42 protein-coding genes (2 of these 42 running past the window's edge) are annotated in these 57,671 nt (G+C 59.4%); 19 read left to right on the plus strand and 23 right to left on the minus strand.

Going from position 1 to position 57,671, the window contains the following annotated elements; translation table 11 throughout:
- Positions 1–2,170: the 3' portion of a fimbria/pilus outer membrane usher protein gene (locus HU759_RS14480; RefSeq protein ID WP_186616959.1), read on the plus strand. 437 nt of this gene lie to the left of the window's left edge; 2,170 of the gene's 2,607 nt are visible here — the last part of the coding sequence; its start codon lies beyond the left edge, outside the window; its stop codon occupies positions 2,168–2,170.
- Positions 2,170–3,255 carry a fimbrial protein gene (locus HU759_RS14485; protein ID WP_017135505.1) on the plus strand — a complete coding sequence of 362 codons (1,086 nt, stop codon included), beginning with the start codon at positions 2,170–2,172 and terminating at the stop codon, positions 3,253–3,255. Before HU759_RS14480 ends, HU759_RS14485 begins: the two co-directional genes overlap by 1 nt.
- Here HU759_RS14485 and HU759_RS14490 read toward each other — a convergent pair.
- Positions 3,246–4,145 (minus strand): LysR substrate-binding domain-containing protein, encoded by a 900-nt coding sequence (locus HU759_RS14490; RefSeq protein WP_017135506.1) that lies wholly within the window; start codon positions 4,143–4,145, stop codon positions 3,246–3,248. The genes HU759_RS14485 and HU759_RS14490 overlap by 10 nt on opposite strands.
- Before the next feature lie 77 nt (positions 4,146–4,222).
- On the opposite strand from HU759_RS14490, the gene HU759_RS14495 reads away from it, so the two are divergent.
- Both HU759_RS14495 and hppD read left to right on the plus strand, forming a co-directional pair.
- Positions 4,223–5,146 carry an EamA family transporter gene (locus HU759_RS14495; protein ID WP_099549859.1) on the plus strand — a complete coding sequence of 308 codons (924 nt, stop codon included), beginning with the start codon at positions 4,223–4,225 and terminating at the stop codon, positions 5,144–5,146.
- Positions 5,147–5,391: 245 nt separating this feature from the next.
- On the plus strand, positions 5,392–6,468 hold the full coding sequence (gene hppD, locus HU759_RS14500; RefSeq protein ID WP_017135508.1) for a 4-hydroxyphenylpyruvate dioxygenase: 1,077 nt from the start codon (positions 5,392–5,394) through the stop codon (positions 6,466–6,468).
- A gap of 56 nt (positions 6,469–6,524) precedes the next feature.
- Here hppD and rarD read toward each other — a convergent pair whose 3' ends face one another.
- Positions 6,525–7,406 carry an EamA family transporter RarD gene (gene rarD / locus HU759_RS14505; RefSeq protein WP_017135509.1) on the minus strand — a complete coding sequence of 294 codons (882 nt, stop codon included), beginning with the start codon at positions 7,404–7,406 and terminating at the stop codon, positions 6,525–6,527.
- A 340-nt stretch (positions 7,407–7,746) separates the two neighbouring features.
- Between rarD and HU759_RS14510 the strand changes: the two genes are divergently transcribed.
- Entirely contained in the window at positions 7,747–8,991 is a 1,245-nt protein-coding gene (locus tag HU759_RS14510; RefSeq protein ID WP_169985909.1) for a hypothetical protein, read from the plus strand.
- Between the two features lie 50 nt (positions 8,992–9,041).
- On the opposite strand, the gene HU759_RS14515 is transcribed toward HU759_RS14510, so the two are convergent.
- Both HU759_RS14515 and HU759_RS14520 read right to left on the minus strand, forming a co-directional pair.
- Positions 9,042–10,049: an aldo/keto reductase gene (locus HU759_RS14515; RefSeq protein ID WP_186616957.1), complete on the minus strand. Its 1,008-nt coding sequence runs from the start codon at positions 10,047–10,049 to the stop codon at positions 9,042–9,044.
- Between the two features lie 81 nt (positions 10,050–10,130).
- Positions 10,131–11,033 carry a LysR family transcriptional regulator gene (locus HU759_RS14520; protein WP_138451283.1) on the minus strand — a complete coding sequence of 301 codons (903 nt, stop codon included), beginning with the start codon at positions 11,031–11,033 and terminating at the stop codon, positions 10,131–10,133.
- A 102-nt stretch (positions 11,034–11,135) separates the two neighbouring features.
- Here HU759_RS14520 and HU759_RS14525 point away from each other — a divergent pair, with 102 nt between their 5' ends.
- Positions 11,136–11,840, plus strand: a complete 705-nt coding sequence (locus tag HU759_RS14525) for an SDR family oxidoreductase (RefSeq protein WP_170038339.1) — start codon at positions 11,136–11,138, stop codon at positions 11,838–11,840.
- Between the two features lie 94 nt (positions 11,841–11,934).
- On the opposite strand, the gene HU759_RS14530 is transcribed toward HU759_RS14525, so the two are convergent.
- Positions 11,935–13,401 (minus strand): HAMP domain-containing sensor histidine kinase, encoded by a 1,467-nt coding sequence (locus HU759_RS14530; protein WP_186616954.1) that lies wholly within the window; start codon positions 13,399–13,401, stop codon positions 11,935–11,937.
- Positions 13,398–14,108, minus strand: a complete 711-nt coding sequence (locus HU759_RS14535) for a response regulator transcription factor (RefSeq protein ID WP_017135515.1) — start codon at positions 14,106–14,108, stop codon at positions 13,398–13,400. The genes HU759_RS14530 and HU759_RS14535 overlap by 4 nt, the downstream gene beginning before the upstream one ends.
- A gap of 289 nt (positions 14,109–14,397) precedes the next feature.
- Here HU759_RS14535 and msrB point away from each other — a divergent pair, with 289 nt between their 5' ends.
- The 3 genes from msrB to msrA all read left to right on the plus strand — a co-directional run bounded on the left by msrB (position 14,398) and on the right by msrA (position 17,541).
- Positions 14,398–14,898 (plus strand): peptide-methionine (R)-S-oxide reductase MsrB, encoded by a 501-nt coding sequence (gene msrB / locus HU759_RS14540; RefSeq protein ID WP_186616952.1) that lies wholly within the window; start codon positions 14,398–14,400, stop codon positions 14,896–14,898.
- A gap of 38 nt (positions 14,899–14,936) precedes the next feature.
- Entirely contained in the window at positions 14,937–16,697 is a 1,761-nt protein-coding gene (locus HU759_RS14545; protein WP_186616950.1) for a cytochrome c biogenesis protein DipZ, read from the plus strand.
- Between the two features lie 148 nt (positions 16,698–16,845).
- Positions 16,846–17,541, plus strand: a complete 696-nt coding sequence (gene msrA, locus HU759_RS14550) for a peptide-methionine (S)-S-oxide reductase MsrA (protein ID WP_170038333.1) — start codon at positions 16,846–16,848, stop codon at positions 17,539–17,541.
- Between the two features lie 122 nt (positions 17,542–17,663).
- On the opposite strand, the gene HU759_RS14555 is transcribed toward msrA, so the two are convergent.
- The 3 genes from HU759_RS14555 to HU759_RS14565 form a co-directional block, all read right to left on the minus strand.
- Positions 17,664–18,092: a nuclear transport factor 2 family protein gene (locus HU759_RS14555; RefSeq protein ID WP_017135518.1), complete on the minus strand. Its 429-nt coding sequence runs from the start codon at positions 18,090–18,092 to the stop codon at positions 17,664–17,666.
- A 108-nt stretch (positions 18,093–18,200) separates the two neighbouring features.
- Positions 18,201–19,151 (minus strand): alpha-E domain-containing protein, encoded by a 951-nt coding sequence (locus tag HU759_RS14560; protein ID WP_017135519.1) that lies wholly within the window; start codon positions 19,149–19,151, stop codon positions 18,201–18,203.
- 2 nt (positions 19,152–19,153) lie between these two features.
- Positions 19,154–20,563: a circularly permuted type 2 ATP-grasp protein gene (locus tag HU759_RS14565; RefSeq protein ID WP_017135520.1), complete on the minus strand. Its 1,410-nt coding sequence runs from the start codon at positions 20,561–20,563 to the stop codon at positions 19,154–19,156.
- 446 nt (positions 20,564–21,009) lie between these two features.
- Here HU759_RS14565 and HU759_RS14570 point away from each other — a divergent pair, with 446 nt between their 5' ends.
- The 3 genes from HU759_RS14570 (at position 21,010) to HU759_RS14580 (ending at position 21,992) form a co-directional block, all read left to right on the plus strand.
- Positions 21,010–21,555: a hypothetical protein gene (locus HU759_RS14570; protein WP_026013566.1), complete on the plus strand. Its 546-nt coding sequence runs from the start codon at positions 21,010–21,012 to the stop codon at positions 21,553–21,555.
- A gap of 72 nt (positions 21,556–21,627) precedes the next feature.
- Positions 21,628–21,840, plus strand: a complete 213-nt coding sequence (locus HU759_RS14575; protein WP_170038331.1) for a hypothetical protein — start codon at positions 21,628–21,630, stop codon at positions 21,838–21,840.
- A gap of 11 nt (positions 21,841–21,851) precedes the next feature.
- Positions 21,852–21,992: a hypothetical protein gene (locus HU759_RS14580; protein WP_017135523.1), complete on the plus strand. Its 141-nt coding sequence runs from the start codon at positions 21,852–21,854 to the stop codon at positions 21,990–21,992.
- A 105-nt stretch (positions 21,993–22,097) separates the two neighbouring features.
- Here HU759_RS14580 and HU759_RS14585 read toward each other — a convergent pair whose 3' ends face one another.
- Complete coding sequence (locus tag HU759_RS14585; protein ID WP_225933052.1) at positions 22,098–27,011, minus strand: glycosyltransferase; 4,914 nt, start codon at positions 27,009–27,011, stop codon at positions 22,098–22,100.
- Positions 27,012–27,170: 159 nt separating this feature from the next.
- Complete coding sequence (locus HU759_RS14590; protein ID WP_017135525.1) at positions 27,171–28,097, minus strand: LysR family transcriptional regulator; 927 nt, start codon at positions 28,095–28,097, stop codon at positions 27,171–27,173.
- A gap of 112 nt (positions 28,098–28,209) precedes the next feature.
- Here HU759_RS14590 and HU759_RS14595 point away from each other — a divergent pair, with 112 nt between their 5' ends.
- A complete protein-coding gene (locus HU759_RS14595) occupies positions 28,210–29,193 on the plus strand; it encodes an aldo/keto reductase (RefSeq protein WP_099549847.1) in 984 nt (327 codons plus the stop codon).
- Between the two features lie 176 nt (positions 29,194–29,369).
- Here the strand turns inward: HU759_RS14595 and ligD are convergent, their stop codons facing one another.
- Together ligD and HU759_RS14605 are read right to left on the minus strand one after the other, a co-directional pair.
- A complete protein-coding gene (gene ligD / locus HU759_RS14600) occupies positions 29,370–31,850 on the minus strand; it encodes a DNA ligase D (RefSeq protein WP_186616947.1) in 2,481 nt (826 codons plus the stop codon).
- A 24-nt stretch (positions 31,851–31,874) separates the two neighbouring features.
- Positions 31,875–32,729, minus strand: a complete 855-nt coding sequence (locus HU759_RS14605; RefSeq protein WP_170038325.1) for a Ku protein — start codon at positions 32,727–32,729, stop codon at positions 31,875–31,877.
- 184 nt (positions 32,730–32,913) lie between these two features.
- Between HU759_RS14605 and HU759_RS14610 the strand changes: the two genes are divergently transcribed.
- Together HU759_RS14610 and HU759_RS14615 are read left to right on the plus strand one after the other, a co-directional pair.
- The gene (locus HU759_RS14610) at positions 32,914–33,231 is read left to right on the plus strand and encodes a hypothetical protein (RefSeq protein ID WP_099549844.1); all 318 of its coding nucleotides are present in this window, start codon (positions 32,914–32,916) and stop codon (positions 33,229–33,231) included.
- Between the two features lie 12 nt (positions 33,232–33,243).
- Positions 33,244–34,398 (plus strand): PQQ-dependent sugar dehydrogenase, encoded by a 1,155-nt coding sequence (locus HU759_RS14615; protein WP_170038323.1) that lies wholly within the window; start codon positions 33,244–33,246, stop codon positions 34,396–34,398.
- 219 nt (positions 34,399–34,617) lie between these two features.
- Here the strand turns inward: HU759_RS14615 and HU759_RS14620 are convergent, their stop codons facing one another.
- Positions 34,618–35,097, minus strand: a complete 480-nt coding sequence (locus HU759_RS14620) for a nuclear transport factor 2 family protein (RefSeq protein WP_017135531.1) — start codon at positions 35,095–35,097, stop codon at positions 34,618–34,620.
- Positions 35,098–35,151: 54 nt separating this feature from the next.
- The gene (locus HU759_RS14625) at positions 35,152–35,715 is read right to left on the minus strand and encodes a TetR/AcrR family transcriptional regulator (RefSeq protein WP_099549841.1); all 564 of its coding nucleotides are present in this window, start codon (positions 35,713–35,715) and stop codon (positions 35,152–35,154) included.
- A gap of 125 nt (positions 35,716–35,840) precedes the next feature.
- On the opposite strand from HU759_RS14625, the gene pssA reads away from it, so the two are divergent.
- Together pssA and HU759_RS14635 are read left to right on the plus strand one after the other, a co-directional pair.
- A complete protein-coding gene (gene pssA / locus HU759_RS14630; protein ID WP_017135533.1) occupies positions 35,841–37,184 on the plus strand; it encodes a CDP-diacylglycerol--serine O-phosphatidyltransferase in 1,344 nt (447 codons plus the stop codon).
- A 363-nt stretch (positions 37,185–37,547) separates the two neighbouring features.
- Entirely contained in the window at positions 37,548–41,405 is a 3,858-nt protein-coding gene (locus HU759_RS14635; protein WP_170038321.1) for a hypothetical protein, read from the plus strand.
- Between the two features lie 58 nt (positions 41,406–41,463).
- Here HU759_RS14635 and efeO (HU759_RS14640) read toward each other — a convergent pair whose 3' ends face one another.
- Genes efeO (HU759_RS14640) through efeU form a run of 4 tightly spaced genes read right to left on the minus strand, consistent with a single transcriptional unit; the run spans position 41,464 to position 45,685 of the window.
- Positions 41,464–42,282: an iron uptake system protein EfeO gene (gene efeO, locus HU759_RS14640; protein ID WP_017135535.1), complete on the minus strand. Its 819-nt coding sequence runs from the start codon at positions 42,280–42,282 to the stop codon at positions 41,464–41,466.
- 25 nt (positions 42,283–42,307) lie between these two features.
- Complete coding sequence (efeB, locus tag HU759_RS14645) at positions 42,308–43,612, minus strand: iron uptake transporter deferrochelatase/peroxidase subunit (RefSeq protein ID WP_170038319.1); 1,305 nt, start codon at positions 43,610–43,612, stop codon at positions 42,308–42,310.
- A 14-nt stretch (positions 43,613–43,626) separates the two neighbouring features.
- On the minus strand, positions 43,627–44,829 hold the full coding sequence (gene efeO / locus HU759_RS14650; protein ID WP_186616945.1) for an iron uptake system protein EfeO: 1,203 nt from the start codon (positions 44,827–44,829) through the stop codon (positions 43,627–43,629).
- A 10-nt stretch (positions 44,830–44,839) separates the two neighbouring features.
- Complete coding sequence (gene efeU / locus HU759_RS14655; RefSeq protein WP_099549836.1) at positions 44,840–45,685, minus strand: iron uptake transporter permease EfeU; 846 nt, start codon at positions 45,683–45,685, stop codon at positions 44,840–44,842.
- A 167-nt stretch (positions 45,686–45,852) separates the two neighbouring features.
- Here efeU and HU759_RS14660 point away from each other — a divergent pair, with 167 nt between their 5' ends.
- Both HU759_RS14660 and HU759_RS14665 read left to right on the plus strand, forming a co-directional pair.
- Entirely contained in the window at positions 45,853–46,872 is a 1,020-nt protein-coding gene (locus HU759_RS14660) for an AraC family transcriptional regulator (RefSeq protein ID WP_017135539.1), read from the plus strand.
- 131 nt (positions 46,873–47,003) lie between these two features.
- Positions 47,004–50,429 carry a hypothetical protein gene (locus HU759_RS14665; RefSeq protein WP_186616943.1) on the plus strand — a complete coding sequence of 1,142 codons (3,426 nt, stop codon included), beginning with the start codon at positions 47,004–47,006 and terminating at the stop codon, positions 50,427–50,429.
- A gap of 216 nt (positions 50,430–50,645) precedes the next feature.
- Here the strand turns inward: HU759_RS14665 and HU759_RS14670 are convergent, their stop codons facing one another.
- The 4 genes from HU759_RS14670 to HU759_RS14685 form a co-directional block, all read right to left on the minus strand.
- Positions 50,646–52,061: a TolC family protein gene (locus HU759_RS14670; protein WP_099549834.1), complete on the minus strand. Its 1,416-nt coding sequence runs from the start codon at positions 52,059–52,061 to the stop codon at positions 50,646–50,648.
- Complete coding sequence (locus tag HU759_RS14675) at positions 52,058–55,237, minus strand: efflux RND transporter permease subunit (RefSeq protein WP_017135542.1); 3,180 nt, start codon at positions 55,235–55,237, stop codon at positions 52,058–52,060. The genes HU759_RS14670 and HU759_RS14675 overlap by 4 nt, the downstream gene beginning before the upstream one ends.
- Positions 55,238–55,252: 15 nt before the next feature.
- Entirely contained in the window at positions 55,253–56,494 is a 1,242-nt protein-coding gene (mexE, locus tag HU759_RS14680; protein ID WP_176992254.1) for a multidrug efflux RND transporter periplasmic adaptor subunit MexE, read from the minus strand.
- 253 nt (positions 56,495–56,747) lie between these two features.
- Positions 56,748–57,671, minus strand: partial view of an MFS transporter gene (locus HU759_RS14685; RefSeq protein ID WP_186616942.1) — the 3' portion only. The gene runs 282 nt beyond the window's last position; only the last 924 of its 1,206 coding nucleotides appear in the window; its start codon lies beyond the right edge, outside the window — the gene reads right to left on this strand; the stop codon is at positions 56,748–56,750.

Genomic DNA, 57,671 nt, shown 5'->3' on the forward strand with positions numbered 1-57,671 from the left:
CCTGGATGTCAGCATCCCGCAGGTCTACATCAATGGCTCCGCACGCGACTACATTGACCCCGCCCAATGGGACGCGGGCGTTGATGCCGCACTGCTCAATTACACCTACAGCGCCGCTGTGGTGACATCAGGTGCGGGTGAAGACCGCAGTTATCTTGGCCTCGACGGCGGGGTCAACCTGGGTGACTGGCGGTTGCGCCACCAGGGCGGGCAAGCCTGGGCTTCGCGAAGCAGCCACTTGCCTTATCAAGCCACGGCCACCTACTTGCAACGCGCCGTTTCAGCCTGGCAGTCGCAACTGACCGTAGGTGACAGTTTCAGCAGCGGTCAGATCCTTGATGGCGTGCGCGTGCGTGGCGTTACGCTGGCCACGGATAACCGTATGCTTGCGCCGTCGCAACAAGGCTATGCGCCTCAGGTGCGCGGCGTTGCCGACAGCAATGCCACGGTGACGGTGCGCCAGAACGGCTACACCCTTTACGAAACCACTGTGGTGCCTGGGCCTTTTGTGATCGATGATCTCTACCCCACGGGATACGGAGGCGACCTCGACGTCAGTGTCACCGAGGTAGACGGGCGACGCAGCACCTTTGTCGTGCCTTATTCGGTGGCCCCGCAACTGTTGCGTTACCGCGCCACACACTACAGCGCAACGGTGGGCCGGGTGCAGCAGCATGGTGTGAGTGATGCCAACGCTTCAGTGTTTCAAGGCACGCTGCAACATGGGCTAGTCGATAACCTCACCGTTTATGGCGGCGCCACGCTTTCCCAGGGCTATAGCCAAGGCAAGGCGGGCCTGGCGATGAGTACGCCTGTTGGTGCATTCGCCTTGGACACTACCCACTCGCGCACACAGGTGCAGGGGCAAGCCCTGGCCCACGGACAAAGCCTTGGCCTGGCCTACAACAAGAATGTGCCGTTTTCGGGAACGCATTTTGCACTCGGCGCCTATCGCTTCTCGACCGATGGCTACCTGAACCTGCCGGACGCATTGAATGTGCGCGACCTGGGCCGTCATGGTGGGAATCTGGACAGCTATGCCCGGCAAAAGAGCCGCCTGGACCTGACGATCAGCCAGCAGCTGGGGGAGGGCACCCTGAGTTTGTATGGCAGCTCCACTGACTACTGGGCCGGGCAGCAAGGGCGCCAGACGTCGTTCACCGCCAGTTATGGGGCCAGTTGGAAGTCGCTGAGTTGGAACCTCTCGGCGCAGCGTTCGAGAGTCAGCGAGCTGTATCGGGCGAGCGACCGCGAACGCGGTGAGGATATTTTCTTCGGCCGCTCGACGCGAACCGAACGCGTTGAGAATCACTGGGTGCTGAGCCTCTCCATGCCATTGGGCGAGGGCACGCGCGCACCGACCCTGAGCAGTTCACTGTCGCGGGATGCAGGTGAGTCGCGCGGCAGTCAGCAACAAGTCGGCATCAATGGTTTGTTGGGGGATACGGCGCACACCCATTACGGGTTGGTCGGCAGTCGCGGCACCGGCGATCACGGCGGCTCAAGCTTCAACGCTTACGCGGGCTATCGCAGTAACGCAGCCAACCTGCGCGGCGGTTATGGCCAGCGCCAGGGCAATGCGCAAGTGTCCATGAGCGTCGACGGCGGCCTGATCGCCCACAGCGGTGGCGTCACCCTGGCGCAAAACCTCGGTGAAGCTTCGGCGCTGGTGTATGCGCCGGATGCCCAGGGAGCGCAGCTCGGCGGTTCCGGGGTGCGTATCGACAAGCAGGGTTATGGGGTCATGCCTTCTTTGCGGGCGTACCAGCCCAACGCCGTGGACATCGACCCGCAAGGCATGCCCATGGACGTGGAATTAAAGGAGTCGAACCGTTCCGTGGTACCGACCCTGGGCGCAATATCGCTGGTCAAATTCGAGACCGTCAGCGGCCGGGCGGTAGTGATCAAAGCCACCCACCCGAACGGCAGACCCCTGCCGTTCGCAGCCCAGGTATTTGACGAGCAGGGCAACGAAGTCGGGGTGGTTGGCCAGGCGGGCAAGGCTTTTGTACGCGGGGTTGCCGACCACGGCAGGCTGACCGTGCAGTGGGCTGAGGCGGCGGGCGAGCGGTGTTTCATTCGTTACCATCTACCTGCCCGTGAACCCGGTCGCCGCCAGGAAAATACAGATCAATTGGTCAGCCAGTGTCGCTATGAGGAGAACACCTGATGAGTCACACGATGAACGGTGCTCAACGCTTCACGATCAGGTTTTCCGGCGTCGTCGCACTGCTGAGCGGCTGGGCTTTCGCAATGCCTGCCCAAGCGCACTTTGGTAATGCTGGCGATTGTTCGCCCCAGGCAAACCTGAATGTCTCGATTGCGCCTATCACCTTGCAGGGCCACGTACAGATCGGGCAGGCCCTGGGCGCGGCAAACGGCTACGACTTCGATAGTGGCAATGGCTATGTAATGCGCTGTCAATACAAGGATTGGCCTATCGAACAACCCGTGACAGCGAACATAAGCATAGTCAATTCGCCGGCTACGGGGATCACGTTCAGTGCGTCCGGCCTCTCGATGCCGGTCTACGCCACCAACCTGCCCGGAGTGGGATTCGCGGTGATGGCCAGGGACCCCGGCCAGCCTTTTCACCCACTCCATCACGGCACCACGGCGTTATTAACCGTCAAACACAACAGGCCCAATGGGTGGGGGCTCCAGGGGCGGATCTACCTGGTGGCCACCGGTCCTGTCTCGGCCGGCACGATCACTGCGCGAACGTTTGCCAACTACACGCTGACCAATGTCACGACCTCAGGCCCGGGCTACGCTTCGGTAAGCCTGAGCAACGCGGTCATAGCGCCGCCGCTGCGGCCTACCTGCCATGTCTCGACACCCTCGGTTGTCATGCCGATGGGGCCTGTGGCCAGCCGTGATTTCAGGGGTGTAGGCAGCTACGCTGCAAGCGTGAGCCATAACATCAGGCTGGACTGTGCCGGGGGAACCGGTGGCAGCCTGGATATCTGGGTCACGGTGACCGACCAGACTAACCCCGCAAATCGCGGCAATCAGTTGTCGCTGACGCGTACTTCGACAGCCAAGGGTGTGGCAATACAGCTGTTGAGTGGCCCCTCAGTGCTCAACTATGGCGCCGACTCTTCGGCCGTCGACAACCTGAACCAATGGCGGGTGACAAGCACGAGCAACGGCACCATCACGATCCCCTTGACCGCTCGTTATGTGCAAACCGAAAAAATGATCCGACCCGGTACGGCCAACGGGTTGGCTTCGTTCACCATGAGTTATCGGTGAGTGCCGGTGTGTTGCAGCCCTTGCGCGAGTGTGAGGAACGCAAGGGCAGCAGGTGAGGCCTGGCGCCGGTCCAACACCGCCAGGCCGATCCGGCGCGGCACCGGCGGTGATAATGGCCGTGCCACATAACGACTGTCGACACGTTCGGGCAACGATGCCTGCGCCACGATGCTCAACCCGTCGCCACGGCTGACGGCTTCCAGCGTACTGAGCAATTGGGCACAGCGATACCGCACGTTGGGCCGCAAACGCGCGTCGCTGAACAAGCGCATCACCAGCTCTGATGAGCCGGCTTCGGTGAGAATGAACGGATCGTCACACAGAGCTTGCAAAGGTACTGATGTGCTGGCAACCAGCGCATGGGTGGCCGGCAACAACACGACAAGCTGATCCTCGAACAACGCCACGGTGTCGAAACGCTCACTGTCTGTTGGCGTGTCGGCGAGCACCACAAAACCCACGTCGACACGCCGCTCGTCCAGCCACTGGATGACTTGCCGGTCTGGCCCCTCGTCCACATGCACTTCAATGCCCGGGTAGGCCTGCCGAAAATGGCTGAGGATTGTCGGCAACAAGCGCACCGACGCAGTGGGGCCGAAGGAGCCGATGCGCAAGGTGCCGCGCTTCATGCCACGGGCGTCGGCGGCTTCCTGCTGTAACGTCGCGGCCAGGCCGAGCATGGCACGGGCGCGCCCGAGCAATTGCGCGCCGATATCGCTCAGCTCCACCAACGTCTGGTGGCGCCGAAACAATTCCACGCCCAGCTCCTGCTCCAAGGCCTTGACCGCATGGGACACCGCCGACTGGCTGATACCCAGGCGGTGCGCCGCACTGGTGAAACCTTGCAGCTCGGCCACCAGTGAAAAAATTTCCAGTTGGGTCAAGGTCATGAGTAAAGGCTCATTTTACGATTACTGAACATTAGTCGAAGAATATGCCAACCCTGCCACCTGTCGAGCAACTGCTAATGCATCATTCATCTGATCGCCTCACCTACCTGAAGCTCGCCGCTGTGACCATGATCTGGGGTGGCACCTTTGTCGCCGGGCGCTACCTGGCCCATCAAGTAGACCCGCTGCTGGCCGCCAGCCTGCGGTTTATCCTGGCCAGCCTGGCGCTGCTGCTGTTTATGCTGTGTGCACGCATCCCGCTGGCGCGGCCACGTCCCCGGCAACTGCTACGTCTGGCAGTGCTGGGTTTTTTCGGGATCTTTTTCTACAACCTGTGTTTTTTCTACGGCCTGCAGTACATCAATGCCTCGCGCGCTTCATTGATCGTGGCGTTGAATCCGGCCGTGATCGGCCTGGCTTCCTGGTGGTTGTTCAAAGAGCGCCTCGGCGCTGCCAAGGTGCTGGGCATGGCGTTGTGCCTGGCTGGCGCTGCGGCGGTGATCGTCAGTCGTAACCCGCAACTGCTGCAAGGTGCATCGAGTACCTGGCAGGGCGACGTGCTGGTGTTTGGCTGTGTGCTGGGGTGGGGGATTTACTCGTTGTTTTCCCGCGCGTTGAATCAAAGCCTGGGGCCATTGCAAACCGTCACGTGGTCAGTATTGCTCGGCACCCTGATGCTGACACTGGCCACCGCGCTCACCGGACGCTTCACCGTACAAGGGGTCGTCAGCCTGCACTGGTCGCAGGTTGTGAGCCTGTTGTATTTGGGTGTGCTCGGCTCCGCGCTGGCGTACATCGGCTATTACGATGGCATCCGGCGTATCGGCGCGACCCGCGCGGGCGTGTTCATCGCGCTTAACCCGCTGACGGCGGTGATCTGCGGCGCGCTGCTGCTCGGCGAACAACTGACGTTACCCATGGCGCTGGGTGGCGCGGTGATCCTGTTGGGCATCTATCTGTGCAACAAACCCCTTGCGCAGCCCAGGGCAATAGGGATTTGATGAGAGTGCGGACAAATACTGTTACGCTGTGTAGAATCGATTTACGCATACAAGAATATGGACTTGCGCTCACGCAAGCCTCGGCCGTCAGAGACTGATGTAATCATGAAGCTACTCGGCTCCCCCCTGATCTTTGGTGACTTCCTCGCCCGCAGCGTGCGGGGCCTCTCGTGCGCGCCACCCTGCAACCTCATCCTTGCCTGTAATTGACTGCTTGCTACTTACAAGAATGATGAGGTGCCGAAATGGCCGACCAATACGAAAACCCGATGGGCCTGATGGGCTTTGAATTTATTGAATTCGCATCGCCGACTCCAGGCACCCTGGAGCCGATCTTCGAGATCATGGGCTTCACCAAAGTCGCGACCCACCGCTCCAAGAATGTGCACCTGTATCGCCAGGGCGAGATCAATCTGATCCTCAACAACCAGCCCGACAGCCTGGCGTCGTACTTTGCCGCCGAACACGGCCCGTCGGTGTGTGGCATGGCGTTCCGCGTCAAAGACTCGCAGCAAGCCTACAACCGCGCGCTGGAACTGGGCGCCCAGCCGATTCATATCGAAACCGGCCCGATGGAACTCAACCTGCCAGCCATTAAAGGCATTGGCGGTGCGCCGCTGTACCTGATCGACCGTTTCGGTGAAGGCAGCTCGATTTATGACATCGACTTCGTGTACCTCGAAGGTGTCGACCGCAATCCGGTAGGAGCAGGCCTCAAGGTCATCGACCACCTGACCCACAATGTGTATCGCGGCCGCATGGTCTACTGGGCCAACTTCTACGAGAAACTGTTCAACTTCCGTGAAGCACGCTACTTCGATATCAAGGGTGAATACACCGGCCTCACGTCCAAGGCCATGAGTGCCCCGGACGGCATGATCCGAATCCCGCTGAACGAGGAATCGTCCAAAGGCGCCGGCCAGATCGAAGAGTTCCTGATGCAGTTCAACGGCGAGGGCATCCAGCACGTGGCGTTCCTCACCGAAGACCTGGTCAAGACCTGGGATGCGCTGAAGAAGATCGGCATGCGCTTCATGACTGCGCCGCCGGACACCTACTACGAAATGCTCGAAGGCCGCCTGCCAAACCACGGCGAGCCGGTGGACCAACTGCAGGCGCGCGGTATTTTGCTGGACGGCTCCTCGATCGAGGGCGACAAACGCCTGCTGCTACAGATTTTCTCGGAAACCCTGATGGGGCCGGTGTTCTTCGAATTCATCCAGCGCAAAGGCGACGATGGGTTTGGCGAGGGCAACTTCAAGGCACTGTTCGAGTCGATCGAGCGTGACCAGGTGCGTCGTGGTGTACTGACCACCGACTAAGCACAAAAAAGCCCGGCCGAGGTTAACCCCCGGCCGGGCTTTTTATTGCCTGCGCATCAGGCTTTGCGCTGACGCAGCAGATGCTTGAAACCTTCATACACCAGCACCATCACCGCCAGCCAGATCGGGATATACGTCAGCCACTGGCCGCCCTTGATGCCTTCGCCCAGCAACAAGGCCACGAACAGTAGCAACACAGGCTCCACATAGCTGAGCAAGCCGAACAGGCTGAAGGCCAATAAGCGGCTGGCGATGATGTAGCTCACCAGCGCCGAGGCACTGATCAAACCCAGCATTGGAATCAACGCATAGAGCTTGGGGTGCAGCTCGAGCACGGCAAAACCTTGTTCGCCATGCTGCACAAACCACCAGGCCACCGGCAGCATCAGCGCCATGTCCAGCCACAAGCCACCCAGGTGATCGGTGCTCAGGTATTTGCGTACCACGAAGTAGATCGGGTACCCAATGATTACCACCAGCGTGGCCCAGGAAAAACCACCGGCCTGGTACAACTCATTAAGCACCCCGAGCGCGGCAAAAAATACCGCGATCTGCTGCAAGCGCGACAAGCGTTCGCCGTAGACCAGGCGCCCGGTCAGCACCATGGTCAGTGGCAGCAGGAAATACCCCACCGACACATCCAGGCTGCGCCCGTTCAACGGTGCCCACATAAACAGCCATAACTGTACGCCCAGCAGGGCGGACGACAGCACCACGCCGCCGATCAGCCGCGGCCTGGCCGCCAGCATTCGCAGCAACTCCCACACGCGCCGCCATTCACCGCTGACGATCATGAACACCGTCATGCACGGCACGGTCAGCAGCATGCGCCAACCAAAAATCTCCAGGCCGCTCAAGGGCGTGAGCAGCGAGGTGAAGTAATACATCACGGCAAACAACACCGAGGCCAAGACCGATAAAACAACACCTTTAGACACACTGTCCTCGCGAAAGCTGATTTTTACAGAAGAAGGGGAACTTAGGTGGGGAATATAGGGTTCGTGACACTCTTTGTCACGCCGATTACAACATTTTAATGGAACACCTTCCTACCCCCGTGCCACACAAGTATGACTTTTCGCGGCTAGCATGACTGCGCTTGGTTTTGCATGGAAAGTTTTGCATGGCTTATTAATGCTCTGCAAAAAACATCAACTAATGGAAATAAGTTAGACGCGACTTCGGTGGTCGTCATCACTGCGTGATGATAACCATGGCTCTGGCAAGGAGTGGTTCAGAGGGTTGCAGACTAAGACATTAGATAATGAGGTCCACTCTATGCATGGCATTTCCCCCTATTATGGCTCTTCACCTGCTACCTTCAACGGCTTGCCCGGCATTATAGGCAGGTTCGGCGAAAGCGTTGCGTTTCCGAAAGGTGACACACCGTCCTGGAAAAAACTTGAAACCTATAAGACTTTTTTCGAGTCGGTCGCCAGAGATAACAACAGCGGCGTACTCACGGCGGACGGTAAGGAATTACTGGACGCGGTTGCCTCTCCAGATACTTCTAAACAACCTCGCGTCAGTGCTTATTGCTTCAACGTGGGTCCTTATTCGGCCAGGGACAGTTTTATTGTCAAACGCGAACCGATCGTGCAGGGCGCCGTGAATTTTGTATTGTGGATGCCGGAGAAGGACTTTAAATCAAGTTATGAGTTTAACAGTTATCAGGCAATCGACGATTTTCTGAAAAGTTTACCGAAAAAGACTGACGCCTTTAACGCGTTTCTTGCCCATTTTGTCGACAAAACAGCGACTTCCCCTGTCAGAACAGCAGTACAGGCGCGTGCATCCGCAACGCAAGGCAGCGCACCCAATATGCTGATAGGACCAGGCCAGCAGATCGTAGGGAATGTGTTTGAGCACTTGGATCGAACCAGTGAAAACCCTACGACGATCAGGTTTGTCAACGGACTTGTCAATCAGCAATTGGAATCGGTCGATCACGGCAGGCCGACCTTTAGCGGCGTGCGGCCCAATGGAGAGAAAGTGGTCTATCGGTACGACTTTCACGGCAACTTGCTGGGTTCGGGTGACAAGGGGAATTTTTACTTCCTTAAAAATGGCGCCCATAGTCAATTGCCACTGGTTCCCATCACATTGCCACAACTGCGAGAACTCGTCTTCAGGGGCAATGGTGATCTGAACTCTGTGGTCAACGCCTTCGCCAATTTTCTAGAAAGTCCATTTTCCGGGGTCTCAACGCTCCTGCAAGCGCTTGGAGTCGACAAAGCAACTGCCGATACCGTCGAACGCGGCCTGGATAACCCCGTCAATGCCGTGTTGCTTTTTTTGAATAAGAACAACGATATCGGCAGGGTATTCGGTCTGCCAAAAAGTGAAATGAACGCGATACTTACCAACTTTGCGACTGCCGCTCAGGGGTTTGTGCCTGGCTATGGTACTTACAGATCTGTCGCCGCCGTGCTGGCGAAGATATTAAAACAACAACCTGTGACACAAGAAGAGGCCAGGGAAGCCGCCCATGGGTTAGGTGTAAAAGCGGATATAAAACTATAACTCGGTAACCAACAAACCCGCCCACACTGGCGACGGTGGGCGGGGTATGACTACCGACTAATACGCCCTGACACAAAATGGCTCACGTCATTAAACCCCGGCGTAGACGAATGCCCTGGCGTCACCAGCGAGTCAATAAACGCCTCATCTTCTGCCGTGATCTTCACCGCCAGCGCCCCGGTATACGCATCCCACTGCGCCTCGGTACGCGGCCCGACAATCGCCGAACTGACCGCGGAGTTGTTCAGCACCCAGGCAATTGCAAACTCGACCATTCCCACACTCCGTCCTTGGGTGTATTGCTGAATCTGCTGGGCAATGCGCAATGACTCCACCCGCCATTCGGTTTCCAGGATGCGCTTGTCCTGGCGCGCCGCACGGCTGCCGGCTTCGGGCGTCACGTCGGGGGCGTATTTGCCACTGAGTACGCCACGGGCCAGTGGGCTGTAAGGCACCACGCCCAAGCCATAGGCGGCTGCAGCGGTAAGTTGCTCGACCTCGGCCTGGCGGTTGACGATGTTGTACAGCGGCTGGCTGATGATCGGCTGGTCGACCCCCAGACGCTCGGCCACGCGAATCACTTCGGCGATACGCCAACCACGGTAGTTGGACAGGCCCCAATAGCGGATCTTGCCTTGGCGGATCAGGTCGCCAATCGCCGACACGGTGACTTCCAGCGGCGTGTCGTGGTCCTCGCGGTGCAGGTAATAAATGTCCAGGTAGTCGGTGTCCAGGCGCTTCAGGCTGGCTTCCAGTGCATTGAACATGCGCTTGCGGCTCAAGCCGCTGCGGTTGGGCAGGCCGTCCGCCGGGCCAAAGCCGACTTTGGTGGCCAGCACCCAATCCGAACGGTGGCGGGCAATGGCCTCGCCGACGATTTCCTCGGAGCGCCCACCGGTGTAGACGTCGGCCGTGTCAATGAAATTGATGCCCTGGTCCCAGGCCTTGTCGATGATGCGCAGCGAGTCTTCCGTGTTGGTCTGCTCGCCAAACATCATGGTGCCCAGGGTTAGTGCGCTGACCTTCAACCCGGACTGGCCCAATGTGCGGTAAATCATGCAAAGCTCCTCATGGCAGGGAAACGTTACCCATGCAATACCAGACTCGGCGGCTCTGGAACAAGCCCTGCGCGCGTTTCTTCATACACTCAGCAAGGTCTGGCAGCGCTGCTGTAAAAAACCATGCAGCACTTTCACCCGTTCCGACACTTGCAGGCGATGTGGGCACATCAGGTTGAACGGCGTGGGCTCGCCTTGCCAGTCGGGCAGCAGCGGCACCAACCGCCCAGCCTTGATATCGCCGGCAATATCCAGGTTGGCCTTATAGGCGATGCCGTGGCCCGCCAGCGCCCAGCGCCGCACGATTTCACCGTCATCGCTCAGGTAGTCACCCGACACCTCGACCTCCTGCAGCAAGGCGCCTTGGCGAAAGTACCAGGTGCTGTTTGCCTGCCCACGGCGCATGTAGCGCAATGTACTGTGCTGCGCCAGGTCGGCCGGCGTGCGCGGTGTGCCATGGCGCGCCAGGTAGTCGGGGCTGGCGCAGGGGATACGATGGTGGCCGGGTACCACGGGCAGCGCCACCAGGCTGGAATCCCTCGGCACACCAAAGCGCAGGGCAATGTCGACGGTGTCGCGGAACAGATCCGCGTTACTGTCGTTGAGCAGTAGCTGCAGGCGGATCGTCGGGTGCGCAAGCTTGAACTCATCCAGCCAGCCGAGCAGTACATTGCGGCCGAAGTCCGAAGGTGCTGCCAGTTGCAATAACCCACTCAAGCTCTGGCCTTGTTGCTTGATCGCCTGCTCGCCTTCGGCCAGCGCTTCGAGGGCTACGCGCACGCTGTCGAGGTAGCGCCGGCCTTCTTCGGTCAGGCGCATGCTACGCGTCGAGCGGGCGAGCAAGCGGATGCCCAGCCGGGTTTCCAGGCGCTTGAGCGCAATACTTGCCGCCGCCGGGGTGAGGTTGAGGCTGCGCGCCGCCGCCGACAGGCTGCCGGTGTCGGCGGTGCGCACGAACACTTCAAGGTCCAGGGTCGAGCTCATTTGTAAAAATCCTTTAAAGATCTTGTCGTTTTACCGGGATTTTTCGCCGATTGCCAAGCTGAGAAGATCAACGCTCACTTTTTTAGCCAGGTAGTAACCCCAATGACATCTTCCCTCAGCGGTAAAACCGTTATCGTGATCGGCGGCAGCAGCGGCATCGGTGCCGCCGTGGCCAAGGCCGCCAGCGCCCGTGGTGCACACGTGGTGCTGGCCGGGCGGCGTTTGACCTCGGGTGTCGAAAACGCTGTGCGCAGCGAACCGGTCGACGTCACCGACAGCGCCTCCTTGCAACGTTTGTTCGAGACGGTCGGGCGTTTTGACCACTTGGTGTTTACCTCCGGCCCGTCAGTGCGGGCAAAACCGCTGGTCGAGACCGATCTGGACGAGGCCCAGGACAATTTCAGCGTGAAACTCTGGGGTGCATTGCGTGCGATTCAGCAAGCGCTGCCATTTTTGGCAGAGCACGGCAGCATCAGCCTGACCTCGGGCCAACTGGGCCGTAAGTTGATGGCGGGGCAGTTCATCAAGACGGGTATCAATGCTGCGACTGAAGCGCTGGGCAAGCAGCTCGCAAAAGAGTTGGCACCACGGCGCGTCAACGTGATCAGCCCAGGTGTGATCGACACGCCGGCGTATGCGGGGTTGGCAGAAGAGCAACGCCTGGCGATGTTCGCCAAGGCCGGCACGGCGTTGCCAGTGGGGCGAGTCGGGCAGGCGGATGAAGTGGCGGCGGGTTATGTACTGGCCATGGAAAATGGCTTTGTCACCGGCGCGGTAATTGATATCGACGGCGGAGGCCTGCTGTAAACACTGAGCAAAAGTGTAGGGCTGGTTCGCAAAGGGCGCAGGCAGTGCAAAAAAGGTATGGCGGCACAGGCCGCCATGCCAGCCTAGTCGCAAGTCAACGCGTTGAGGCTCGGGTTTCCAGGCAGAACCTGAACGTCGCGCCATGCCCTGGGCGCTCCACCAGTTCGATACTGCGCCCATGCAGTTGCAGAATGCGGTGCACGATGCGCAAGCCCAGGCCGCCATCGCGGCGCGCGCCGCCGATGGTGAAGGCGCGCAGGAACAAGCCTTCGCGCAATTGGGCATCGATTCCGGGGCCGCTGTCGCTGACCATGACTGCTACGGCACCGGCCTCGGGCGCCAGGATCACCTCGACTTCTCCATTCACCGGCGTATGGCGCAACGCGTTGTCCAGCAGGTTGGTGAGCACCCGTTCGATCAGGCCCAGGTCGGCCATCACCGTCGGCACCTGGGGCGGCAGGGTGGCGATGAGGGTGATGGCACGGGCTTCAGCGGTCAGTTCGAATTTCTGAAAGATATCTTGCACCAGGTCCGGCAGCGAGAAGCCTTCTATCACCGGCTGCACAAAACCGTGCTCCAGGCGCACCAGTTCCAGCAGGGACTGGGCCAGGCCGCCGACTTTACGGCTCTGGTCCAGCGCAATGCCCAGGTAGCGCCGGCGTTCTTCGGGGCTCAGGCTCGCATCCTTGAGCGACAGGGTTTCCAGGTAGCCATGCAACGACGCCAATGGCGTGCGCAGGTCGTGGGAAATATTGGCGACCATCTCCCGACGTTCCTGGTCTTGATGGGTGATGGCGCGCCATTGCTCGCCCAAACGGTTTTCCATCTGCACGAAGGCCTGGTCGAGCACGGCGATTTCATCGCCGCTGTTGAGTTCGGGAACAGCCGTTTCGGCGGCTTTCGGCGCGCCGTTAATGTCGAACTGGCCGACCTTGTCGGTCAGTTGGCGCAGTGGCCGGGTAATCCAGGCAAAGGCGATCAGGCCCGCCATCAGGCAGAGCAGGGCGACCAGGCCGATGGACCACAGGGCGATCTTCAAGGCCATGCCGGTGGCGTCCTTGGCGTCGTACACATCATGGGCTTCGCCCAGCAGCACCACATACAGAAAGCCGGTTTGCTGGCCGTTGGCCTTGAGCGGCGCAGCACTGAATACTTTGCGCCCGTCGACGCTGCGCGGGTCATCGCCAAGGATCGGCAGCATGGCACCGCTGAGAAAACGTCGGACCGGCGCGAGGTCCACATGGTCACGCAGCAAATGCCCGCTGGGTGCGGCGTTACCCACCACACGGCCGTCAATATCGAGCAAGTACACCTCGACACTCGGGTTAACCAGCATCAGTTGGTTGAACAGGTTGCGCACGGCATCCGGCTTGAGGCCGTCGGCGTCCATCAGTTGGGTATCGCGGGCAATGTGCGCCGCCAAGTCACGGGACAGGCCTTGCACCACTTCCAGTTCATGCATGTGGTTGGAACGCACCTGCAGCCAGGCCGACGTGCCGCTGCAGATCACCAGCAACACGGCAAACACCACCGACAGGCGTTGGGTCAGGGTCAGCTTCATGCGGCGCTCTCGGCGAATTTGTAGCCACGGCCCCACACCGTGAGGATGCGCGCCGGGTTGGCCGGGTCGACCTCGACCTTGGCGCGCAGCCGGTTGATATGGGTGTTCACGGTGTGCTCGTAGCCCTCGTGGCTGTAGCCCCACACGGCGTTGAGCAGGTCCATGCGCGAGAAGACTTTACCCGGCTGACGGGCAAAGAAGTACAGCAGGTCAAATTCGCGCGGCGTGAGGTCCAGGCGCTGGCCTTGCAGGGTGGCGTCACGGGTCAGCGGGTTGATGAACAACGCGCCCAGCTCAAGGCTGCCGGCGTCCATCTTCAGGTTGCGCGCCATCGCGTCCACCCGGCGCAACAGTGCCTTGACCCGCGCCACCAACTCCGGCATCGAGAACGGCTTGGCCAAATAGTCGTCAGCACCCAACTCCAGGCCAAGGATGCGGTGCAGTTCGCTGGAACGCGCGCTGGTGATGATGATCGGTGTGTAGCGCGCCATGGCACGGGCACGGCGGCAGATCTCCAGGCCGTCGACGCCGGGGAGCATCAGGTCGAGGATCAGTGCATCCCAGCCACCTTGTTCGAGCAGGCCCAGGCCCTCGGTGCCATCGGCGCTGTGCACCACCTCGAACTGCTCGTCGCGCAGGTGCAGGCAGATCAAGTCGGCAATATGGGCATCGTCCTCGACCACCAGGACGCGTTTGGGCTGATCCATATAAGAAAACCTTCGCTTGTAGTCCGCGCATTGTGCGGCTTTTGCCACAGTGTAGTTATCACGAATTGTTTAACTCTGCGTGAGGATTTCGCGACCGCCCAAGGCTCAGGATGGCGACATTGCAAGTGCGCTGTTGTGGCGAGCGAGCTTGCTCGCGCTGGCTGCGTAGCGGCCCCAAAAAAGCGGGAGCGCTGCGCACTCCAACGCGGGGCAAGCCCGCTCGCCACAACAAGCCCGCTCGCCACAGTTGCACGCTCGCCATGAATGCCTATGGGTTGAGGAGAATCGTATGTACTCACGTCGACAAATGCTGCTGGCCGGTGGTGGCCTGGGTGTCGCCGTCATGGCCGGTGGCCTGCTGAAACAGCTCAACATGGTCACCGAAGTCGAAGCGGCCGAGACCTTTGAGGTCAGCCATACCGAGGCTCAGTGGCGCAGCCTGCTGACGGCTGAGCAATTTGACGTGCTGCGCGAGGAGGGCACCGAACGCCCTTACAGCAGCACACTCAATGATGAACACCGTGCTGGCACCTTTGCCTGTGCCGGTTGCGCATTGCCGCTGTTCTCCTCGACCACCAAGTTTGACAGCCACACCGGCTGGCCAAGCTTCTGGCAGCCGCTGGACAACGCGGTCGCCAGCCACGTCGACACCTCGTATGGCGTGGTACGCAAGGAAATTCATTGTCGCCGTTGCGGTGGCCACCAAGGGCACGTTTTTGACGATGGCCCGGCGCCCACAGGCCTGCGCTACTGCATGAATGGCGTCGCCATGACGTTCACGGCGGCTTAAGCCGATGTCCATTTTTAATTCGTATAAGGGTCGATTCCATGTGGCTGCTGGTTCTCGCGTATCTGGGCGGCGTGCTGACAATTGTCAGCCCGTGCATCCTGCCTGTTCTGCCTTTTGTCTTCGCTCGCACCGGGCAGCCGTTTATGCGCAGTGGCTTGCCGCTGTTAGCGGGGATGGCGGTGACGTTCGCCCTAGTGGCCTCACTGGCTGCGGTGGGCGGCGGCTGGGTGGTGCAAGTCAATCAATACGGGCGTTGGCTCGCGTTGCTGTGCGTTGCCCTGTTCGGGCTCACGCTGTTGCTGCCGAAACTCTCGGAGCGACTGACGCGGCCATTGGTGGCCGCCGGCAGTCGTTTGTCGGAGGCCGCCGGGGCCGATGCCAAACCGCGTCCGGGCGCGTCGTTCCTGATCGGCGTGGCCACCGGTTTGCTCTGGGCGCCTTGCGCCGGGCCAATCCTGGGGCTGGTGCTGACCGGCGCCGCGCTGCAAGGGGCCAGCATCGGCACTACCTTGCTCTTGCTGGCCTACGCCGCCGGGGCTGCCACCTCCCTGGCCTTGGCCTTGCTGGTCGGCGGTAAAGTCTTTGGCTTGATGAAAAAATCCCTGGGCGCCGGCGAATGGCTGCGCCGTGGCCTGGGTGCGCTGATGCTGGCCGGTGTGGCCGCCATCGCCTTGGGCCTGGACACGGGCGTGTTGTCGCGCTTGTCGACCGCCTCAACCGGTGGCCTTGAACAAAGCCTGGTCGACACACTGAGCGCCAAACCTGCACAGAAGAGCGGGGCGATGATGGCCGGTGGCGCCATGATGGCGGCGGCCAACCACAGCGACACACTGCCTATCGAAGGCACGCTGCCGCCGCTGGAGGGCGCGGTGCAATGGCTCAACAGCCCGCCGCTGACCGCCGAAGCACTCAAGGGCAAAGTGGTGCTGGTGGATTTCTGGACCTACTCCTGCATCAACTGCCTGCGCACCTTGCCTTACGTCAAAGCCTGGGCCGAGAAATACAAAGACCAGGGCTTGGTAGTGATCGGCGTACACGCCCCGGAGTTTGCCTTTGAACGCGACGTGAACAACGTCACCAAGGCCATGAAAGACCTGGGCATCACCTACCCGGTGGCGATCGACAACAACTACAAGATCTGGCGCGCCTTCAACAACCAATACTGGCCGGCGCATTACTTTGCCGATGCCAAGGGCCAGATTCGTTATCACCACTTCGGTGAAGGCGACTACGCCGAGTCGGAGCGGGTGATTCAGCAACTGCTGCGTGAGGCCGGCGCGACCACCGTCGCCGGTGGTTTGATCGAGGCCGATGCCAAGGGTGTGCAGCAAGCGCCGGACATGAACGAGGTGCAATCGCCGGAAACCTACCTGGGCTTCCAGCGTGCAGAAAACTTCGTCACCACCGGCACGTTGGGCACCGACAAAGTGGTGAATTACCCGGCGGCCGGCCACCTGGCCCTGAACAACTGGACCCTGGAAGGCCCATGGAATGTCGGCGGTCAGCAAGCCACCCTCGACCAGGCCGGCGGGCGTGTGGTTTACCGCTTTCATGCCCGTGACCTGCACCTGGTGCTGGGGCCTGGCGCCGATGGCAAGCCGGTGCGCTTCAAGGTGACGATTGATGGCCAGGCGCCAGGCGATGCTCATGGCACCGATGTGGCGCCGGATGGCAGCGGTACGGTGACCGAGCAGCGCCTTTACCAACTGGTGCGTCAGAGCGGCGCCGTGCAGGACCGCACCTTCAGCATCGAATTTCTCGACCCGCATGTGTCGGCGTATGCCTTCACCTTCGGTTGAAGTGAAAACCTGATCCATGTGGGAGCTGGCTTGTCGGGTCGCCGCATCGCTGCGATAGCGGTGTACCTGCCGACGATGATGTTGGATCTGCCGGTGCCATCGCAGGCAAGCCAGCTCCCACACTTGACCGCGTACTGGAGTGAGTTCTATGAAGCTTCTCAAGATTTTACCCGCACTGGCCTTCGCCGCTTTCGTCGGCCAAAGCTCGGCGTTCTCCTTCGGTGGTGCCGACGACGCGGTGATGATCGCACCACCGGCCATGGACCTGCCCGCCGAGCCCGGCAACCTGCAAACCGCGGTGTTCGCCGGGGGGTGCTTCTGGGGTGTCCAAGGTGTGTTCCAGCATGTGCGAGGCGTGAAAAACGCCGTATCCGGCTATGACGGCGGCGCTGCAAACACGGCCCAGTACGAGTCGGTCAGCGACGGCGATACCGGCCACGCCGAATCGGTGTCGGTGACTTACGACCCGAGCAAAGTCAGCTACGGCAAGCTGTTGCAGATCTACTTCTCGGTGGCCCACAACCCCACTGAACTGAACCGCCAGGGCCCGGACAGCGGCACCCAGTACCGTTCGGAAATCTTTGCGCAAAATGCCGAACAGCAAAAAGTCGCACAGGCCTATATCGCCCAGTTGGACGCCGCCAAAGCGTTCGACAAGCCGATCGTGACCAAGGTCGAGATGGGCAAGACGTTCTACCCGGCGGAGTCCTATCACCAGGATTTTCTGACCGAGAACCCGTCTTACCCGTACATCGTGATCAATGATTTGCCCAAGGTGGCGCAGCTCAAAAAATTGTTCCCTGACCAGTACCGCGCAGAGCCGGTGTTAGTCAAAAACCAATAACCACCCGGACTGATCGTTCCCACGCTCTGCGTGGGAATGCAGCCCAGGACGCTCCGCGTCCCAAGACGTGACGCAGAGCGTCACAAGAGGCATTCCCACGCGGAGCGTGGGAACGATCGTCTTCAGGATTTGGCCTTGGCCAGGTACGGCGCCAGCCGGCGGCCCATTTCCTCACCCAGCGCCTGCAACCCACTCAACGGGCGCACCATCACTTCAAACTCGACGATCTGCCCCTGTTCATTGAAGCGAATCATATCGATACCCTTGAGCTGTTTTTCACCCACGCGCGCGCTGAACTCCAGCACCACGTTAAGCCCATCGGCACTCGCCAGTTCACGGTGATAGGCGAAGTCTTCGAACACCTTGATCACCGTGTTGAGGATCATCGACACCACCGGCGCGCCGGGGTAGGGCGTGTGGGCCATGGGCGAGCGGAACACCGCGTCAGGTGCGAGCAGTTCGGGCAGGGCGTTGAGGTCGCGTGCGGCCAGCATGGCGTGCCAGCGTTGCAGGGTGTGGGCGGCGGCGGGGTTCAGGTGGAGTTCGGACATGGGCTGTACCTGTTCTTATGTTGGGAAGGTCGTTCACCTGCCCAACATAAGAGCGGCACTCAAGCAGGGTCAATCACCCGAATTGACAGATAAGTAACCCGAATGCACTCACACCACTTCCAGGTACGAGCTGTGAATCGCCCGCGCCAGTTCGCGCACCGTGTCAATAAAGTCCGTGAGCCGGCTGTGCAAGCCGTCCTCCAGGATTTCATCGATGCCGGTATAACGCAGCCGCGCTTCGAACTCGGCCGCCAGGCGTTGAGCCTCGCGCCCGTAACTGCCGGGCAGGTCGGCGAGGATATGGCTCAACTCCTCGATGCACGCGTGCAGTGAGCGCGGTACATCACTGCGCAACAGCAGCAACTCCGAGACCGAGCGCGCATTCAGCGCATTCGGGTACAGCTCGGTGTAAGCCTCAAATGACGACAACGCACGGAGCAGGGCGCTCCACTGGTAATAGCCGCGTGCCGAAAGGTCGCTGACCTCTTCGGATTCTTCGCCGAACATTTCATAACGCGCGTCCAGCAGACGCAACGTGTTGTCCGCACGCTCGACAAAGGTGCCCAGGCGAATAAACCGGTAGGCGTCATTGCGCATGATGGTGCCGGAGGTGGCCCCGCGAAACAGGTGCGAGCGCTGTTTGACCCAGTCACAAAAGTGGCTGATGCCATGGCGCGCCAGGCCGCCGGCGGCGATGCTGCGCATTTCCAGCCAGGTGGCGTTGAGGTTTTCCCACATGTCGGCGGTAATGCGCCCGCGTACGGCGTGGGCATTGCCACGGGCGGCGCGCAGACAGTTGTAGATGCTGGCCGGGTTTTCTTCGTCGAGGGCGAAGAAGTGCAGCATGCGTTCGGCGTCCAGTTGTTTATGACGTTCGAGGTAGCTGTCCAGTGTGCCGCTGCTGAGCAGCGACATGGCCAACTCATCCAGCCCGTCACTGCGCCCGGCCTGGGGCATCAACGACAGCGAATAACTGACTTCCAGCATGCGCGCCAGGTTCTCGGCACGTTCCAGGTAACGGGACATCCAGTACAGATCTGCGGCGGTTCTACTCAACATACTCAGCCCTCCACCACCCAGGTGTCCTTGGTTCCGCCGCCTTGCGACGAGTTGACGATCAACGAGCCTTCCTTCAACGCTACACGGGTCAGCCCGCCAGGCACCAGGCGGGTTTCCTTGCCCGAGAGCACAAACGGGCGCAGGTCGATGTGCCGTGGCGCGATGCCGTTTTCGACGAAGGTGGGGCAGGTGGACAGGCTCAGCGTCGGCTGGGCGATGTAGGCGTGAGGGCGCGCCTTGATGCGTTGGCGGAAGTCCTCGATTTCGGCAGCCGTTGAAGCCGGGCCAACCAGCATGCCGTAGCCGCCGGAGCCTTGGGTTTCCTTGACCACCAGTTCCGGCAAATGCGCCAGCACATGGGACAGTTCATCCGGTTTGCGGCACTGGAAGGTCGGTACGTTTTGCAGCACCGGCTCTTCGTCCAGATAGAAGCGGATCATTTCCGGCACGTAAGGGTAGATGGATTTGTCATCGGCCACGCCGGTGCCGATGGCGTTGGCCAGCACCACATTGCCGGCGCAGTAAGCGGCGACCAGGCCGGGCACGCCAAGCATGGAGTCCGGGTTGAAGGCATGGGGGTCAAGGAATGCGTCGTCGATACGCCGGTAGATCACGTCCACTGGTTTAGGACCGTCGGTGGTGCGCATGAACACTTTCAGGTCGTGCACGAACAGATCGGCGCCTTCCACCAGCTCCACGCCCATTTCCCGGGCCAGGAACGCATGCTCGAAGAACGCGCTGTTAAAACGCCCCGGCGTCAGCACCACCACATTGGGGTTGTCGAGCCGGCTCGAGCTTTTCAGGGTCTTGAGCAGCAGGTTGGGGTAGTGGTCCACCGGCGCGATGCGCTGCTTGGCGAACACTTCCGGGAACAGGCGCATCATCATCTTGCGGTCTTCGAGCATGTAGCTCACGCCGCTGGGGGTGCGCAGGTTGTCTTCAAGCACGTAGTAGGTGCCGTCGCCGTCGCGTACCAGGTCCACGCCGGAAATATGTGAGTAGATGTCACGGTGCAGGTCCAGCCCGACCATCGCCTTTTGATAACCCTCGTTGCCCAGCACCTGGTCCGCCGGGATGATCCCGGCCTTGATGATGCGCTGGTCGTGATAGATATCGGCAAGGAACATGTTCAACGCATTGACGCGCTGGATGCAGCCGCGTTCGATCATGGCCCATTCACTGGCGGGGATGCTGCGCGGGATGATATCGAAGGGGATCAAGCGCTCGGTGTCTTGTTCATCGCCGTAGAGGGTGAAGGTGATCCCGGCGCGGTGGAAGAGCAAATCGGCTTCGCGACGCCGTTGGGCCAACAGTTCCGGCGGCGTATTGGCCAGCCAGCGGGAGAAGTCCTGATAGTGCGCACGGCAGGCGCCGTTTGCGTCATTCATTTCATCAAAGAAAGATCGAGCCATTCCAGTACCTTGTCAGTGCCCAGGGTTGCCTTGGGTGGCACTGCCGCTTAAAAAAACGCATATTTTTATGAGCCTGTGGCTGAGGGTGCCAACGGGCCTGGTCCTTACTTTCTTATGGGGTCGGCTCTGGGTCGGGGGGTAACGAATGCTCCTGTATCCGGGCAGATGAATGCATTAAGCAATGCTTGTGCCGGAACGGTGTTCAAGGCAGTGATTCACTTGTGGCGAGCGAGCTTGCTCGCGCTGGAGTGCGCAGCGCTCCCGCTTTTATTGGGGCCGCTACGCAGCCCAACGCGAGCAAGCTCGCTCGCCACAAAAGCGTGGTGCCACTAAACGCCGCTCACTACAAGGGTGCAGCGAATGCGCCAAATTGGTGCATGAACAAACTTGAACTTCATCCAGCCCCGATTCTTCTAACAAGGCTCGTCACCTTGTGGAGCACCGCCGTGCCCAGAATCATCTCTCCCAACACACCGGCAGCCGCCCTGGACGATCACAACGAGCACAATGCCAAGATTTTCGGCTCACCCAAAGACCGCCTCGATTTCTATCGCCGCGAGATCCAGTACGAAACCACCATTCTGGCCAACCGTACCGACGCCTATCTCTCGGCACAGTCGTTCCTGGTGATCGCCTTTGTCTCCGGCATGGGTAACCTGAACCCGGAGTGGGGCAAGTTTTTTACCTTGGTTGTGCCCGCGTTTCTGGCCTTCCTCGGCATTCTTAGCTCATTGAATGCCTGGCCAGGTATTCGCGCCGCCTACGAAATTATCGACCACTGGCACTACAAGCAGAGCGAGCTGCTGCGCAGTGAGCCGGTGATGGGCATGGCCTACGATGATTCGCCGCTGTTCTGCGAGACCGAATCGTCACACAAGGGCTATCGCAAGTCGCTGCTGTTCTCCATGCGTGCACCGTGGCTGTTTATGGTGTTCTGGGTGCTGCTGGGTGCCTACGCGTTTTATATCCAGGTGGATAACCCGGTCTCTTAAGCAATTTGAACTTCGTGGTGCTGCGCACACCCTTAACTCTACGCAGGCTGCGTTTTACTCAAGAGGTGACCTATGAACACCAGCAAGGACCCCCAAACCGGCAACCGTAACGACCCGGCCATCGATGGCGGCGAGCCGGCGCCCGGCACCGCTGCCGATGCGCCAAAAGACCCGAAACCTGCCAGCGACCCCAAAGCCCGGGAAAACGACTACAGTCCAGACTTCAAGCCCACGCGCGAGCCCAAGCCTGAAACCGATGCCGATATCGACACCCAAGGTGGTTAGAGGAGAAGGTCATGTCCCAGGAACTCGATGACGATGAAGAACTCAATGACCCGGGCAATGAAGACCCAGGTTCATTGATGGATGATGCAGAAGTACCGCTCAACGACCTCGATGATGCAGCGGATGTAGGCAACACCGAAAGTCAGGATTGAGCGTTCGCCTTGGCTCGTCGTTCATACCACGCCAGCTTTGGCTGAGTGCTCAGGTCATGAACGACGGCCCAGCAACTCGGTGCAGGCTGGATCAACGGGTTTCGATCAGGTATTGATCCAGGAATGGTCAGCCCCAATTTTCACGTTGAATTTGTAGCGAAGCGGAAAGTAATGCTCCTTGGCCCTCTTGATCTGTAAGGGCTCTGTTATCGGCACCACCATGCCCTGACGCGCATAGGCCTCACTCACTGTGTTTTCAATGCTGACGACTGGACCGTGCGGCACGAGTTTGACACCGTCCCACTTTGCTTCTCTAGCGAGGCCATCGAAACCTAAGTCGTACATATCGGGTCTTTTGGTTTTAAGCGTGTCATTAAACATATCCGGGCCTACGGTATTAAAAATTTTTTCCTCATACTCTTTGAATTCCTGGGTGAATTGAACGTTGCCATCGGGACCGCGACTGACGGTCGGTCGATTGTTCGCAAAATAGGATTTGTTAGCCGCAAACCGCTTGTTCATCTCCTTGATCATCTCTCCAAGTACAGGGTTGCCGGGTCGAGTAGCAAAGTTACTGGTGTTATAGAACGTTTTGTAATTGGTTACGTAATTCGTCATTGCTGCGCCGAGCAGCACATCGTCGGCGCCTGCTGCTACATCGACGGCCCCGACGTTGCTTTGGATAAGATCATCGGTGTCCAGGTAAAAACCACCGTGTTTATTCATTATCGGGTAGCGGGCTACATCCGAAGCTGCCGCCAGATTCTTCCCTTGCCCTTGTCGGAAGTAGTTGTACATTTCGCCGGTCTTCAACTGCTTGAATGCGGCATCTTCATTAAGATTGAGCACCGTCACGCCGGGAATTTTCTCCTTCAGCTTGCTTTCTATTTGTTTGAACACAGCGGGGCTGTCGGCGTCCACGTGCAGGACTGTTTTATAGCCTGAAGCTCGGGTGGCGTTTTTTGTCATGTTGTCGACCAAGAGGGTGGGAATCTCCTGGCCCGCCCAGAAATAGTTCAACGTTTTGGGCACGGGAGCCAGTTGTTTGGGGATTCTGGGAATCGACGAAATATCCACAAAGTTATAGTGATGGGCGCTGGCTTTTTTAGCCTTTTTGGACGCTTCAAGTGTTCCCCGTTGCCAGTGGCCTTTGGTAGTTCGCCAGTAATACTGCTGGCCTTGCTCGTGGGTGCCTCTCCATGCGCCGGCCGTGCTGTCGAACGCAACTTCCTGATCGACGTTTTTGTAAGTAATCCTGAATGGATTGCCTGAGGTTTCCACGCGTTTAATATCGTCCATCGGCACTACGTAGGTTCCATCTCCCAGCCTGAAAGGCGTCGGTGTGCCACCTGCGCCGGCCAGCAAACGTTCGGATCGGGATAAAGGTGCCCACCCTGTAAGGCCAAGATCCTTGACGGGTATATCGGGGCTCGTGCCGTTCGGATGGCGGATGACGCGCCGGCCGTCTTTGACTTGGGACTCAAAGAGCCTGCCATCAACCTTCACATATTCGCGTTTACTGCGGCCCACCAACACGTTGTTCTGCAACCCCGTGGTCGATAACTCGTCTGCGGCGATGTAGCGGGCTTCATAACTGTGCAGATCATCCAGTGAGCGTACTTCTCCATTGGCAGCAACGCGGTTAGGTTTAAAGTCTCTCAAGGGCAGGCCCATGGCGCGTTGCTTCAATGCATCGTATTCATGCCAATTACCCAGAAACATCACCGCCTGGCGCTCGACTGTTTCTTGGCCCACCTGGATTGTCCCGGTTGCTGCCAGGCCGTGTTGCTTGCTGATGTTCTGGATTGCGTCGTCACTGGAGATTGCTCGCAAACTATTCGAGTCGCCCGGTTTTGGCACGTCTGGGGCGAAGTTCTCCAGCGGCTTGCCGTAGGCCTGCTTCGTGCGCGGATCCAAGGCGTACCACTTATGGGTTGCCTCATCGAACTTAGCCAGGGCTTTTGTGTTGCGAGCGCTGTTGGCGGCACTGAATGCGCCTTCAGCGATATCGGCCCTTTTGGCCACCTCCAACAGGTTGACATGGCGGTACGAACCGCGCAGGTAATTGACACCTTTATAGGCTTTGCCGGCTACAAACTTTACGCCCCTTATAGCGCTACGCGCGAGGTCATCAATACCGCCCAACGGATTGAGCGCGCCCACTGCTGCCCGCCCGACAATCTTGAACCCCAGGGCAGCTTTTGACAGCACGGAAGCACCGACAAATGAAGCTCTCGCGGCCTTGGCAGCGGAGCCGACGCCGACCACGAAACCAAAAATGTCGAACGCCAGGTCGAGAACACCGTCGGCAGTCTTGCCCTCGTTGAAATTTTTAATGGCCGACCTGAACGGAATAAAGCCCAGCAGCACCTCGCGAATGGCTTCGGTGGTGCTGTGTTCCGTCTGAAAGGTCGTTGTTCCCCTGGAATATGCGCCCAACTCAGGCAGCTTCATATCCTCAATCAATGCATCGGCCAGGTATTGGGTTCTGGCACTGGCAACGCTATCAGGTATACCCGTGGCGCCTTTGCGTTCGTCTGTTATTCCCGCGGGGTACTCACCCCTGGGCGTTATCTGGTCTGCTATATAACGTGGGCCGGTAGACGCAAGGCTGGCGGGCGGGAGTGATGCATAAAACAGGCTCGGCTGCGGGGTGATAGTGCCCTCCAGCCGGTTGATTGCGTACTGCCTGGTCTGAGGTTTACCGTTGACGGTACGCAGGGTCTCCACCAGTACCACGCCTGTTTCAACACGCTTGTCATAACTGGAGCCTTGAATGCGGTCGTAGCGAATTTCTTTGTGTACGACGATTTCGCCGAACGCCAGATTTTGCCGGTCTTCCAGTTGCAATTTCGAAATCATGACCTTGAACTGCGCCGACGTGGCCTTTTTGACGGCGTCAGAGAACGTGCGAAAGTCCTCATTGAACTGCTTGATGGGATCCGGCAGGGTTTTGAGGATTGGCAGCAGATCGCCGATATTGATTTCGTCTGATGATGAAACCCATACCGCAGGCTTTCTGTTGTCGGAATCTGGTGGTGGGGATCTAAGCGCCCTGCGATCAATGAGCAGGTCCAACAGTGAGTAGGGGCCGGGGTATACGTTGGTAGAGGGCTGCGACGTAATGCACTTTTTCTCAAACAGCGCTGGGTCCATCCCGGGGCATGCTTTTTTCAAAAGCTCGACCGCAATGGCTTTGGTGGTCGGCGTCTCGAGGAGCGGCAGTGAGGCGGCTTCGCTCATTTCGCTGATATGCCGGTTGAACGCCTCACGCACCTCGGACAGGGCTGTCTGCGTGGTCGGATAGCCCATGCCGTTGGGAACGCCCCAGGCTTTGATCGCCTCGTTCTGGGCGGCATATTCGATCTGGCGTTCCTCGTTCGAGATCGGTGCAATATTGGCCGCGAGCATGATTTGCGCGTAGTCCATGTTGGCTGTCGCGCCTGGCGCTTTCGCTTCCACGCGCGCTACCGCCGTGGTGAAGCTGACCCAGCTGTGCGAACCCATCGTCACTTCCTGCGGGATACCCTTGACCAGAAACTGCGGTGCGCGACTGGCGAGCATGAGGTGGGCCTGCACGGCTGCTGTTTGCGCGCTGGAAGCGAGGCCGTTGGCAAGCAGATGCTCCTCCAGCTCCTTGACCACCCTCGAAGCCGATTTATGGCTGTTGTGGGCTGAAACCAGGGGGTAGCCCTCAATACGTGTTTCACCGTGGGCTTGGTCGTATTTCCCCACGCCCAAGGCCGCCAGCAGCCAGTCGGTGACACTGCCTTTGACTGAGCGAGCCTCGAATGTGGCTTCAATTGCCTTGCCCAGTGCGGTGCCTCTGTCTGAACTTATCAAGCTGCTGATCAACTGCCGCGGATTCAGCTGTTCCTGCGCGGAGATCGATCTGCCGTTGAGCAGATAATCCAGGACATGCTTGAAGGGTTTTAATCTGACGTCGCCGAATTTTCCTTCGGTAATTCCCGTCTTCAGTTGTGTCTGGTTGTCACGTGCAAGTGGTTCGGGCCATGTCAGCGCGCCGCCCAAGTCGCCATGGGGGGCGGCCTTGGGGGGCGTCGTGAGGAGCGCGCTGGAGAGGTTTTCCAGTTGCTCGGGGTTGGTGGGGACGTCAATGCCATGCTCCGTCAGAAATTGAAGCAGGCTGGTTTCGTTGGCGGCGCCAGTGCCCGTTGGCCGGTAGGTGCTGTCTGCAGACAGTGGCAGCGGCTGTCCCAGTTCGGGCTGGAGTTCCTCGAATTTTTTACTGCCATCCTCCAGGGCCATCGCCAGGCGTTGCAGTGCAGCACCCGCCCGGTGCCAGTTGTGGATATCACCCAGTGCCGCTTTCTGTTCCTGTAGTGTTTCTTCGCTGCGCGACTGGATCTTGTCCGCAAAGCGGCCTGGATCGAGGGTTTTGAAGTTACCCGTCTGGTGGCTGATTTCGTCCGCTCGCTTGAGCATGCCAGACAGCGTCAGGTTCTGTGGCTCCTGATAAAATCGACCGACGAGCTTCCAGGGTACAGGTGCGTCCGGGCTATTGACGGGAGGCGCAAAAGGAAATTCGCCATCTATGACGCTCGCGGCCCGCAGGATAGGCCCGCTCAGGGCAGCCCACTGGCTGTCGTCCTGGCCCAGCGTGTGTAATGTGCTTAGCGGGTCAAGAAAGCGCTCACGGTAAAAGGAAATCTGACCTGATTTTGGATCGATTTTTATCGAGGTGGTATCAACCCCCAAGGCCTTGATCCACTGCTGAACATCGGGCAATTGGAAGGCATCATGCAAGTGCCTCCACCATTGGCCAAAGGTGGAGTGGGGAGCAATGTGATCGAAGTCTTCAACATGAGTGCGACGGCCAGCCAGGTTCAGGGCGATCGCGTATTGCATGGCCAGTTCGCTGTCTCCATTGGCCCGTGTGGCAGCCTGCTCTTCCTGCGGGGACGCGGTGTCACGTTTTGGCCTTGAAAGCGGCGGCAGTAGCGGCAACGTTGGAGCAGATGAAGGGCGTGCGATGATCTGATTGGAAACACTGTTCATAGTGGGCTGCCGTTGTGCGTGTGGGAATAGCGCCTCGACGTGGGAACTAACGAGGCATTTCCCTTACGTAACAGCCGCTTCGGTTTGATTCCCTGCTTCCACCGATTCAGTCGTAACCCTATATTTCGCCCCCTCCAGGCCAACCTGCCTGGCCCAGGTTCAATGTGTTTCCATTAACTGCGAACCGATGGTTTTCATCCGGATCATATCCATCAACTGGCGCAAACCCGGTTGCGACTGGCGGCGGCTCGGGTAGTACATGCACAGCGGTTCGCCCATGCAGGCCCAGTCCGGCATGACTTCCACCAGTCGGCCCTCGGCAAGCTGCTGCTGCACGCGGTCGGACAGGCAATAGGCAATCCCCACGCCTTGCAACGCAGCATTGACGATGGTTTCTGTGTCGGCCGCACTGAAGTGCCCGGGCACATCGATGCGTTGTTGGCGCGCACCGTTGCCCAGCTCCCATTTGTAGGTGGTCTTGTCGCCCAGGTACATGCGGATGCACGCGTGCTCCAGCAGGTCCTTGGGTACCTGAGGTGTACCGCGACGGGCGAGGTAGGCGGGGGAGGCGACCATGATCCAGCGCAGTGCGCCGGTCAGCGGCACCGCGACCATGTCCTGTGGCACGGTCGCACCGTAGCGGATACCCGCGTCGTAGCCTTCGGCAATGATGTCGAGCATGTGGTCTTCGACGATCAAGTCCAGGCGCAACTGCGGGTAGGCGTCGGTGAAGTCGCCGAGGATCGGCGCCAACAGCAGCACGGCTGCATCCCGTGGCACATTGATGCGCAAGCGGCCAATCGGCGCTTCGCGGTGCAGCTCCAGGGTATCGAGACCGTCCTGGATGACGGCAAAGCCCTGGGTGAGTTTTTCCGCCAGCAGGGTGCCGGCGTCAGTCGGTTCCACCGCGCGGCTGGTGCGGTACAGCAGCTTGACCCCCAGGCGCGTTTCGAGGTTGCGCATGGTGTGGCTCAGCGCCGAGGTGGTCACGCCCAGCTCATGGGCGGCATGGCGAAAACTGCGGCGCCGGATGATCGCCATGAACACATTCAGATCGGCCAATTCGGAACGATTAAAAGCCGCCATATCAAGCCTCTTTACTAGGAGTTCGGTTGCATGGGGCGTTGAGCCCTATTCAACATCGGATGATCTAGAGTAATTGTTTTCCTACGTATTTTTGCTCTTCGAGGAGTTTTTTATGCGCATCGAGACCCTCCGGATTGCCGGCATCGACAAGGCCGTCTCGCGGATTGCCCTCGGCACCTGGTCCATGGGGGGGCATTTGTGGGGCGGTGCGGACAACGAGCAGTCGATCAAGACCATTCGTCATGCATTGAACTGCGGCATCAACCTGATCGACACCGCGCCGGTGTATGGCCTTGGGCTGTCCGAAGAACTGATCGGCAAGGCCGTGCGCGGCATGCGCCACAGCGCGGTGATTGCCACCAAGGCCGGCCTGCAATGGGACGACGGCACCACCCGGCGCAATGCCACGGCGCGGCGCATCCGCAAAGAAGTCGAAGACTCTTTGGTGCGCCTGGACACCGACTATATCGACCTGTACCAGGTGCACTGGCCCGACCCGCTGGTGGCCCAGGAAGAAACCGCCGAAGAGCTCGAGCGCCTGCGCCGCGAGGGCAAGATCCTTGCCGTTGGCGTGAGCAACTATTCCTGTGCGCAAATGGACGACTTCAGTCGGCACACGGCGCTGGCCACCGTGCAGCCGCCCTACAACCTGTTCGAGCGCGCCATCGACAGCGACATCCTGCCCTATGCCCGCCAGCGCTCGCTGGTGCTGTTGGCCTATGGCCCGCTGTGCCGTGGCTTGCTGACCGGCAGCATGCACTCGGCCACCCGCTTTGCCGGGGATGATGTGCGCAAGCTTGATCCCAAATTCAAGGCGCCGCGTTTCGAGCAATACCTGGCGGCTGTGGCGGCGCTGGACAGCTATGCGCGCGAATGCCATGGCAAGTCGGTGCTGGCCCTGGCCATGCGCTGGGTGTTGGACCAAGGCCCGACCATTGCACTGTGGGGCGCGCGCCGCCCGGAACAATTGAAGGGTTTTGAAGAGGTGTTTGGCTGGCACCTGACCGCCGATGACCTGACACATATCGACCGTATTCTTGCCAGCACGATAAAAGATCCAATCGGGCCGGAATTTATGGCCCCCGCCAAACGTTAGCCTTAACGACAGGGATGTCGGCACACAAACACCATCCCTGTTCGTAGAGGTTTTTGCATGAAGCGCGGTACCGTATTCAAGAACGCTGGTGGTTTGCTTGCTGTGTTGGCTTTGCTGGGGGCCTGGCCAAAGCGATCCCCGACGCTTTCGTATCGGCGGCGGACGCTGGATGCCAATCACTGTGGCGGCTGCGCCCCCAGCTTGTCCCACATCTTCTTGCTGATCTTCTGCCGGTTGGCGTAACCGGCCCAGGGGTCATCCTTGAGCGTGCTCAAACGCTCATGCAGATTAGCCACCGTCCATTGCTGCGCACCGCGTAACCCTTTCAGTTCGTCCTTGCTCACCGGCACCGAGACCGGCAGGCCCGGGCGTGCCCGTACCGAATAGGCCGCCACCGTACTCGCGCCGCGGGCATTGCGCAGGTAGTCGATAAAGATCTTGCCAATGCGGTTTTTCGGGCCGCTGGTAGCGGTAAAGCGTTCAGGCAGTTGCTGTGCCATAAACTGTGCGATGGCCTTGGCAAAGGCCTTTACTGTCTCCCAGCCGTCCCGGCGCGCCAGCGGGATGACCACGTGCAGGCCTTTGCCACCGCTGGTTTTGACGAACGCCTCAAGGCCCAACTCATCCAGTACCGACAGGGTCAATTGCGCGGCCTCCAGCATGCTTTTCCAGGGCCGCGCCGGGTCCGGGTCGAGATCGAGCACAAACCGGTCCGGGGTTTCGATTTTGTCGGCAGTCGCGCCCCAGGTGTGCAGCTCAATGGTGCCCATCTGCACGGCGCCGAGCAGGGCTTTGGTGGTGTCGATTTCCATCAGCCGTGCATGGCCAGGGTCGAGGTTCTGGTTCAGTTGTTTGATATGGGGGATGGCCAGGCGCTCTGCATGTTTTTGGAAGAATTGCTCGCCTTCGATGCCATCCGGCGCACGCAGTAGCGAGACCGGCCGGTGGCGCAGAAACGGCAGGAGCCATTCGCTGATGCTGGCGTAAAACTCTGCCAACTGCTGCTTTTGCGTGCCACTTCGTGGATCGATCACGCGATCGGGGTGCGTGATGTTCACGCCGTTGCCGGCTTTTTTCGGCGCTGAGGCCTGCTTGAGAGATTTGGCCGCGCGCGGTTGCTCATGGATGATCTGCGCCACAGGCTTGTCGCTGCGCATCGCCACGAATGAGGCTTGGCGTACCACGCCTTCGCGGGTCCATTCGGCGAAATTGACTTCGCCGACCAGCTCGGGCTCCACCCAGTGCACGCCGCGTGCCTGGCTGCTGGTCAGCGGGTTTTGCAGTGGCGAAGTTTTGCGCGCCAAAGGCGTGAGCTGGGCGTAAATCGCTTTGAGCGCGTGCTGATCAAACCCGGTGCCGACACGCCCGGCATACACCAAGCCGTTGTCGTCATTGACCGCCAGCAGCAACGCGCCGAAGCCGGTGCGCGAACCTTGCGGGCGGGTGTAACCGACAATCACAAACTCCTGACGCAGGCGGCATTTGAGTTTGATCCAGTCGGCACTGCGGCTGGACACATACGGGCTGCCGACGCGCTTGCCGATCACGCCTTCGAGCGCCAGGTCGCAGGCGCTTTCGAAGATGTCGCGTTGGTTGGCGGCGAAGGTTTCGGAAAACCGCAGCAATTTGCTGCGGCTGCCCGACAGCGCGGATTTAAGCGCAGCACGGCGCTGTTCCACGGGCGCTTCACGCAGGTCTTTTCCGTGTAAAAAAGGTGCATCGAACAGGTAGTAAACGATGTCCAGGCTGCGGCCGATATCGAACGCATTTTGCAACGCCTGGAAGTCCGGTAAACCGTCGGCGTTAAGGCTGACCACTTCGCCATCCAGCCAGCTGTCCTTGAGCTTGAGGGCTTGGAGGGCCTTGACCTGGCGCGGCAAACGCTCGGTCCAGTCATGACCGTTGCGGGTGAACAGGCGCACATCGCCGTCGCGGATACGCGCCAGCATGCGGTAGCCGTCGAATTTGATCTCGTATTGCCAATCGCCGGGCGGGGCGCGGTCGACCAGGGTGGCCAGTTGTGGCGCGAATTGATCGGGCAGGGCGGTCTTGGCTTTCTGGCGCTTTGCACGCGGTGCAGGCGCGGGCTTGCCCACGGTGGCATCGCTGAGCACGCTTTTGGGCTGGGCCTTTACGATGTCGTAGTCTGCGGCCGGGCGGGCTTGCTGATCCTTTTCCTTGATCAGCAACCACTGCTCCTTGTCGCCGCTGCCCTTGAGGCGGGTGCGTACCAGCGCCCAATCGCCGGAGAGTTTTTCACCGACCAGGGTGAATTTGAGTTTGCCGGCTGCATACGCCTTGTGCGGATCGTCGTGAGGCTGCCAGACCCCCCGATCCCACACGATCACATCGCCGGCGCCATACTGCCCGGCGGCGATATTGCCTTCGAAGTTGCCGTAACTCAGCGGGTGGTCCTCAACGTGGACCGCCAGGCGTTTCTGGCTGGGGTCCAGGCTTGGGCCTTTGGGCACGGCCCAGCTTTTGAGTACACCATCGAGTTCCAGGCGAAAGTCATAGTGCAGGCTGCGCGCGTCGTGTTTTTGAATCACGAATGACAATGCCGAGGCTTTGGATTTGCTGGCAGGTGCATCACCTGCGGGCTCTGCGGTGATCTCGAAGTCGCGTTTGCGCGTGTATTCGCTCAGGGGCTTGGCCATGGCGTTCTCCTGCTGATGGCGGGCTCAAGAGGCCTTTTTGCTGGTTTTTTTTGCGGTCGGTTTTTTTGCTGCGGGCTTTTTCGCGGCGGGCTTGCCGGCGAGGCTGCGCTTGAGCAGTTCGGTCAGATCGATTACATCGGCAGATTTGCGTTCTTCGCTGCCGGGCTGGCTTTCGACGTCTTCTATTTTGCCGGCCTTGGCCTTCTTCGCCACCAGCGCCATGATCTTTTCCTGGAAGCTGTCGCGGTATTCGTCCGGCTGCCAGTCGGCGCTCATGTCTTCGACCAGGCGCTTGGCCATGTCCAATTCGCCCTTGGCCAGGCTCGGTTTGGTGACGTCACTGCCCAGTTCCAGTTCGTCGAGGCTGCGCACTTCGGCGGGCCAGCGCAGCATCACCAATACCAGCGCTGATTCCAGCGGCATCAGCGCTGCCAGGTGCTGTTTGGTGTGCAGCACCACATTGGCCAGGGCGACCTTGGCGGTTTTTTTCAGGGTCTCACGCAGCAGCGCGTAAACTTTGCCGCCGCGTTTGTCCGGGGCCAGGAAGTAGGGCGTGTCGATGTTTTGCAGCGGGATCTGGTCGGCGGCAACAAAGGCAATGATTTCGATGGTCTGGGTCGACTTGGGGTGGGCCGAGCGAATCTCGTCTTCGCTGAGCACCACATAGCGGCCTTTCTCAAAGGCCACGCCCTTGACGATATTGTCTTGGGTGACTTCCTTGCCAGTCGTCTTGTTGATGCGCTTGTAGCCCACCGGGTCCATGCTGCGTTTGTCCAGCCAGTCAAAGTCAACGCCCTGGGAGGACGTGGCCGAGACCAGCGAGACCGGGATATGGACCAAGCCGAAACTGATGGCGCCTTTCCAGATTGCCCTTGGCATGGCTGCGGTTCCTTGAGAAGAGTCGGTGTTCTGGTGACTCGCAGGCTGGCGCAAAAGTTTCGGCGGACGGATGCGCGGACAGATCGTGTTACATCTGATGAGAAACTATTTAATGTCGAAAGCCGAACCCAAGGCGTAGCGTGTTATCGAAAGCACGTACTACTCGCCCCAATGAGGCTTTGTCATGAACAGCTGTGTGCGTTACCTCGCCGTAGTCGCGCTGGGCCTGGCCCTCGCGCCATTGGCCCAGGCGCAGAACCTGCCCGGCAGCTACAACACCAATAACAGCCCAATCCATCGGGCTAACCCCAACAGCATGCAGGGCACCCAGCCCAATGCGCCGGCCGCCACCCGCGGGGTTCAACCCGCGCCGACCGGCCCTGCACCGACCGTGGAAAACGGCGGTATCGGCAATCGTTACCCGACGCGTAACGCGGCCCCAAGCCGTCCTGCCACTGCACCCAAAGCGCCCACTTACGATGCCAACGGCAATCGCCGGTAAGGACTCTGTCTTATGTTTCTACGCAAAACCCTGTTAGCCGCTATCTGCGCAACTCTGCTGCCCGTGACGGCCGTCATGGCGGCGGATGCCCAGCAGTTCCCCAGTGAGCAAGGCAGCATCACTGCCACCCCCATTGCCAAAGGCCTCGATCACCCGTGGGCCGTGGCGTTTCTGCCGGACAAACAAGGCTTCCTGGTGACCGAGCGCCCCGGCCACCTGCGCTTTGTCAGCCCGGACGGCAAGCTCTCTGCGCCGCTGACCGGCGTGCCGCAGGTGTGGGCCAAAGGGCAGGGCGGTTTGCTCGACGTGGTGCTGTCGCCAGACTTCAAGCAGGACCGCCTGGTCTACCTGTCGTATGCCGAAGGCGGCGGCGAGGGTGGCAAGGCCGGCACTGCCGTGGGGCGTGGGCGTTTGGCCGATGATTTGAGCGGGCTCAAAGACTTCAAAGTGATATTGCGCCAGGAGCCCAAACTGTCGACCGGCAATCACTTCGGCTCGCGACTGGCGTTCGACCGGGACGGCTACCTGTTTGTGACCCTGGGCGAGAACAATGACCGGCCGACGGCCCAGGACCTGGACAAGTTGCAAGGCAAAGTCGTGCGCATTTACCCGGATGGCCGTGTGCCGGACGACAACCCCTTTGTGGGCCAGCAGGGCGTGCGCCCGGAGATCTGGTCCTACGGCCAGCGTAACCCGCAGGGGTTGGCGTTGAACCCCTGGAGCGGCACGATCTGGGAAAACGAACATGGCCCGCGCGGTGGCGATGAAATAAACATCATCGAGCGCGGCAAAAACTATGGCTGGCCCCTGGCAACCCACGGCATCAATTATTCGCTGACGCCGATTCCGGAAGCCAAGGGCAAGGCTGTGGAGGGCACTGTGGAACCCCACCACGTCTGGGAAAAATCACCCGGCATCAGTGGCATGGCGTTCTATGACGCCGAGCGTTTCAAAGCCTGGGACCACAACCTGTTTATCGGCGCGTTGGCCAGCCAGGAGTTGATTCGCCTGCAGTTCGATGGCGACAAGGTGATCCACGAGGAGCGCCTGCTGGGCGGGTTGAAGGCACGGATTCGCGATGTGCGTCAGGGGCCGGACGGCTTCCTGTATGTGCTGACCGATGAGGACAAGGGCGTACTGTATCGCGTCGGCTTGAATCAGGACTGACAGAGGCTGATGGTCCAATGTGGGAGCTGGCTTGAAGGCCGCCAATTTTTCCTGTGGCGAGCAGGCTTGTCCTGCGTTGGGCTGCGAAGCAGCCCCTAACCCGGACGCCGAGTTTTTTCAGGAAAATTGCAGTGCCTTCACTCGGGCCGCTTCGCAGCCCAACGCAGGACAAGCCTGCTCGCCACAATAACCGGTTGTGTAGATACCTATGCGTGTGGCTTACAGGCCGAGGTCGGATAACCCCGGATGATCATCCGGGCGCCGGCCCAACGGCCAGTGGAACTTGCGCTCGGTTGCTTTGATCGGCAGATCGTTGATGCAGGCAAAACGGTTGGCCATCAGGCCGTTTTCGTCGAATTCCCAGTTTTCGTTGCCATAGGAACGGAACCAGTTGCCGGAGTCGTCATGCCACTCATAGGCATAGCGCACGGCGATACGGTTGTCGGTGAATGCCCACAACTCCTTGATCAGACGATAGTCCAGTTCCTTGGCCCATTTGCGCGTGAGAAAACCCTTGGCCTCTTCGCGGTTATGCGCGAATTCGGCACGGTTTCGCCACTGCGTGTCCAGGGTATACGCCAGCGACACGCGTTGCGGGTCGCGGGAGTTCCAGCCGTCTTCGGCCAGGCGCACTTTTTCAATGGCCGATTCACGCGTGAACGGTGGCAGCGGCGGACGTTGTTCTGCTGTCGATGACATGGGGCAGCTCCTATCAATACCAAGGTGTTGTCGAAAGTTGCTCAGCCTGTGCGTTCAAAGTCCTAATAACGTTCGCGCCATGCATTGCGCATTATCAGCTGCTGTTGAATCGCCCATGACCAGGGCAACGGTAATGGCGCCATCGATCAGAATCAGCAGGTGCGCTGCCTGCCGTTCGGGGTCGGGGGTGCCATGTGCTTTACACAGTTCGAGGGCGTACTCGAACAGTTTTTGTTTATGCGCCTTGGCCAGCAGGCGCACCGGGTCTTGCGCATCGCCGGTTTCGCCACTGGTGTTGATAAAGGCGCAGCCGCGAAAGTCTGCCGAGCCAAACCAGGCCTTGAGTGCGCTGAACAGCGCCAGCAGGCGCTCGCCGCTGCCTTCGCTGCGTTCCACTTCAGTGCGTAGCCACTGCATCCAGCGTGCGTCGCGGCGTTGCAGGGCGGCGATGACCAGCTCGTCTTTATTGGCAAAGTAACGGTAAATACTTTTGCGTGAGACGCCGGCGGTTTTCACCAGTAACTCCATGCCGGTGGCGGCGATGCCGTGCCGATAGATCAACTTCTGGGTGACGTCGAGGATAATGTCGCGGGTTTCGTTGCTGTTAATATCGTTCATGCAACAAACAGTAGAACGATCGTTCTTCATGGTCAATTAAATTTTTTCCATTGGCCACGACGAGACCTGAGCAGCCCCATGGTGTAAGCTCTGTGCCTCTTCGGATTCGACCCATTGCGAGCCTTATGCCGTCGTTCTTCAAACGCTCCCTGTTGCCCAAACTGCGTGGTTTCCCGCTGTCTCCCGATGCCATCGACGTGCTGTCCGGTGCCGCTGCGTACCGTCTGTGCCTGCTGGAAAAAATCGCCCAGGCCACACAACGCATCTACATCGTCGCGCTGTACTTGCAGCAGGACGAAGCGGGGCAGGAAATCTACGACGCCTTACACGCCGCCAAGGCGGCACGGCCCGAGTTGGATATCGTGGTGGTGGTTGACTGGTTGCGCGCCCAGCGCGGCCTGATCGGCGCCGGCAAGCAGCCGGGCAACAGCGCCTGGTACCAGGCCATGACCCACTCCCACGCCAGCGAAGTACCGGTGTACGGCGTGCCGGTGCAAACCCGCGAACTGTTCGGCGTGTTGCACCTCAAGGGCTTTGTGATCGATGACAGCGTGCTGTACAGCGGTGCCAGCCTGAACAATGTGTACTTGCACAAGTTCGACAAATACCGCTTTGACCGCTATCACCTGATCCACAGCAAGTCCTTGGCTGACTCGATGCAACACCTGGTGGAACACGGCCTGGTCGCGTCCAAAGCCGTGCATCGCCTGGACCTGCCGAACCTGCCGACCACCCGCAGCCTGCGCAATGACATCGGTGACTTGCGCAGCCGCTTGAAGCACGCGACCTACGACACCACCACAGGTTTGCTGCCCAATGGGCACTTGTCGGTCAGCCCGTTGCTGGGTGTGGGCAAGAACAATCCGTTGAACCGGGTGATCCTCGAACTCATTGCCAGTGCCCAGCATCAACTGACCATCTGCACGCCGTATTTCAACCTGCCGCTGCCGGTGACCCGCGAAATAAACCGCGCCCTGGCGCGTGGGGTGAAGGTCGACATTATCGTCGGCGACAAAACCGCCAACGATTTCTACATCCCGCCCAGCGAGCCGTTCAAGGTGATCTCGGCCTTGCCTTACCTGTATGAAATCAGCCTGCGCCGCTTCGCCAAACGCCATCAGCCGATGATCGACAGCGGCCAGTTGAACCTGCACTTATGGCGTGACGGCGACAACACTTATCACCTTAAGGGTATGTGGGTCGACCAGCGTTACACCTTGCTCACGGGCAACAACCTCAACCCACGGGCATTCCGCCTCGATCTGGAAAATGCCTTGCTGATCGATGATCCCAAGGGCGAGTGGCTGGCGCCGCGGCGCACAGAGCTCGCGCAGATCTTCCAGCACACCACGCGCATCGAGCGGTATCAGCAATTGCAGACCCTGGTGGAGTATCCGCCAGCAGTCGGCAAGTTTTTGCGCCGGGTCAGCCGGGTGCGGATTGAGCGGTTGCTTTACCGGATCTTGTAGGAAAGCGGACGCGTTACCGCAAACTCTCAGAAGGTCTTCGCCATCTTGAGAGTTTGCCTACACCCAGGTTCGTACATTTCTCTGTGGAACAGATCTAAGGGACGTGCACGCTGCCACTCGCTTGTGCGCACATACCTGCGCTCATTGAGTGGATCTCCCACCCGCAAGGGCTTGGTCGCCAGATGGTGGCCCACAACGGGCACATCCTTTCGGTGCCGGTTCAAGCGCTCAGGTTTTCACACTATTCCTCAGTCAATCGAGAAATTTCCTACTCTGCATCTCAAGAATTCTTAATATTTTCTTAACCGACTGTTTTTAGGGACGAGAACTCTCATCAACCCAACCGGTAGAGAGAATTTTTGAATGTCGACAAGCCTTTCCAAGGGTAGCGTTACAGTTGTCAGTCATCCCCACCTGTCTCAGATGCAGCTCCCCACGGGGCCTGCTGTAAAGCCTGCAACGCCTGACCCCGCTGTTTTGCCAATGATTGAAAACGGGCCGCCTGCAGGCGCACCCCGCCCGGTACGCGGACAGCTGACGCAATTCAAGTTTGAACCCGCATCGATACGCAAGACGCGCGAGGTTGCGTCTGAAAGTGACGCGCACGCCCCCGACGCTGAGCGCAAAACAGCGGTTTATCCCGCATTGGCGCAAGCAAAAAAAGCCGACAGCAGCCTGCAGAAAACCCTCACTCATCTGCTGACTACCCACAAACTGAACGCCGACCCGTTTCCTCCAGGTGCCTCGATAAGGCCCTTCATTGATGCCTACACTGAGGCGGTGAACGAGCCACAGGTGCAGGCCTGGCTCACATCCAAAGGCCTGGATCTATCAACTGCGCTTGTTTTCAGCGACAGGGTCGAAGGCACAGTGGTGGTTGACGGCAAAACAGTCGCGCGAACCTTCACGACCACCGACGGCTCCGGCTGGTGGGAGGTCAGCGCGAAAGTTTGTGCGGCGGTGAAGCAGTTGAAGCCGAGTGATATGGGTGTATTGCTGCCGGGCCAGCACACGGTCAAATTTCGCGATTTTAATGCGGTGCTCGAATTCTACGGTGTGGAATATCCGGCCCCTCAAATAGATGCAAAGGCGCTTGGGAAACGCCTGAAAAAACACGGCTGGCCGCCGATATCCGACCAGCATCGCGACCAGTGGCGCCGGCAGTATGAGCAGCTCATGCAGCACAACAGTGACATTGATGTGCGAACGCACCTCACCTCTCAGTTGCGAGGGTTGGTCAAGGACCGTGGGGAGGGTGATACGCCCACTCTGAGCGCGCAGTACGCCACCGTTTATCCTGAATCGACGCTGGCACACAAAAGTCATGCGCCCCGTGAACGTTTTGTTGAGTGGCTGGGCAGGCCGGCGTTCAAGGCTTTCATCGAGAGGTCCGGTCTGGGTGGTGCTGAGAGCGTTTACAGGATATCCAATGGAAGCCTTGAGATACGTGACTCGGCCAATCAATGGATCAGTGTTCAAGTCATTCTTGACCAAGAGATCTACAACGTTTCGATAGGTGGCAGCCCGGCCGAAAAAGCCGCTATCCACGCGCTCAATAACGACCTCCATCAACTGGTAGAGATGAGCAAGGCGACCGGGAATGCCCTGTACTCCCAGGCCGTTTATGACGTGCGGCAAGTACTGGCGTTTTCCGGGCTGGGAAGCCCCGAAACGGTTACGCAGATCAATTCGGCCATCAGTTGGCTGACCGCCAAGCTGCCACCCGCGCCAACGCAGGGTGACTATGCCCGTTTGTCACCTTATACATGGGCCCCTGGCGCGCTGTCGCCCGCTGACCTGAACGTGTTGAAGGCAGCGTCCAGCGGGCCTGGCTCGGTGTCCGAACTGTTCGCCAGCCATATGGCCCGGACAAATTTGCCCCGCGACCCTGACCTGCAACTGCAGCAGTTTTTCGACTCGCACGAGGCGATCATCAAGGCTCAGGCATTGGCGCAGCAGTTGAATATGGCTGAGGTTACCGGCGGCAAACAGCTGTCAAAGGCTACCCGCCATCAACTCCTGGCGGCCACCATCAAGGCCAGCGTCAATGCACAGATGCCTGGCAAGCCTGGGATGGTTGCGGGCTACGACATTTATCAGCCCAACAACCTTGGTCGTACCTTGGACGAAGTACGTGCTGACATTGAAGGCTTATTGAGAAAAAAGGGTGCCGACGTCAATACCGCGCCCTTGATCGCCCATATGTTGTTGGCACAGGCGGCCCCCGAGTTTCTGATCAAACCGGATCCTGGGTTATCGCCACAGGCACCTGAGGCGCTCAAGCTGTCTCCTGGCCAAGTCAGCGTGGGCTCGACCGCTTGGATGAGCCTGCGCCTGGGTTGCGCCATGGCGGAAAAACTCAGTGGGGCAGGCAGTTCGCGCGCATTGAACATCTCGGAGGCGCAAGCCCTTACCCGACTCGAACCCATGGGGCCGGAGCACGAGACGCTGATCAAATGCCTGGGGGCTGCGCCTCTGTTGGATTGGGCGGTGATGGCCGGTGTGTTTCCCAAAACCAGCGATGGGGCTTATTCCGCAGGGGATTATCGGGCGGCCGCGCAAGCGTTTGCTGACCGCCAGAGCAGTACTGTCGCGGCCTTCCAGAGCCTGACAAGTGAGCCACCTTCGCAGACGAGCCTATTGATTGATCAATTGGTTCTGTTGTTTCCCGAAATGACGCGGGATGAGATCGCCAAGATCAAGTTGACGCTGGTGACCGACAAACCGTATGACGCCAGAAACGAGGGCCACCTGGAAACACGTACCCCGTTGTTGACCGAGTTGATCCTTGCCGGAGAACCTGAGGAGGACCCTTTTTTCGTGGCTCAGCAGTGGGTGAATACGCGACTTTTTGGCGAGAAGAAATACGCATTCACGCACCCCACTATCTCCCAGGAAACCTTTGAAGAAAGAATCAAGAAGCTTCCACGTATCAAGCCGCTGGTAGCGCCGGCAGTGGACCAATACCTGGCCGACAGTCGTCGCGCACAGGAAACGGTGATCAAACTGATGATCGCCAATGCACCGCTGGATGTACGCACAGGGTTGGAGTCCGGCGATGTGGAGATTTTCACGTTGCGTGAGGAAACCGGGGAATCCCTGGCCCAGGATCAGGGGAGCGACTCGAAGGTGGTCGAAAAGAGGGCCAAGCAGGGTGTGTTGTTGCGCTACAAGAACAAGGGGCCAGAGGGAGGTTATACCTGTCTCGAAATGTTCCCGGGGTCCATGAAAGTGTGCAAGCGTAACTTGCTGTTCTCTACGCTAAAGTTGGACGGTGTGATTGAAGAGGGGACGGTCCCGTATGGTCCTTTTGCCAATGTACCGGCGGGCTATCGCAAGGCAACACAAGTAGATTTTGACCTTCAGGCCTATCAGACAGGCAGCGAGCTGCGTCCCGGCGTGCGAACCAAGGCCATTATCGAAAAGTTCGGAGAGACGTTGCCGGGGCAGAATTCGTCGAGGTGGGCCAGCAGCACGCCAGGTGCTGTGCCTAACAGTTGGGCGTCGAAAAAAACCAACGATATAGCCAGGGCCATCGTCAACGCTACGTTCGATGTGAAGCGCGAGACGCTGTTGGAATACGCCAACGCGCCGACAACGCTACAGAGAAGACGCAGTTATCCGTTTGATTCCGGAAAGGTCTTTACCCGTGAAAACCTCAGGATGGTATTAAGCCTGATCCCATTTGTGGGGGCGATTGCCGATATCGCCGACGGCAACATTGGCGCAGGCCTGAAGGGGCTGGTGATCGACTTTACTTCCTTTGCGTTTACCGGTGGGTTACGTGGCTTTTTCAGTGGGTTCAAAACGGTTGTGCCGTTCGGCAGTCGTGCGTTTACGATGACCGCGCTGAAGGGTGGATCGAAAACGTTGCGCGGTTTGTTCAACCCGCTGGACGGGGTTTTTGATGTGCTCAGGATTGGCCCCAAAGCCCTGGGGGCAGCCAGGCAGGTGCTCAGAGGCGAATTGGTTTGTGTGGGGCCAGGCTTTTTTCTGACGACCACCGCCTTTGAGAAATGCCGTTGGGGGCTTGGGGCGTATGACGCGTTAGCCCCACGGCAGGAGGCCGGCGCTTACCCAGGAAGCCAGCTGGGCGTGAGTCGAAGTTGCCCGACATATGCGGTACAAATAGACACTAAATGGTATGCGATTGATCCGGTAACGCAGACACCCACTGGTGCGCCAATTGAAGACTTCAAGCCCGACGCACCGGTGAACTAAGCACCGATAAGCCCCGAGCCGTGCATTGCGGTATGAATGCATGGCTCGGGGCTTTTAATCAGTTCAGACCCAACTTGCCGCGCAAGGTCGACAGGTCCTCAGCCAAGGTGTTGACCGGGCCCACCAGGGCCTTGCGGTCGGTTTCCTTGACCTTGTCGTAGGTCTCATAACCGCCGTCCTTGGTTTTGTACTTGGCCAGGATCTTGTCCACGGCGGCAAAGTTCTTGTCGACTTTGGCCAGGAAGACTTTGTCCTGCTTCTCGATCTGGCCACGGAACAGGTCGACGATTTTCTTCGCGCCGTCGATGTTGCCCTGGAAGTCATACAGGTCGGTGTGGCTGTAACGGTCTTCTTCACCGGAGATCTTGGTGGCAGCCACTTCTTCCAACAGTGCTGCTGCGCCGCCGACGACTTTTTCCGGCGGGAAGGTCAGGCCATCCACGCGGGTTTTGAGGTCGTTGACGTCGGTGTTGAGTTTGGCGGTCAGCGCTTCCAGACCTTTGGTGGTCTTTTCGGAGAACAGCACGTATTCGATGCGGTGGAAACCGGTGAAGTCTTCAGCGGTCACGCCTTTCTCGTGGTCGTCAACACGCGAGTCGATCGAAGCGTCGAGGTCGCTGAACAGCTCGGCGATCGGCTCGATGGACTCATAGTGCACGCGGGTCGGTGCGTAGAGCTTCTGCGCAGTGGCCAGGTCGCCTTTGTTGATGGCATCGGTGAACGCCTTGGTCTGGGTGACCAATTCGCCGATTTCTTCGGTGACGTAGATCTTGTAGTCCGACACCGGGCCTACCAGGTCCAGAGGCGCGGTGGCGGCGAAGGCTGCCAACGGTGAAAGGGTCATTAGCAACGACAACGCGATAGTCGACTTCTTCATGGGGCTTTTCCGCTCTGGGTTTGTTTTAGGTCTTGGCAGTGGTTTGAGAGTGCGTTGCAGCGAGCAGCGTGCGGCCAAGGAAGTCCTTAGGCCCCGTCACCCCAGGCAAGGTGAAGAAGTACCCGCCGCCAACCGGCTTGAGGTATTCCTCCAGGGGCTCGCCGTTGAGCCGGGTTTGCACACTGATAAAGCCTTTCTCCAGGTCAGCCTGGTAGCAGATGAACAACAGCCCCATGTCCAACTGACCGTTTTTGTTGACGCCGTTGGAGTAGTTGAACGGCCGACGCAGGATCAGGTTGGCCTGTGTCTGCGGGGTGCGCGGGTTGGCCAGGCGGATGTGCGCATCGAGCTTGGTCAACTTGCCTTCCGGGTCTTTGCTGTAGTCAGGTACTTGGGTTTCTTTGTCGCCATCCATGGGCGCGCCAGTCGGTTTGATACGGCCGATGATGCTTTCCTGTTCCTGCAGCGGCGTGCGGTCCCAACGCTCGACGAAGTTGCGGATGATGCGCACGGCCTGGTAGCTGCCGTGGGCGGCCCACGCCGGTTCGTCGCTGCCGGGCTGCACCCAGACGATCTGGTCCATCGCCTTGGCATCGTTGGAATTGGGGTTGGCCGAGCCGTCACGGAAACCGAGGAAGTTGCGTGCGCTCTGCGCCGGTTCACCGGGTTTGGCCGGTGCCTGGGGCGGCACGCTGCCTTCCTGTTTCCAGCGCACCAGCAGCAGGTCAGGCAGGTTCTTCACGATGTCGCGCAGGGCGTGGATATTGGTGTCCGGGGTGTTCGAGCTGAATTGCAGGCTCAGGTCGCCGTGACACTGCGCGGGTTCCAGCGCATCGTTGGGGAAGCCGACCATGCGGCTCAGGCGCTTGGGTTTGGCTGCCGCCAGGCCGAAGCGCTCATCGAACAGCGATTCGCCGACCGAGACGGTGATGGTCAGGTTATCCGGCGTGACCACCGGGCCGAGGATTCCGGAGTCGGTGGGCGGCAGTTTCGGGTCGACTTGCGGCACGGTGCCGCCGGTCATCAGAAACGCAATGCGCTCATTCAAGGTGCGGAACAGGCGCTCCAGGTCTTCGCGATCGCTGGCCAGCACGTCGAAGGCGACGAGCATGCCGCAGGCCGGGCGCGGGGTGACGATGCCGGTCTGGTGCTGGCCGAAAAAGTCGTGGTGGTCCTGGGTCTTGTCACTGCGTGGTGCGGTGGTGACTTGCTCGGCTGCGGCGGCCATGGCCGGGCAGGTCAGGGTGCTGCCGGCAATCGCGGCACCGGTGGCGGCCATGCCCAGCAGGACACGGCGACGTTGCGCGGAAAACTGTTCTGAATCACTCATCTATTAGGTCGTCTTCACTGCAGGCCGGAAAGGCCAAGGGCGGGGTCGATTCCATCGAGTGCAACGGCCAGAGCCTTGGCCTTGTCGGCGATCTGCTTGCGCTGATCGGCCGTGACGCTGTCGTAGCGGCTGTACTGGCCGTCGACTTTAAAACTGTTGAGTTGGGCATCGAAGGCATCGAGCGCGCTGTCGATTTTTGGCAACAGGTCCGCCGCTGATTTGGTCAGCAATGGGCGCATCAGGTCGACCACCTTGCGGGCAGCCTCCAGGTTGGCGGCAAAACCGTTCAAGTCGATATGGCTGTAGCGTTCCTCTTCACCGCTGGCGGCACGCACATCCGCCAGGCTGTTGAGGTTGCGCACCACAATGCTGACCAGTTGTTCCGGCGGCAGTGATTGCGCAAGCAGCTGTTGCTTGAGGGTGGTGACGTCAGTGACCAGGCGCTCGGCGACCGGGCCGAGGCCATCGAGGCTGCGCTGCTGGAACAGGCTGTATTCGAGGCGGTGGAAGCCGCTGAACGCGGGGTCTTGCTCGCGTTTTTCGAAGTAATCGGCGCGGGCGTTGATCGCGTTGTCCAGCTCGGCCAGACGTTGCGCGGCGGGAGCCAGGCGCTGATACGCTTCACGTGCCGGCACATACAGCGCTTGCGCCTGGGCCAGGTCACCGGCGGCAATGGCTTGCTGCAGCGCGGTCACGGCCTTGACCAGCGCACTGCCTTGGCCGCTCAGGTACACCCGGAACTCCGACAGCGGGCCGATAAACGCCACCATCGACGGTTTGGCCTTGGCCTGGGCATCGGACTCAGCGGTTGGCGTGACATGTAAGGTGCCGCGCGGGTTGCTCAGCAAGCCGCAGGTGATCGCATAGTCGCCGGGCAACAGGTTGGCGTTGATCACCTGGCTTAGGCCCGGCGCGATATTTTCGCGTTCTTCAATCACCAGCACGCCGTCGAGGATTTCCCATTCCACCGCGCGGTCGGAGCGGTTGATGATGCGAAAACTCGCGCGCCCGGCGGGCACGCTGATTTCATTCGGCTCGCAAGCGTGAGCGTGAATCGTCACGGCGATTTCATTGTGGTTGGTCTGACGCTTGGCGGCAGCCAATTGCGAGGCGTAATAAAACAGCGCACCGGCGGCGATCATCACCACCACCGAGCCGGCCACTGCCCAGCGCAGGGCGCGCGACGGCGGTGCCGGTTGAAGGGTTGGGTTGGACAAGAGACGGTCCTTAATGGCTGGAAACGGAAGAAGGTTTGGCGACAGGCTTGGCAGGGGCCGAGGGCAGGAAGAACATCACCAGCGCCACTACCAGATAAATTAGATAGGCACCCAGGGTGCTCACGGTCGGCGCTTCCTGGTAGCCGAACATCCCGGCGAGCACCGAACCCAACGGGCTGTCCATCGGCAGCACGGCGCTGAAGTCGAACAACACGGTTTGCAGGTGGTTCCACACCCCGGCTTCATGCAGCGCCTGCACCGAGTTGGCAAGAATGCCGGCGGCCACCACCAGGATGAACAGGCCGGTCCAGCGGAAAAACGCGCCGAGGTTCAGGCGCATGCTGCCGGTGTAGATCAGGAAGCCGACGATAATCGCCAGGATCAAGCCGAGCAGGGCGCCAATCGGGGCGCCCGGACCTTCGCTTTGCTGGAACACGGCGAGCAGGAAGAACACGGTTTCCAGACCTTCACGGGCCACGGCAAAGAACACCATGGCGATCAGCGCGATGACTTGGTGCTTGGAGCCGGCCAGTGCATGATCCAGGGATTCGTGCAGGGAATGCTTGATGGAGCGCGCCACTTTGCGCATCCAGAACACCATGGAGCTGAGGATGCCGACGGCTACCAGGCCGACGATACCTTCGAACAATTCCTGTTGTTTCTGCGGGAACTCCGCACTGACCAGTTCCAGGCCGCCACCTACCAGCAGGGCCAACGCAGCGGCCAGGAACACGCCGATCCACACGGCGGGCATCCACTGGCCACGGCCGGTCTGTTGCAGGTAACTGGCAATAATGCCAACGATCAATGCGGCTTCAATGCCTTCGCGCAGCATGATTAGAAAGGGAACGAGCATTCGGCACCGCATCAAGGCTGGATAGGATGCTAATTTGTAACATAATGATACTCATTACTAAACAGCCAATATTGACCTTTGCTGAACTGCGGCTGAACGGTGGTGGCGAATCGCAACCGCCCTTATGATGCATCCCATCTTTTGCAGCATTGAATAGCCCGATTCCCATGGCGGAAAAAGACACCATCTCTATCCATCTTGTGCGCGAAGCCTTGCTGCAGAGCTGCGCGCCCGGCACGGCCACGGTTGAAGCCTTGAGCAAGGTCGGAATAGACCCGGCGCTGCTCGAGCAGCCCGACGCTCGCGTGCCCGCCACGGCCTACGCACGCCTGTGGCGCTTGCTGGCGCGGCGCATGGACGATGAGTTTTTTGGCATGGACCCGCGCCAACTCAAGTCTGGCAGCCTGGCGTTCCTGTGCCGCGCCGCGATGGCGCAACCGAGCCTGGATGCCGGCCTGGAAACCGGCCTGGGTTTTTTGTCGCTGATGTTCGAGCAGATGCCTGCACAGCTGGTGCGCCAACAGAGCCTGGCAGAAATCGTCTTGCTCGAACCCGAACCCAAACGCGCGTTTACCTATTTCACCTATTGGATGATCGTCCACGGCGTGGCCTGTTGGCTGGCGGGTCGGCGTATCCCGATACTCGCCATTGAGCTGCGTTGCCCGCAGCCGCAATTCTGTGATGACTACCGCGTGATGTTCTCCGACAACCTGCGCTTTGATCGGCCACGCACGCGCATGATCTTTTCTGCCGACTGTCTCGACCTGCCGATCAAGCGTAGCCCGGAAGAACTCAAGCGGTTCCTGGCGCATGCGCCGGCCAACATACTGGTCAAGTACCGCGACCCGGCGAGCCTGGCCAATCGCATCAAAAATGATCTGCGCCATATGCCTGCCAATACCTGGCCCGAAACCGAAGGCTTGGCGGCCAACCTGTGTATATCGGCGTCAACCTTGCGTCGCCGCCTGGCAGATGAAGGGCAGACTTATCAGGGGCTCAAGGATAGCGTGCGCAAGGAACTGGCGATTGTCTGGCTTGCCGAGGCCGATATCAGTTTTGTTGAAATTGCCGTGCGCCTTGGTTTTGCTGATGTCAGCTCATTCTACAAAGCCTTCCGCAAATGGTCCGGCTCAAACCCAGGGCACTACCGCAGCCTGATTCTGAGTGACGCGTTGCCGTCTTTGTGACGCAGACTCATGCGTTGATTAGCAGGAGGTAATGTGTACATACACTTGCTGCACTGCGCTTCAGAATAAGCCGATCCGTTTCGAAGGGGCGGCTCTCAGATTATTAGGCTCCTTTCTCTGGAGTACGTCTAATGAGCTTATCCCGTGTTGATACAGGCAACAGTGCGCTCTCACACCAATCAAATCCGTCACCCGGTGAGCTGAACCTGGCGACGTCAACCGGCCAAACGGACAAGCTGGCGGTTGCCGTTAAACCAACCGCTGAAGCTGACGCTGAACTGGCCACCCTGCTGAGTAGCGGGCACCAAGACGATTGGCGCTTTCAAGATTTGTCGCCAGAGACGTCGATTGGCAAATGGATGGGCCACTTTGTTGACGCGTGGAACGCGCCGTCCCTGCAGGCTTGGGTAAGGGCGCAAAATTTCGTGATGCCTAGGTTTCACATAGTGGGGTCCACCCTGACGGTACAAGCGCAAGATACCGGTAAAATCACTACATTTACCCCGTCTGATGGCAGCGGTTGGTGGCCGATCGGACGGCAGGTGATTGCCAGTGCTGCCATGCTTGATCCGCAAGCAAATGGCCTGAGCAACCCCGGAACCAGGCTTTTGCCCGCTGAGATTGCGGCGTTCTACGGCGTTCGCTGGCCCATCAACAGTACCGATGCCGACGCTCTCAAAGCCAACGGTTTTCCGGTAAAGCCTGTTGAGGAAGACCCCCTGCGGTCGCCTGAAATGCGCAAGCTGGCAGAGCGTGAGTTCATGGATGTAGAAAATGAAAGCGCATTGATAAATACGCTGCTCAGTAAGCTCAAGGACAAACCAGACAACGAGGACATCGACCTCAGAGCGATTTCCCAGGACATTGCACCGGGTTCGTCACTTGGGATTGCCAATCGCTCGGGGCTCAGAATAGTGAAGCGCTTGATGCGCGATCCTCTGATGGCACCCATCTTGAGCGCAAACCGCACAGGCGTGAATGCCCAGGTTCGGCTGGAGAATGGGCAGTTTATGGTCAGCGCCAACGGCACATCTGGACCGTGGCGCAACGTGACGGAGCAAGTTCTGGCCCATCCCACGCTCGCGCAACTGCTCGACAGTGCCATTCAGCAATCGGAAGCAACCGGAAAAATAATCAGATCACATTCAATCGGCGATGTATGGCAATTGCTGCGCTATGCAACGTCGAGCGAATTACCGGCCGTCATGACTGCCAGCGACTTGCGCAACATTGTGAATTGGAAACTCAACCCGCTACCACCAGAACCACCACTTGGCAGCTATGCCCGTAATTTTCTGGAAGATCAGCAATCACCTGATTCCCTGACCGAGGGGCAACGTATCAGAGTCCGCCGCTCAGCACCCGGCAACAACATACCCCCACAGTTGACACTGCTTGATTGCTCACCCAAACCCTGGGCAGGCCAGAGCCCGGTATCCATCCGCCAGAATGCCGACGAACTCATTAGCCAAGCGTTGACTCAAGGTGCAGGACTGAGGCGCTGTGAGCCCATTCTTGCTGCACTTAAAGACGACGGGGCAGAGGTGCGCGGGAAGGCTTCGCCAAGCTATCGCAAACAGCTGATCCTTACCCGTGATCTGCTGATCATAGATCCAACGCTGGGTACGCAGCGCAATCATATCGGCGGCTACAACCTGTACTCGGCATCAAACGCAGGAAAAACCCTGTTCGAGGTGCGTACTGAGCTTGAACAACACCTGGCCAGAGAAAAACAACTGCCCCTCGAGCAAGCCATACTGGTCACGCATGCATTGTTGTCGACCGTCGCCCCCGAGTTTCTGGTGAAGGGCGCGGATACTGTACGTGTGGGGACGTTGCCACTGGTCAGCCTGCGCGTCCACACGGCACTGGCGGAAATGGCATCTCAAGGCAGTTCGCGGCTGATGAGTGTAGAACAACTTGGCTCTCGTGCCTTACTGAGGCCGGTCTCGCCTGAACACGAACAATTGGAAGCAATGCACTGTGCCGGACCGATATACGATTGGGCCTTGGCCCAGGGGGTCGTGACCGAGGAGGATGATTACTCACCCACAGCGCTGAATGCCGCGGCAATTGCTTACAACAAGCGCGTGGAGGACAGTGGGCTAGTGGCCGCCAGCCTTGATAAGGCCAGCTCATTACTTAAAGCCCGCACGCATGTAGGTGAACAGGAATTGGAGCGTGTTTGCCCTGGCCAGAGTGAGTTCTTTAGTAAAAGGACGGTACTGTTCAAGCCCAGTTCTTCAGTTGTTAACGCTGTACCCTTGAGCAACATTGCGAACTCAGCCATCAACGCGTGGAAACCTGATACCACTGTCCTTGGGCTTGCAGCGGGGCCTTGTTCAATCAAGGATTTATACTTGTCAGGCGAGTTGACGGCTGAAAATATAAACACGAAAGAATGGAACTTTATCAACCCTTCAGATAAAACCGCGTTCGAGGCATTGAAGAATCAACTTGTAAAGTTGAAGCCGATCGAAAGCGTGTTTCTATTGCCCGTCGTGCAGGGCATTACAAGCTTGGCAACCTATCAGGGCATTGCCACGAAAATGCTGATGAGCGAATTGCCTGTTGAAGACAGGCGAAGGTTAGAGTCTGGCGAAGTCACCGTCTATGGCGCTTCGACTCAAGAGGGCGACCTCAATCAAGAAGAGGCTCAGCAAAAAATCGGGCTTGTTCTATTTCTCAGAGATGCGTCGGGCGCCAAGTGTTATGAGTTTCTCCCTGGCTCTAACCGCTACGCAGAACGCGCGGAACTGGTCGACGCCATGACGTTTATGAGTGATTCGGGTACCGATTCCTTCGGGAAAATCATGCGCCGGCGCCTAAGCCCGACACTGCCGGTTGATATTGAGGTCGTCGCGCACTTTCCCGCGCCGCCTAAGCGTCAGGACGCATCAGCGGGCTTGCCCAATACCTATTCATCGACACGAACGGCTGAAATTCTTAGAGCCCTGCAACTGGAAAATTTGCTCGTCGACCCCTTGCTGCTGATGAAGCAAGCTGCAGGCACGACGTATAACGAAGCCGTTCAGCAGCGTTTGGATGCTATTGATAATTTCGTCATCAATACCCTGATTCCGTTCAAAGGCAATATCGAAGAGCTCGCCTCAGGCGATCGCCGTCGTGTTGCCGTGGGCGCTATTGGGCTGGGCTTGGAAATTGTAGGTGCTCTGTTTGTGGCCGCCAGTGCCGTCAGCGCGGTCGCCAAGGCAGGGTCGATAGCTGCCAAGTTAGCCGTTGCGGGTAAAGCAGTGCTGTCGATGTTTAATCTACCGGGGGCAGTGGCCGGCACGGCGAAATCCTTGTTTCGTCTCACCGCAATGGGCGTCAGAAGCGTGGGGGTGAACGTCCCTAAATCATTAGGGAAAGGACTCTCTGATTTCAGAAAACTGGTGTGTGGTAGCAAAAAAACCGCGACATTAATCAGGCTATCGCCACGCGAGCGTACGGGCAAAGAAGTCACTAACTTAGTGGGAAACATCGGATTGCCAAATACGGTTAACGGCACGATAGATTTTGCCCAGCAATCACCGCCCAAGGCGTCTGAAGGCTGAATCGTTTCTAAAACGTAACAACTGTTGTTTCGAGCAGGGATGCTCATCTCTCGCTGGTTTGACCCCGACTCTCCGCGCGCCCCGACAACTGTCGCCCTCCTGCACGACCGAGCTGAAAGCCTCACCTCAAATCATCAGCAAAAAAAAGCCCCGCGACCGAATGAGCCGCAGGGCTAAAAATTGGCTGGATGCGACCAACCAAAGGAGCTCGTTACATCACTTGCTGCTGGCGACGACCGTGTCCGGCTGCCAGCCACCGCCCAGGGCCTTGTAGATCGCGACGATGCCGCGATACAAGTCCACTTCGGCCTGGGCCTGGGAGTCTTCAGCCGCCAAGCGCTCACGCTGCGCATCGAGCAGCACCAGGAAGTCCACGGTGCCTTCGCGATAACGAATCGCGGCGAGGTCTGCGGCAGCGCGGCTGGATTCACTTTGACGAATCAGCGAGACCAGGCGCTGCTGGCGTTTGCCGTAATCACTGAAGGCATTCTCCGATTCTTCCAACGCCAGCAACACTTGCTGCTCGTAGGTCGCCAGGGCGCCATCGGCTTCGGCATTCGCACCGCGCAACCGTGCACGCACGCTGCCCAGGTCAAAGGCGGCCCAGGTGATGCTAGGGCCAAGGGACCAGGCATTGGCGGCAGCCGAACCGATCTGCGAACCACGCCCGGCGGTAAAGCCGAGGAAGCCGCTGAGGCTGACCCGTGGGAACAGGTCGGCCTTGGCCACGCCGATACGCGCGGTGGCGGCGGCCAGTTTGCGTTCGGCGCTGAGAATGTCCGGGCGACGTTGCAGCAACTGGCCGGGGTCGCCGATCGGCAAGGCCTTGGCAATCGCCGGCAGGTCTTTGGGGCTCAGGTCCACGCTCAGCTTGTCGGGGCGCTGGCCGAGGAGGGTGGCGATGCGGTTACGCTCGCGCACTTGCTCGGCTTGCAGTTGCGGCACGCTGGCTTCAACGGCGGCCAGGCGTGCGTCGGCGCGTTCTACATCGAGCTGATCGCCCACACCGGCATCACGCAGGCTCACGGTAATGGTGCGCGATTCCTGCTGGTTCTTCAGGTTGTCCAGAGCAATGCGTTCACGCAATTGAGCGCCGCGCAGTTGGCCGTAGGCGTCTACCAGTTCGGCAATCATGGTGACTTGCAGTTGGTACAGGTCGGCTTCGGCGACCTGTTGGTCCGCATCGCTGGCTTCCAGGTTGCGACGGATGCGGCCGAACAAGTCGACTTCCCAGGCCATGTCCAGGCCCAGGTCGTAGCGCTCGCTGTTGACGCGTTTGGTGGTCTGGCCCGGGATCTGGCCTTTGCCCACGTCGCTGCTGGCGCGAGAGGTGACGACCGGCATGATGTCGGTGGCCACGTCATCACGGATGGCGCGTGCCGCCCGCAGACGGGCGAACGCCACACGCAGGTCGCGGTTACCGCTCAACGACTGGGTGACCAGTTGGTTGAGGGTCGGGTCCTCGAACTGCTGCCACCAGATGCCTTCGTACTTGGCGTGGTCATAGCTTTTGGTGTCGGCGGCGGCCGTGATATTGGCCGCCTCCAATTTTTCGGTTTTGTAGTCCGGGCCTACGGCACAGGCGCTCAGCGCCAGTACCAGCAAGCTCGGCAAAAATACTTTCACGCTCATTGCTGTGTCTCCAGCTTCAAGGCCTTGGCCGCTTTGCGTGCTTCGCCGCGCTCCACATAACGACGGATCAGTACGTAGAACACTGGGGTCAGCAACAGACCGAAGAAGGTCACCCCGATCATCCCGGAGAACACCGCCACACCCATGGCATGACGCATCTCGGCACCGGCACCGCTGGACAACACCAGAGGCACCACACCCATGATGAAGGCGAACGAGGTCATCAGGATCGGCCGCAGACGCAAGCGGCAAGCTTCCAGTACCGCGGCCAGCGGATCGAGACCTTCCTGCTGTTTATCCTTGGCAAACTCGACGATCAGAATCGCGTTCTTACACGCCAGGCCCACCAATACGATCAGGCCGATCTGGGTGAAGATGTTGTTGTCGCCACCGGAGATAATCACCCCGGTGATGGCCGACAGCAGGGTCATCGGTACGATCAGGATCACCGCCAGTGGCAGGCTCCAGCTTTCGTATTGGGCGGCGAGCACCAGGAACGCCAGCAGTACGCAGAGCGGGAACACGAACAGCGCGGTATTGCCCGAGAGGATTTGCTGATAGGTCAGGTCGGTCCACTCGTAGGTCATGCCGTTGGGCAATTCATCTTTGAGCAGTTTCTCAATCGCCGCCTGAGCCTGGCCGGAGCTGTAGCCCGGTGCGGCGTTGCCGTTGATTTCGGCGGTGATAAAGCCGTTGTAGTGCATCACGCGGTCCGGCCCCGAGGTGTCGCTGACCTTGATAAAGGTCGCCAGAGGGATCATCTCGCCCTTGTTGTTACGCACTTTCAGCTGGCCGATCTGGTCTTCATCCAGGCGGAACTGCTGGTCTGCCTGCACGTTGACCTGGTAAGTACGGCCAAAGCGGTTGAAGTCGTTGGCATACAACGAACCCAGGTAGATCTGCAGGGTGTCGAAGATGTCGCTGATCGCCACGCCATGGGTCTTGGCTTTTTCGCGGTCGATGGCAGCATCGACCTGCGGTACGTTGACCGTGTAGCTGGTGAACAGGCCGAACAATTCAGGCGTGGTACGGCTCTTGGTGATGATGTTCTGCACTTCCTTGTACAGCTCGTCGTAACCCAGGTTGCCACGGTCTTCGATTTGCAGGCGGAACCCGCCGATCGTACCCAGGCCCTGTACCGGCGGCGGTGGGAAGATCGCCATGTAGGCTTCCTCGATGCTGCTGTATTTGCCGTTCAATGCACCGGCAATTGCGCCAGCGGACATGCTCGGGTCTTTACGCTCATCGAAGGGCTTCAAGGTCACGAACACGATGCCGCTGTTCGGACTGTTGGTGAAGCCGTTGATCGACAGGCCCGGGAAGGCGACGGCGGCTTCCACGCCGGGTTGTTTCAGCGCGATGTCGGACATGCGCTTGATCACGTCTTCGGTACGGTCCAGGCTCGCGGCGTCCGGCAATTGCGCAAAAGCCACCAGGTACTGCTTGTCCTGGGCCGGTACGAAACCGGTTGGCGTGTGGGCAAAGCCCAGCCAGGTCAGGACCATCAGGCCGGCGTACAGGAACAGCGCGATACCACTGCCGCGAATCACCCGGCGTACGGTGCCCACATACCCATGGCTGGCTTTCTCGAAGAAGCGGTTGAATGGGCGGAACAACCAGCCACCCAACAGCTTGTCGAGCACCTTGGAGAAGCGATCCTTCGGCGCGTCATGGCTGCGCAGCAACACGGCGGCCAGGGCAGGGGACAAGGTCAGCGAGTTGAATGCCGAGATCACCGTGGAAATGGCAATGGTCAACGCGAACTGCTTATAGAACTGACCGGTCAAGCCGCTGATAAAGGCCGCTGGAATGAACACCGCACACAGCACCAACGCGGTCGCGATGATCGGGCCGGTTACTTCGCTCATGGCCTTTTCGGTGGCCGGGAACGGTTCGAGTCCCAACTCGATATTTCGCTCGACGTTCTCCACCACCACGATGGCGTCGTCCACCACGATACCGATGGCCAGTACCAGGCCGAACAGCGACAGTGCGTTGAGCGAGAAGCCAAACAAGTGCATCACCGCAAAGGTACCGATCAACGATACCGGCACCGCCACCAATGGAATAATCGAGGCGCGCCAGGTTTGCAGGAACAGGATCACCACCAGCACCACCAGAATCAGTGCTTCGAACAGGGTGTGAACCACCGCCTCGATAGAGCCACGCACGAAGATGGTAGGGTCATAGACGATGCTGAAATCCATGCCTTCCGGGAAGCTCTTTTTCAGCTCCGCCATCTTGGCGCGTACTTCGTTGGAGATCTCGATGGCGTTGGAACCTGGGCGCTGGAAGATCGGGATCGCCACCGCCGGCTGGTTGTTGAGCAACGAGCGCAGCGCATACTGGCTGGAACCCAGCTCTACCCGTGCAATGTCTTTAAGGCGGGTGATTTCACCGTTGGCGCCGGAGCGGATAATGATGTTCTCGAACTCCTCCTCCGTCACCAGGCGGCCCTGAGTGTTCACCGACAACTGGAAGCTGGTGGCATTCGGTGCAGGTTGCGCACCCAGGGCACCGGCGGCCACTTGACGGTTCTGCTCACGAATCGCGTTGACCACATCGGTGGCGGTCAGGTTGCGCGAAGCGGTTTTGTTCGGGTCCAGCCAAACACGCAGGGAGTAGTCGCCCATGCCGAACAACTGCACGTCACCCACACCGCCCAGACGCGCCAACTCATCCTTTACGTTGAGTAAGGCATAGTTGGACAGGTAGAGCATGTCGTAACGCTTGTCCGGTGAGGTCAAGTGCACAACCATGGTCAGGTCAGGGGAAGCCTTGTCGACGGTAATACCGATGCGCGTCACTTCCTCAGGCAGCTTGGGCTGCGTGCGGGTCACACGGTTCTGCACCTGCACCTGCGCGTTATCCAGGTCGGTGCCCAGGGCGAAGGTGATGGTCAGGGTCAGCTTGCCATCGGCAGTCGACTGCGAGGACATGTACAGCATGTTCTCGACACCGGTAATGGCTTGCTCCAACGGAGCGGCCACGGTTTCACCGATGACTTTGGGGTTGGCGCCCGGGAAGTTGGCACGTACCACCACGGTGGGCGGCACCACTTCCGGGTATTCGCTGATCGGCAGTTGGAACAGCGAGATCGCACCGGCGATCAAAATCAACAGCGACAGCACCGCTGCGAAGATCGGCCGCGAAATGAAGAACTTGGAAAAATTCATCTTGAGTTGTATCCCTTAACCGCGTGGAGTCGCGACGGCTGCGAGCTTGGGCGCGGCTTTATCCGGCGCCACTTGTTCCAGGTTGCTGGCTTCAAGCGCTTGTCGTTGTTGTGCCAAGGCGGCGAGGGTTTCCTTGCTGGCCATCGGGATCGTTTCCGGTGCAACCGGCGAACCCGGACGAATGCGCTGCAAGCCCTTCACGACGATGGTGTCGTCCTTGTTCAAACCGCTGCGCACGATGCGCAGGCCTTCGATCTTCGGCCCCAGTTCCACCGAGCGATAAGCCGGCTTGTCACCGTCCATCACCAGCACGAACTTCTTGCCAAGGTCGGTGCCCACCGCTTCGTCGTTGATCAGCACGGCGGAGTAGGTGCCGCTGCCGACCAACTTCAAGCGGGCATACAGGCCCGGGGTGTATTCGCCCTTGCTGTTATCGAACACGGCGCGACCACGGATGGTGCCAGTGGCCGGGTTGACCTGGTTGTCGACGAAGTTCATCTGGCCCAGGTGCGGGTTGCCGGTTTCGTTGGACAGGCCCAGGTACACAGGAGTGGTCGCGCCACGGCGGCCTTCGCGAGCCAGCTCGGTGTACTTGAGGTACACGCGCTCGTCGGCGTCGAAGTAGGCGTAAACCTTGTCGGTAGAGACCACGCTGGTCAGCGGCGTGGTGTCGGCGGTCACCAGGTTGCCGGCGGTGATTTCCGCACGGCTGACGCGGCCACTGATCGGCGAGGTCACGCGGGTAAAACTCAGGTTCAACTTGGCCAGGTCCAACTGCGCCTGGATCCCGGCGACAGCGGCGCGGGCTTCCTGGGCGGCGGTGGTGCGCGAGTCAGCCAGTTCAGCGGAGATCGCATTGCTCTGGCGCAGACGCTCGCCACGTTGCGCTTCGTTATCGCTACGGCTGGCGGCGGCTTTGGTTTGTGCGAGCTGGGCTTCGAGGCGGCGCACCTCAGCCTGGAACGGGCGCGGGTCGATCTGGAACAGCAGGTCGCCTTTCTTCACCAGAGCGCCTTCGGTGAAGGCCACCTGGTCGATCTGGCCGGATACGCGCGGACGAATCTGCACGGTTTCCGGGGCTTCCAGGCGACCGGTGAATTCATCCCACTCGTTGACCGGCTGTTCCAGCACCTTGGCCACACTGATTTTCGCGGGGGGCATGGCGGCCGCTTGATCCGGGGTCTTACCGCAGGCGCTCATCACCACAACGGCCAAAATCGCCAAGGGGAAGCGCAAGTGTTTGAGTGACTGTTCCATGAGGTGCATCCGCCAATGTATTTGAGATGGGCGGATCATGCGCGGCGAGGTGCTATGTCACGAATCGAATGAAACAAAGGTAACTATCATTCGGAATGATATAAGCGAGAGGCGAGCCCTCTAGAATGGCGTTTTCGTTAGGGAGCTATCAATAGGCGTGATGACAAAGGTGTATTGCGTAGCGTGCAAGGAACGAGGCTCACAACCCGCTGTCGTTGCCTCGCAACAAGATGAATCCACTCCTTCAAACGTCTTACGGTGGCGTCAGGCTGCCACGCTTACTAGCAGTCAGCCCTCCCAAAAAGTACATCAACCCGCCCGCCACAACAAAAACCACCAACATATAAAACATGCTGTACGCCGGCTGCGTAGCCAACACCCACCCACACAACACCGGCCCCAACGCCGCGCCGACATTGCCCAGGTTCTGCGCGGCGTAGTACATGCCGCGCAGGTGATTGGGCGCGATGTTATCGATGAACATGTATTCGGCCGGGAACACGATAATTTCGCCAAGGGTGAAAATCGCCATCGACAGCACCCACATCAGCAGCGTGGTCGACAGCGCAAACCCGCCCAGCCCGACAATAAACAGGCTCAGGCCAGCGGCAAGCCACCGATTCAGGTCGCGCGGGGAAATCCGCTTGCCGAGGCTGTATTGCAAGCTGATAACTGTCAGGGCATTGGTGGCCACGATCGTGCTGATGATCCGGTAGGTCTCCTGAGGTGTAGTGGTGACGATCAGGTACTGCGAGAGGTAGGCCGTGAACTGGCCGAATACCACGGCACTGAGAAGTCCGCCGAGGGTAAAGCACACCAGGCGGTAATCGCGCAGCAGCAGTGTGGCGACCGCCAGGAACGCTACGGGTGGCTGGTTTGCTTGGGCCGTCTCCAAACGCCTGTCGCCCCACACGAAGTAAATAAACAAGAACCCGGCACCCAGCCCGGCTGACATCAGAAACGGCAGGCTGGCATCCACGGCGGCCAACCCCGCGCCCAGGAACGGCCCGACGGCATAACCGATATTGGTCAGCGTGTATTTGATCGAAAACGCTTCACTGCGCTGATCAACGGGGAGCAGGCTGCCAAACCCGGCTTTTACCGCGATATCAATCACCGCATACGCCAGGTTCACCAACACCAGGCACAGGTAAAACAGCCAGAGCGCAGGCGCGAT

It is taken from the genome of Pseudomonas sp. OE 28.3 (assembly GCF_014268205.2).
Classification (GTDB): Bacteria; Pseudomonadota; Gammaproteobacteria; order Pseudomonadales; family Pseudomonadaceae; genus Aquipseudomonas; species Aquipseudomonas edaphica.

Bases quoted from the DNA above. Each gene is read 5' to 3' on its own strand.
- HU759_RS14485 (WP_017135505.1), top strand. From the start codon at position 2,170: ATGAGTCACACGATGAACGGTGCTCAACGCTTCACGATCAGGTTTTCC.
- HU759_RS14490 (WP_017135506.1), bottom strand. From the start codon at position 4,145: ATGACCTTGACCCAACTGGAAATTTTTTCACTGGTGGCCGAGCTGCAA.
- HU759_RS14495 (WP_099549859.1), top strand. From the start codon at position 4,223: ATGCATCATTCATCTGATCGCCTCACCTACCTGAAGCTCGCCGCTGTG.
- hppD (WP_017135508.1), top strand. From the start codon at position 5,392: ATGGCCGACCAATACGAAAACCCGATGGGCCTGATGGGCTTTGAATTT.
- HU759_RS14510 (WP_169985909.1), top strand. From the start codon at position 7,747: ATGCATGGCATTTCCCCCTATTATGGCTCTTCACCTGCTACCTTCAAC.
- HU759_RS14515 (WP_186616957.1), bottom strand. From the start codon at position 10,049: ATGATTTACCGCACATTGGGCCAGTCCGGGTTGAAGGTCAGCGCACTA.
- HU759_RS14520 (WP_138451283.1), bottom strand. From the start codon at position 11,033: ATGAGCTCGACCCTGGACCTTGAAGTGTTCGTGCGCACCGCCGACACC.
- HU759_RS14525 (WP_170038339.1), top strand. From the start codon at position 11,136: ATGACATCTTCCCTCAGCGGTAAAACCGTTATCGTGATCGGCGGCAGC.
- HU759_RS14530 (WP_186616954.1), bottom strand. From the start codon at position 13,401: ATGAAGCTGACCCTGACCCAACGCCTGTCGGTGGTGTTTGCCGTGTTG.
- HU759_RS14535 (WP_017135515.1), bottom strand. From the start codon at position 14,108: ATGGATCAGCCCAAACGCGTCCTGGTGGTCGAGGACGATGCCCATATT.
- msrB (WP_186616952.1), top strand. From the start codon at position 14,398: ATGTACTCACGTCGACAAATGCTGCTGGCCGGTGGTGGCCTGGGTGTC.
- HU759_RS14545 (WP_186616950.1), top strand. From the start codon at position 14,937: ATGTGGCTGCTGGTTCTCGCGTATCTGGGCGGCGTGCTGACAATTGTC.
- msrA (WP_170038333.1), top strand. From the start codon at position 16,846: ATGAAGCTTCTCAAGATTTTACCCGCACTGGCCTTCGCCGCTTTCGTC.
- HU759_RS14555 (WP_017135518.1), bottom strand. From the start codon at position 18,092: ATGTCCGAACTCCACCTGAACCCCGCCGCCGCCCACACCCTGCAACGC.
- HU759_RS14560 (WP_017135519.1), bottom strand. From the start codon at position 19,151: ATGTTGAGTAGAACCGCCGCAGATCTGTACTGGATGTCCCGTTACCTG.
- HU759_RS14565 (WP_017135520.1), bottom strand. From the start codon at position 20,563: ATGGCTCGATCTTTCTTTGATGAAATGAATGACGCAAACGGCGCCTGC.
- HU759_RS14575 (WP_170038331.1), top strand. From the start codon at position 21,628: ATGAACACCAGCAAGGACCCCCAAACCGGCAACCGTAACGACCCGGCC.
- HU759_RS14580 (WP_017135523.1), top strand. From the start codon at position 21,852: ATGTCCCAGGAACTCGATGACGATGAAGAACTCAATGACCCGGGCAAT.
- HU759_RS14585 (WP_225933052.1), bottom strand. From the start codon at position 27,011: ATGAACAGTGTTTCCAATCAGATCATCGCACGCCCTTCATCTGCTCCA.
- HU759_RS14590 (WP_017135525.1), bottom strand. From the start codon at position 28,097: ATGGCGGCTTTTAATCGTTCCGAATTGGCCGATCTGAATGTGTTCATG.
- HU759_RS14595 (WP_099549847.1), top strand. From the start codon at position 28,210: ATGCGCATCGAGACCCTCCGGATTGCCGGCATCGACAAGGCCGTCTCG.
- ligD (WP_186616947.1), bottom strand. From the start codon at position 31,850: ATGGCCAAGCCCCTGAGCGAATACACGCGCAAACGCGACTTCGAGATC.
- HU759_RS14605 (WP_170038325.1), bottom strand. From the start codon at position 32,729: ATGCCAAGGGCAATCTGGAAAGGCGCCATCAGTTTCGGCTTGGTCCAT.
- HU759_RS14610 (WP_099549844.1), top strand. From the start codon at position 32,914: ATGAACAGCTGTGTGCGTTACCTCGCCGTAGTCGCGCTGGGCCTGGCC.
- HU759_RS14615 (WP_170038323.1), top strand. From the start codon at position 33,244: ATGTTTCTACGCAAAACCCTGTTAGCCGCTATCTGCGCAACTCTGCTG.
- HU759_RS14620 (WP_017135531.1), bottom strand. From the start codon at position 35,097: ATGTCATCGACAGCAGAACAACGTCCGCCGCTGCCACCGTTCACGCGT.
- HU759_RS14625 (WP_099549841.1), bottom strand. From the start codon at position 35,715: ATGAACGATATTAACAGCAACGAAACCCGCGACATTATCCTCGACGTC.
- pssA (WP_017135533.1), top strand. From the start codon at position 35,841: ATGCCGTCGTTCTTCAAACGCTCCCTGTTGCCCAAACTGCGTGGTTTC.
- HU759_RS14635 (WP_170038321.1), top strand. From the start codon at position 37,548: ATGTCGACAAGCCTTTCCAAGGGTAGCGTTACAGTTGTCAGTCATCCC.
- efeO (WP_017135535.1), bottom strand. From the start codon at position 42,282: ATGAAGAAGTCGACTATCGCGTTGTCGTTGCTAATGACCCTTTCACCG.
- efeB (WP_170038319.1), bottom strand. From the start codon at position 43,612: ATGAGTGATTCAGAACAGTTTTCCGCGCAACGTCGCCGTGTCCTGCTG.
- efeU (WP_099549836.1), bottom strand. From the start codon at position 45,685: ATGCTCGTTCCCTTTCTAATCATGCTGCGCGAAGGCATTGAAGCCGCA.
- HU759_RS14660 (WP_017135539.1), top strand. From the start codon at position 45,853: ATGGCGGAAAAAGACACCATCTCTATCCATCTTGTGCGCGAAGCCTTG.
- HU759_RS14665 (WP_186616943.1), top strand. From the start codon at position 47,004: ATGAGCTTATCCCGTGTTGATACAGGCAACAGTGCGCTCTCACACCAA.
- HU759_RS14670 (WP_099549834.1), bottom strand. From the start codon at position 52,061: ATGAGCGTGAAAGTATTTTTGCCGAGCTTGCTGGTACTGGCGCTGAGC.
- HU759_RS14675 (WP_017135542.1), bottom strand. From the start codon at position 55,237: ATGAATTTTTCCAAGTTCTTCATTTCGCGGCCGATCTTCGCAGCGGTG.
- mexE (WP_176992254.1), bottom strand. From the start codon at position 56,494: ATGGAACAGTCACTCAAACACTTGCGCTTCCCCTTGGCGATTTTGGCC.